This is a genomic window from Virgibacillus sp. JSM 102003 (assembly GCF_041949995.1).
Lineage (GTDB): Bacteria > Bacillota > Bacilli > Bacillales > Amphibacillaceae > Lentibacillus.
The window spans coordinates 1-57,671 of the sequence record NZ_JBHFQH010000014.1 but is presented as its reverse complement, the minus strand read 5'-3'; the positions used below and the strand labels follow the sequence as shown (position 1 = coordinate 57,671).

The window sequence follows — 57,671 nt, the reverse complement described above, 5'->3', positions numbered from 1 at the left end:
GATTATGAAGTTAATGAGGAACTGGATATGGTTGACGATATTAATGGTATTCCTGTAACAATTTTTAAACAGGATATACCTATTATAGAAGGTACTACGATAGACTTTAAGCAAAACATGATGGGCGGCGGATTCAGCATTGACAATCCGAACGCAATCGTATCATGCGGCTGTGGATCTTCATTTAAAGCGGAGAAACGGGAAGGTGCACCTGAGAAGTGCTAATATATAAGCCAAAGCGCAGGAAGTATGGCGCTTTGGCTTTTTTCGTTGTCTAGGAAACTATAATTCCGCGGTTGTGGATAACTTTCTATGTGATACAATTGAAATTGATCAGACAAACTTATGTTGTCAGCTGTAGTAGGAAATGAAAAAAAGAATTTACTATTCTGCCACTACTTCGTTACGGGGGGATTTAATGTCAAGAGAAACTGTAATGTTAATTGGAATAGCTTTGACTTTTATAGTTGGTATATTTAATTACCTTTCCAGTAGAAGGGGTAAATACATAGATAATTTGAGCGCTGAGAGGATTAAGTGGATAAATAATGTTAGAGAACAATTTAGTTATTTTAATAAAAATGTTTTTATTCAAGCAAACAATATAGATAAGTTCCCAGACGCTAAACCAGCTGTGCGAGCATTTGGATATGACCCGTCAGTCAGTTACAAAGCATCTGACCATATTAGAGGAGGCGAACCTTATTATTGTCGAGTGGCAAGGAAGAAGTAAACTTCATTACTTGAACGTTGTGCCTATCGGTGAGATTTATAAGCGATGGGTCAAAAAATTCCAACATCATTGTATCGAATCATTGAATGAATTGAAAAATAGTTTGGAGGAGGAGAACCTTGAGTAATTCTACATTTGCTATGCGACTTATATCGCAACCACCCCGGAAAAACTTTGGGAAGCCCTTACAAGCAGAGAATTCACAAAAAAATACTGGTTTGGCAAGGAAGTGCGATCTGATTGGAAGGAAGGGTCAACTGTTAACTTTTTGGATAAAAACGGGGAAACCACAGATCAAGGCCAGGTAATGAAGAGCGAGCCGTACAGTCTACTTTCTTATACGCTAAAGTGTGTGAAAGATCAAACAGATTATGAAAGAATGCCGAGGGTCACTTTTGAACTGAAGCCAATGGAATCGACTGTAAAACTGACACTCAAACATGAATATCTGTCGACGGGTGCTTTTCAAGATGAAGGCGAAGGATTTATTGGAATCAACAATGGATGGCCTGCCATACTGAGCAACTTGAAAAGCTTTCTTGAAACTGGGAATACTTTGCCTGAAATCGGCCTTTAATATCCTGTAGATCATATCATTACCCACAAAATACGTGATTTATTTTTTGGGAAAAATAAAAGGTAATAAACAAAAAGGAGAATAAACATGGAAAAAGTAAAATCTCAAGATGGAACGAATATTGCGTATGAGAAAATCGGATCAGGACTTCCTCTTATTCTCGTGGATGGGGCGATGTGCTATAGCTCTTCAGGTCCTATGGGCCCGCTCGCATCACAGTTGTCCAAGTGGTTCACCGTATATACATATGACCGTCGTGGACGAGGGGGGAGTAGTGACACACAACCGTACGCCATTGAACGGGAAATTGAGGATATAGAGGCAATTATTGAAGAAACGGGCAGTTCAGTGTTTGTGTATGGGATTTCATCAGGAGCAGTATTGGCGCTTAAAGCGGCCGGCGCTCTTGGAAGTAAAATTCGAAAGCTTGCAGTCTATGAGCCGCCCTTTACATTTGGAGACGATGCAAGAAAGGCAGCGGAGTCTTACACTAACTCCCTTAACGAATTACTTTCTGTGGATCGACGTGGCGATGCTGTAGAACTATTCATGAAAAAAGTCGGCATGCCGCCCGAGGCAATTGCTGGCATGCGCCAGTCACCAATGTGGTCGGCGTCGGAAGCATTGGCACCTACGCTTGCATACGACAACGCCATTATGGGTGATGGCTCTGTCCCCATTGATGATGCGAAAGCCGCCAAGATTCTCACCCTCGTACTCGACGGCGGCAATAGTCCGGCGTTTATGCATGAAGCGGCGGATGTACTTTCAGAGGAGTTGCCATCCGTGCAGCGCTCCACACTGGAAGGCCAAACACATGATGTCGCTCCGGAAGTTCTTGCCCCAATCCTGAAAAAATTTTTTGTGGGGGACAAAACGAATGACTACTCTTGATGAACTCCATTCAATTGCACTTGCATTGCCGGGTATATCTGAAGGAACCCATTTTCATTTGCTGACCACGGACCTACGATGTTTCGGGAAAGGGATTTGTGAGTATTGACAAAGATCAAGATCATGAGTTCTTACGGCTGGATCGTTAAAAATAGATAAGATAGTTCGTGAAGACCCGGCGATTTTTGAAGAGGTATGGCAGAGTAAGAAGGACCTTATTTGCATCAGATTCGAGCTAGCAAAAGTCCCGGCGTAAAAACTGCAACAGTTGGTTTAACAGTCATAGCGCATGAAGGCACCGAGAAAGTTGATTCGATCATTTGAAGAGAGTCAAAGGAGATATCAATAATAGTAACTAATAAAAAATTTGCTTGTTAAATTACATCTCCATCCTATTGATTAAGGAAAGAGAGGACTGCTTCACAAAATTATTATTAGTTTCACGTTTACATTTGTTCAACTAAAGGGCGCTATCCAGGAGCAAGGATAAGCGCTCATTTTTGATTTAAAGACCGAATTCTGGAGTCAATATAAATAAACTCAAGGATATATTTGATTTGTAATCGTATTTGGTATAAACGGTACTGTAAATGAAAATTTACAAACACCAAAAAACAGGTTTGAAGTTTTTACTTGAATCTAAAAATACTCCCAACACTCAGCGCTGAACAGGCGCTTGCGCTTTTGTTCTTGGTCGAGATATGACTGAATACTGAATAAAGCTTATAAAGACTGATAAAATCGATTGAAAACTGAATAATGCCCTAAATTAATAATAAAGACTGAATTATGGCTGGGAATACTGAATCAAGCTAACGCGCTTACCAAATAAGCCTAAACACTTTTATAAGGTGTTTAGGCCTATTATTTAAAACATACTCGTTGAGTGCTTTGGCTGAATTCGTGCTTTCGGATCGATATATTGTTTTGCATTGTTTATGGCTGTTGGGCCTTCACCGAATCCAGTGGCTATTAGTTTTACTTTACCTGGAAAAGTAGTAATATCTCCAGCACCATATATTCCTGGAATATTGGTTTCCATTTTCGAATTAACAACAATACTGTTCTTCTCTATTTCTAATCCCCAATCCTTAATTGGACCAAGTGTTGATACAAATCCATAGTTACATAGAACGGAGTCGACTTCAACGTCTACTGTTTTATCACCTTTTACTTCTTCCAAAGTAACCTTATCAATTTTTTCGGTACCAGCAATAGCTGTTGGAACAAAAGGTGTCAAAATATCAACTTTCGAATTCATTAATTTTTCTACACTATGTTCGTGTGCTCTAAATTTGTCGCGACGGTGGACCAGACTTACTTTTTTAGCAATTGGTTCAAGCATTAATGCCCAATCGACAGCTGAGTCGCCGCCACCCAAGAGCATGACGTTCTGATCTTTATATTGATTCATATCTTTTACATGGTAATGCAAATTGACGCCTTCAAATTGATCACACTCTCCAACGTTTAGACGACGTGGCTGGAACGCACCATTGCCTGCTGTGATAATAATTGTTTTAGTATAATGGACTTCTTTATCTGAAACCAGCTTGAATGTGTCATCTTCCAGCCGTTCAATTTTATCTATCGACTGTTCAAGTACAATCGTTGGATCAAACATATTTGCCTGTTCCTCAAGGTTGTCCACCAGGTCTTGTGCACGGATCTTCGGAAAGCCTGCAACATCATATATATATTTCTCTGGATACAGGGCAGTTAATTGCCCGCCAGTATGTGGTAAACTTTCAATTATCTTAACACTAGCTTGCCTCATCCCGCCATAAAATGCGGTGAATAAACCAGTAGGTCCAGCGCCGATAATTGTTACGTCATATACTTTATCTGACATGGAAATCCCCCATTTATCTTTTTCGTGTATGTGTACCATTCCTATATTATCATAAACAATTATTTTATGTGTATTGATGCACACAAGCAAGGAAACTTGATCAAAGTTTGAAAAATACAACTTTAATAAATGATAAAATAAAGCTTGAAAATTGTCGAAATAACGTCTAATATAATCAATAGATATTTTATATTACAAACGTGTAACAAAAGTTATATAAATGAAATAAACTCATTTAGTACTTGGCCACAAGCCAAGTTTTTCTAATGTCTTTTTACGTGAAATAAGTCACAAACGTAGGAAAATAACGGAGATGGAAGTGATAAGAGATGAATAAGCCAAATATTGTCATATTAGGTGCTGGCTATGGGGGAATGATGACTACTGTAAAATTGCAGAAGTCACTGAATATTAATGAAGCTACTATTACGCTTGTAAATAAAAATGACTATCATTACCAATCAACTTGGTTGCATGAAAACGCTGCTGGAACTTTGCATCATGATCGTACACGAATTCCGGTAAAAGATGTTGTTAATATGAGTAAAGTCAATTTTATAGAAGATACAGTAGTTTCTATTAAGCCTGATGAAAAAAAAGTAAAATTGGAAAATAGTGTGTTAGATTATGATATTCTTGTGATTGGTCTCGGATTTGAAGCAGCAACATTTGGAATTCCAGGGTTAGAAGAGCATGCGTTTACTATTGGAAACATAAACAGTGCCCGACTAATAAAAGAACACATTGAGTATAATTTCGCAATGTATCATAATGAAAACGAAAAAAATCAAGGCCGTCTCAACATTGTTGTTGGAGGTGGTGGATTTACAGGAATTGAATTTGTTGGAGAATTGGCAAATCGAATTCCAGAGCTTTGTAATGAATACGATATAGACAAAGCACTGGTACGAGTTATTAACCTAGAAGGATCACCATCTGTATTACCTGGGTTCGATCCACAGCTTGTAGAGTATGCTATGAACTCCCTGGAATCACGTGGTATTGAGTTTATCACTGGTGCAATGTTAAAAGAATGTAAACCAGACAGTATTGTTTATCAGAAGGATGATAAACTGGAGGGAATCCCGACCAAGACTACAGTTTGGGCAGCCGGAGTCCGTGCTAATTCGATTGTTGAGGCTTCAGGGTTTCAGACAAATCGTGGAAAAGTAGAAGTTCGTCAGGATATGCGTGCCCCTGATTATAATGATGTATTTGTTATTGGTGATTGTGCACTAATTATGAATGAAGAAACTAAAAGACCATATCCTCCAACAGCACAAATAGCAATTCAGGAATCTGGAGTTGTTGCACATAATGTGAAGGCTTTAATTCAAGGAAACGATGAACTAGAAGTGTTTGAGCCGAATATTCTTGGGACAGTAGCTTCACTTGGTCATACGGATGCAATTGGGGTTGTTCTAAACCAGCGCAAAATATTTGGCTGGAGTGCTACCGTTATGAAAAAAGTCATTGATAACCGTTATCTCTTAAAACTCGGAGGTCCAGGGTTATTAATAAGAAAAGGAAAATTTAATATATTTTACTAGATTAGAAGAATATGAAGCAAAGGCTATAGTGATGCCTTTGCTTTTATACATTTTTGTTATAAAATGGATTTTGTATGCAAAGTGTGAAGGGAGATACAACAGTGATACAGTTTGTAGTTTCTATAATATTGTTCTTTGTAATATTTTTTGGACTAGCCTTTATTTTAAATATGTTGTTAAGACGAACTTGGTTAATGGCACTTATTTATCCGGTTATTGTTTTGATGATAGTTGATGACATGTCATCACTTGAATACTTTAAAGATCCAGGTGGTTCTTTTTCAATAGCATTTTCTAAATTAATGGATATAACAGCTGCTGATATTAGTATTCTGGGAGCAGGTTTTTTGGGGACAATCGTATCTGGAATTGTTATTCGATTATTGCGAAAGAGTGGCTATCAAATGTTTTAGTGTAGTAAAAAAAGCGTTAACCCTGTATTAGAAATGGGTTAACGCTTTTTAAACTTTGTCATTAACTCATCCAGTAGATGAACAAATCTCTCTTTTTCTTCATGAGTTAAGGTCTTATCCCCATATCTTATCTTTTGATATAAATTAAGATAAGAAGGATTTAAATTCAGGCGGGAAAACCATTCCTCAATTGTTTCTGAAGGCTGTCTCCCTAGCCCATTCGTATAGGCTTTCTGTTCAAGTTTGCGTACTTTTCTTCTCAAAGGATCTACTGTTTTCCAGGATGAAAAGTACTTCCGTAAGCTCTTGTCCTCATTCAAGGTGGGGTTAATTGGAGTAACTGTTGAGATGCTGCTTTGTTTTTCATCAGAAACATTTTCATGAATAATTTTTTCCTGAAAAGAAAAATTGCGATAACAATAAGTAAGGCTAATGAAGTTTAGTGTTCTTTATAAAGGTGTTTTAAAAAAGCAATTTTAGCTTTTATAAGTACCCACATAAATTATTTAGTTCCAAGGCTCCTGAATTAATTAACAGAATTTACCATTAAATATGGAAATTCTAAAAGCTTACGTGTATAATAATCTGATATTTGGTAACACTGTCCAGATAGGTAGTTATTTAACGCTGCAGTTCCTCGGTGTATAAAATCATGCCCGAAGCTGTTATATAAAATTAGCATGCTACCAGAAAGGTGTTATCATTGATTAAAACTAAAATTTTGCGAAGAACTAGTATGTTTGTTTTGTTCCTGGGAGCGTTTTTAGTGACCTTATCGTCTATTTCGAATATCACGATAACAGATGTGAATGCTTGGGTTGCAGATGGATCTGAAGTTTCTTATGAAAATACGGGCAAAACAGCAGGAAAAAGGCAAGTTACATTAAAAGAGAAGAATCTAAATGTTGCTAAACAACAGAAAAGATATATTTCAAGTGAGCAAGTAGAAGGCCCGAAAACACTGAAAGAATATAGTGAAGAATTTATTATGAAGCAGTTTCCAAGTAATACAGTTATGGCAACAGGTTATACTGCAGGTGTAGAATCCACGGGTAAGACACCTGTTCACCCCCAATATGGAGTGACGTATTCAGGAGTAACCGTTAAACGAGACTTATACTCTACTATTGCAGCAGATTTAAGCATTTATCCGATAGGAACAATAATGTTTATCCCAGGATACGGATATGGTGTTGTTGCGGATAAGGGTGGTGCTATTAACGGAAACAAAATCGATTTGTATTATGAAACTGTAGAAGATGTATATTCAGAGTGGGGTAAAAAGCAAGTAGAGGTGTATATCATTGAACGTGGTGATGGTAATTTAACAGAAAAGGAACTGAACAATTTAAACGAAAATGAAGCATTACAAGTATTCAGAGATCAAATTACCAAAAGTTAAATAAAAAGAGTTTTCTCTTTATAAAGTGGTTCGATTACGGCGTACAAAAACACAATTTGTACACATAATTGGACTGCTTTTTTTATGAAAGCATCCTTGAATTCGATATCCAGTATCTCAAGTTGATAAATCAGATTCACGATAGAGAGGACTCGCAAGATATAGAGTGCGGAATTCAGAGTCCTTACCTCTACGTGTGAAAAGCCAGCGAGAAAAGGTCACTGTTTCATCCAATCAATATAATGCAAAAAGCATCGAATTGCTAGGCAATTCAATGCTCGATTGTGATAGGTTTATTAATATAATTGATAAATTAAAAATGCAATTGCGATTCCTGATAGGCCACCGAAAAACACTTCGATTGGCTGGTGCCCCAGAAGCTCTTTTAACTCCTTACGTTTTTCATAATCTTCCTTTTTACTCCAGTCCTTGGCTCCGTCCATAAAGTATTGAAAATCTTTGACTAATTGATTTAAAACTATTGCTTGTTCTCCTGCTTGCCTGCGTACACCCGAGGCATCAAACATAATAATAATACTGAAGACACATGCAATTGCAAACATAGTGGATGGGACCCCTTCTGAAATCCCAACACCCGTCGTTAGTGCGGCTACTGCAGCTGAGTGACTGCTTGGCATACCACCATTGCTGAAGGCTAATCCAGGTTTGAATTCTTTTGTCACAAAGAAGCGGATAGGGATTTTTACACCCTGTGCAAAAACAATTGCAGACAATGCTGCCCATAATGGAAAATTTGCAAAGAAACCCATGAATGCATGAACATCCTCTCTGTTGCGTTAACTTTACTTGTGATGAATAGGTGGTAAAGTTTTAAACTCTATAATTTGTAATTTTATCACATATGTGGAAACTTTTCATTTAATGAAAAAAGGATACTCCATAAGGAATATCCTTGCCGACCTCTCATGCATTATGCTTGTGCAGTGGAAGTCCATCTCGATGGAACACGCTTAGCTAAGCTTACCATAAATACTGCAGATAAACATGCCAGTGCAGTGTCTTTTACGAGAAAAGGTATCATGCCAATCCACGCTACAGGATAGGAAATCTGCAGCTCAAGCCATGTATTCATTGCAACATACATATAGCTTACACCTATTCCATAATTAATTACTAATCCAACCAAAGCTGCTACTGTATATACTGGGATGGATGGTTTTTTGCTGAACTCTGCAATGAAGCCTACGAAAAATGCTATGAATACAAATGAAATTATGAAGCCTCCAGTAGGGGAGACAAGCGCCATAGGACCTGCAGACATCTTTGCAAATACAGGTACTCCGGCCACACCGATTAAGATATATGTAATCATGGAGATACTGCCTAACTTTTTACCGAGCATTAAACCTGCTAAAATTGCAAAAAATGTTTGGAGTGATAATGGCACGGATGCGCCACCAATTGGAACTGCGAGCATTGGAAACCATACTGCTATGTTTGCTCCCACAGCCATTAAGCACACAAAAACAGAACCAAATGTTAAATCAATTGGACGTAAACTTTTCACTTCAATCGCTCCCTTCAATATGATGATATAAAAATGCACTTGGATTGTCAACTGTAATTTTTATTGGTTAACGATAGAGTGTAAAAAACAGCCTCTCATAATTGAAAGGCTGTTCTCAGTTATTCTTTTATCGCAGCATCAAGTGCGATTTCCATCATTTCGTTAAATGTAGTTTGTCTCTCTTCTGAGGTAGTTTCTTCACCTGTAAGGATGTGATCAGAAACTGTTAGAACTGAAAGGGCTTGGCGATTAAACTTTGCAGCCAGTGTATATAATGCTGTTGTTTCCATTTCCACTGCTAGCACTTTATATTTAGCCAATAATTCATTTAATTCTTGTGCATTATCACGATAAAATGTATCGCTGGTAAACACATTTCCCACACGTAAATTCATTCCCTTATCAATTCCTACATCATACGCATTCTTCAGTAAATCAAAGTCAGCTAACGGTGCATAATCAATACCATTAAATATCATCCGGTTCATTTGCGAGTCAGTTGTTGCTCCTTGTGCCAGAATAACGTCCCGGACTTGAACGTCTTTTTGAATAGCACCGCACGTACCTACGCGAATTAGTTTCTGAACATCATAACTTTGGATCAATTCATTTACATAAATTGAGATGGATGGTACACCCATACCTGTGCCTTGAACAGATACGCGTACACCCTTGTAAGTCCCTGTATATCCGTACATTCCTCGTACTTTATTATATTGTGTGACGTCTTCTAAGAACGTATCCGCAATAAACTTTGCTCGTAAGGGATCACCAGGTAATAAAATCTTGTCAGCAATATCGCCTTTATTTGCTCCAATATGCACACTCATGTGAATGTTCCTCCTATATTAGATAATGATACAAAATAACGTTATCACAACCAATGTGCAAAAACAAATAAGTTACAGAAATCATTAATTTATTGCTTTACTGTTTCAATCAAGATAATAATTGTATATAATGAGAGAAGGTATTTCATAATAAAGAGATACATAAAGGATATTATTGTTGGAAGGATGAGTTAATATGCAAGAACAATCATTTACAATCACAGCAGATACTGGTGTACATGCACGTCCAGCTACACTATTGGTAAATAAGGCTGGACAATTTGAATCAGAGGTTGAAATTTCATATAATGGAAAAAGTGTTAACCTTAAGTCGATTATGGGTGTTATGTCACTAGGAATCCCTAAAGGAGCAGAAGTGAAAGTCTCTGCAACAGGAAGCGACGAAGAAGAAGCAATCAAAGGTGTAACAGAAGTGCTTAAGGAGCATCTAGGGGAATAATAATCGAGCTAGGGAACTATTCTCTAGCTTTTTATTTTTCACTGATGGAAAATATGCAATTTTTAGAAAATAAAGCACTCCAGATAACGAAATCCCCTTTTATGGTAAACCAAGTTTTCAAACATAAATATGACTATTAAGAAGAGGTGACTTAAATGAACATTTCTGTTTCCCAGCTTCCTGGAATAGGCCAAAAAATTTCAATGAAGACTGCAGAAGATGACATGCTGGTTATAATTGTACACCATACTGGTAAAAGAGAGCTATACTTCTTTGATGACGCTGATAGTGATGAAGCAGATTTTGCTATGGATCTTACACCGGATGAGACTCGGGAAATTGCTGCACAGTTACTCGGTGCAACTTATCAGCCTGTTGGAATTGATAAAATGCGTATGTTTAAACGTCAGATTATTATTGATTATATAACGTTGGAAGAGGCATCTTCACTTGCACATAAAACGATTGAAGAATCAGATGTTCGTAATAAAAGTGGTGCAACGATTATTGGGATTGTTCATGGTGATGATGTTACAGCAATACCTGAAGCAGATACAACATTAATCCCAGGCGATATCCTGATGTCTGTTGGGAAAGAAGAACAAATTTCCACCTTATCAAAGCTATGTAAGGGTGAGGAATGATGAGTTTTGTTTACTGATTTTCCAACACTATTAGGTGCCGGGATAGTTTTACTCGGTATATTTGTATTAGGGTTTATCGGATTCAGAACAAGGTTTCCAAATGTAATACTATATATTTTATTAGGTGTATCGTTCGCTGGATTTTTGGAAGGTAATGAATTATTACATTTTTCCAGTGAAATTGCCATCGTTTTATTGTTCTTTGTACTTGGATTGGAATTCAGTACAAAACGATTAGGTGGAATAGCTAAAAAAATATGGAGTTCAGGTCTTTTGGATGTAATCTTAAGCCTGGGTGTTTCTACATTAATTGCGTTTGGCTTTGGAATGGACTGGTTCACAGCATTCCTTATTGGCGGTATTACATATGCGACTAGTTCATCCATTACAGCGAAACTGCTTGATGATAAGGGCAGAATGGCTAACTCAGAGACCGAGTATATCTTAGGTATATTAATCTTTGAGGACTTAGTTGCCCCAATTGTAGTTGCCATATTAATTGCGATGAATTCAGGCGATGCTTTTGGTGGTCTGGATTTTGCAATACTGTTAGGTAAAATAATTGGTATGGCACTTGTAGCAATTATCTTAGGGAAAACGCTATTCAAGCATTTTGAAAAGTTTTTGCAGCGTATTGATGATGAAGATTTCAAGTTTGCTTTATTAGTGGGGATTGCAGTTTCCTATGGTGGGTTGGCATTATACTTAGGCTTATCCGAAGTGCTGGGTGCATTCTTGGCCGGTGTTATGCTAGCTGAAATTGGTAAAATTGATCGAATTGAAGGTACGGTATCCCCAATTAAGAACCTTGTGTTACCAACTTTTTTCGTCTATTTTGGAACGACTGTTGATTTAGGAGAAGGCGTACCAATGCCAATACTGCTAATTGTACTGATTATATGGTCAATTGTAGCTAAAATAGCAGTCGGTATTGTTGGTGGAAAATTATATGGCTTGTCGAAGCGTGTATCATTACGCGCGGGGTTATCGCTCTGTGCAAGAGGGGAATTTTCAGTAGTTATTGCGGGAGTTGCAGTCGGATCGGTTAAGATATTCAGTGGTGTGTATATCGTAATAGCAGCATTTTTAGGGATGGTTCTGTTCAATTATGCTCCAAAAATAACGAGGAAAATATATGGAGAGCCTGAGAAGAAAAAGAAAAACCTGAAAGTTCCCACTGCATAATAAAGCAGTCTCATAATAGTTGTGAGACTGCCTGCTATTTGTAACGGCTCAATTCTGAGAGAGTCAAATTCTAGTTGAAGTATCTATTTTTTAACGGAACGAGGATCCGTCTCACCGTTCTGAGAGCATCTTATTTGCTATTTAGCGGAACGAGGGTCCACTTCGATTGTTTGTGGCGATACTTCATCCCCTTATTGTATAATCCTGGTCTATTGATTTACAATGCAGGCGGACTTTATCCACGGGATTTGAATTAGTCCATACAATTGTTTGGATAAATAATGAATATAAGTATTTATGGAATCAGGTGTTAAAACTAACAAATATTGTTTTCTTCCTTAAACTGAACCCGATATGCTATTTATAATAGCTTTTGGTATAATATTTTTCTTCTAATCCTTCAATCCATTCAAGAGCTTTTTGATTGAATTCTGAATCTTTTAAGGCAAGCTTTTGCTTTTGATTATCAATCGCTTCATGTAATGACTGATTATAATCAGGAACTTCTCCTTCAAAAGGATGTACTGCTGATTTAACTACATTCATTTTTTCAAAATGTGCCAGAGCTTTTCGCTCATGAAAAAATACGCCATCTACTTGACCGGGATTATGGAGGTCACCTTGCATCGGATGTTTTTCAACTGCAAGAACTTTAATTAAAAATCGTTTGTCACGATCTTCCATTACTTCTCCTATGTATTTTCCTGAATTATATTTTGCACGTACAATATCTCCAATTTTAATTGTTGTCATGATTAGGCCTCCCCTCTACTCTATTGTGCCAAAATACTAGTCGTTGGGCAATCATTAAGGTTTCCTATTTAGCTTAAGAATATAAAGTGATATAATATAATTTAAGGATGTGAGCAGTTATGATGGAATTTTTATATTTTCCAGAAGATAAAACCGAATATATTCCGGCTATTATACAACTAGTCATTTTTATGATTGGGGCCGTAATAGTAATGTATTTTTTCTATAAAGTGTCCAAAAAAGAAGAGAAAAAATTTAATGAACAATACCAGGAGAAATCGTTCGATGATAAAGAGTGAAAACGGGCTTATTAAATTAAGCTCGTTTAATTTTTGCCTAATTGCAGATACTTGTAGTAAAGCATCTGCAAAGGAGTAGCTTTAATGAGGGTATTTTTTGTAGTATTATTACTTATGTTAGTTTCATGTCAGTCAAATGAAGAAACGACAAGGTCAGTTGATATGTATAACGAATCTGGGGATATGATTGGTACAGCAAAGTTATCGGATAGACCAGAGGGGGTACAGGTGAAGCTAAAACTTGAGGGCCTGGAGCCTGGCTATCATGGAATTCATGTTCACGAATACCCTAAGTGTGAAGGGCCAGAATTCATTAGTGCAGGAAACCATCTTAATCCAGATGGGAAAGAGCACGGATTAATGCATCCAAAGGGAGCACACTTAGGTGATTTACCAAATATTGAGGCAGATTCTGGCGGGCTTGCTGATGCTGAATTAATGCTTCCTGGTGCAACACTAATGGAAGGGAAAAAGTCTATTCTTAAAGGGGAAGGGACATCCTTAATTATTCATGCTGGACAGGATGATGGAATAAGTCAGCCTGGTGGAAACTCTGGTGCGAGGATAGCATGTGGCAAAATATTAAAAGAGCCTAATGAGACAAAAGAGGCTCCGACAGATCCTACAAAATTTAATGAAAAACAAAAGGAATAAACGCTTCTTAGTTAAGTGAAAAATGGCTCTCTCAACATCAGTCGAGAGAGCCATTTTTTATAATTTATTTACAGCATTGATTATTCGTTTAACTCCCTCTTCCAACGTTTCTCTAGGACATGCTATGTTTATGCGCATAAATGTTTTTCCTTCTTCACCATAATCGGTACCTGTATTAAGTCCAACTTTGGCATTTTCAATCATGAATTTCTTTAGTTGTTTGCTGTCCATTTGCATGGCACTGCAATCAATCCAAAGTAAATAAGTACCTTCTGAACGGATGACTTTAAGAACATCTGTATTTTCCTCAAACTTTTTCGTTACATACTCCTGATGTTCCTTTAATACGGTCCTTAGTTCATCCAGCCATTCTTCACCATGTAAGTAGGCAGCCTCCATTGCGGTGTTTCCCATTGTATTTAGCATATGATGCCCTTGACTGTTCAACTGTTGGTTAAGTGTATCTCTCTTTTCCTTATCTGTAGTGATAACATATGATGCTTGCAGTCCTGCAAGATTAAACGTCTTTGATGGGGACATGCATGTAATGGTTTGGTCGGCAATGTCGTCAGAAAGTGAGGCAATCGGAATATGCTTCTCGTTCGGATAAACCAGATCGCCATGGATTTCATCTGATAAGATTAATACATCATATTTCAGGCAAAGCCGTGCCATTTCCTGTAACTCTTCCTTTGTCCAAACGCGACCTACAGGATTATGTGGGGAGCAAAGAACAAATGCCTTAACTCCTTGCTTTAATTTATTTTCAAAGTCGTCGAAATCAATATGGTAATAATTGTCCTTCTGTTGAAGAGGATTTTTAACAACTTCCCTGTTATGTGTTTCAATTACACTGTAAAATGGTGTGTATACAGGTGTTTGGATTAGCACTTTTTCATTTGGCTCAGTGAATGCCTGGATCGCCATATGCAAGCTTGTTACGACACCCGGGCTGAATGAAAGCCAGTCTGAATTTATTTCCCAATCATGGCGTTTGTCAACCCAATTGATAATTGCGTTTTTTACATCATCGTCAATAATAGTGTATCCGTAAATACCATGATCAGCACGATCTTTTAATGCATCATTTACAGCTTGTGGGGCTTGGAAATCCATATCAGCTACCCACATTGGCAGGACATCTTCTGTCTGGAATACAGGTTTTAGCATATCCCATTTTACTGAACGTGTATTTCTACGGTCATGAACTTTTTCAAATATTCCCATTGTAAAACCTCCTACTAATCAATAAGTCAATTATATCTTATTAAACACAAAAAAAAAGCAAAGCGCTTATACGCCTTGCTTACAGGGGGAATACGAGAAAGTCTTACAATTTTAGTATTACCCCCTGTATATAAATTTAAACATAAATTGACAAAAAAACTTTAATTTTTTTCCAATGAATGAAACTTATAACATCAACTGTTTCGTTCCATAATTACAGGGCAGGGAGGAAGGCAAAAAAAGTCATTATGCCGATGAGTAGTTAACACTTGAGCTGCAATTTTTTCCGTAGAGAAAGCTGAATATCACCAGAAGAGGGAGCAGAATCGACAGAAGAGCTAGCTGAATCAACAGAAAGGAGAGCTGAATCACCAGAAGGAAGAGCTGAATCGACAGAAAGGAGAGTTGAATCAACAGAAAGGAGGGCTGAATCAACAGAAAGGAGAGCTGAATCAACAGAAAGGAGAGCTGAATTAACAGAAGAAAGTGCTGAATCACCAGAAGGGAGAGCTGAATCGACAGAAGAGAGAGCTGAATCGACAGAAGAGAGAGCTGAATCGACAGAAGAAAGAGCTAAATCACCAGAAGAGGGAGCAGAATCACCAGGATCGCCGGTATGTTAGTGGAAAGCGAGCACATTCCCGTCCGATCAGCAATATCATTTGTAAAAAAAAGCGTTAAATTGCTCAGCAATTCAACGCTCTATACTACTGTTTGTACCCAAAACTACGTTACAATCGTTTTTCTAATTTAGCCTTTTCATCCTCAAATCCTGGTTTGCCAAGTAGTGCGAACATGTTTTTCTTATAAGCCTCTACACCAGGCTGATCAAACGGATTAACGCCTAGCAGATAACCACTTATTGCACATGCTTTCTCGAAAAAATAGACCATGTAACCGAATGTGTATGCATCAAGTTCTGGTAATTCGATAATAAGATTTGGGACATTCCCGTCAGTATGTGCCAGTAACGTTCCTTGAAATGCTTTCTCATTGATGTCGTGAATTGTGTTACCGGCAAGATAATTAAGTCCATCCGAATTAGCTTCATCTGATTCCAGTGTTATTTCCTGTTTGGATTTATTAACATGTAAAACTGTCTCAAATAGGTCACGTCGTCCGTCCTGGATGTATTGCCCCATTGAGTGAAGGTCTGTCGTAAAATTTGCTGAAGCTGGAAAAATTCCTTTTTGATCTTTACCTTCACTTTCTCCAAACAGTTGTTTCCACCATTCGGAAACATATTGGAGGTGTGGTTCATAATTAACAAGCATCTCAACAGTTTTTCCTTTATTATATAGTACATTTCGAACAGCGGCATACTGATATGCAGGGTTTTCCGTTAGCGATGGATTAGCCAAATCATTCTTGGCTGCTTGTGCGCCTTGAATCATTTCGTCAATCGATACACCACTTACTGCAATAGGCAGCAATCCAACTGCAGTTAAAACAGAATATCGTCCACCAACATCATCTGGAATAACGAAGGATTCGTAGCCTTCTTCGTCTGCAACTGTTTTTAATGCACCTTTTGCTTTATCTGTTGTTGCATATATACGCTTTTTGGCTTCATCTTTACCGTATTTTTCCTCCAGGAATTTCTTGAAGATCCGAAATGCTATAGCAGGCTCAGTTGTTGTGCCGCTTTTGGAAATGATATTAATCGATACATCTTTTCCTTCAAGGACATCAAATAACTCTTTCATATAAGTGGAACTCATATGGTGACCAACAAAAATAACCTGAGGTGCCTTCCGTTTATCCTTGGATAGAAGGTTTTGAAAGGAATGGTTGAGCATTTCAATCGCTGCCCGTGCACCAAGATACGAACCGCCGATACCGATGACAAGTAAAATATCAGTGTCTTTTTTTATTTGGGCAGCTGCTGACTTAATCCGGGAAAATTCCTCTTTATTATATGTTTCAGGTAAATCAACCCATCCTAAGAAGTCACTTCCGGGTCCGGTTTTATTATGTAATGCATTGTGTGCCGACGTTACATAGTCCTGTAAATAATTAATTTCGTTATGATTGAAGAAATCTAGTGCTTTACTGTATGAAAAATTAATATGTGTCATGTTTTCCTCCTTCAATAAATACTCATTTTTAACTTTACCGAAGTGATATTGTGAAATCAAGAAAGAACTTGTATATATTTTACCAAAAGTGAAAAACTAGTGAGGAGAACTTTAGTAAAGGAGGTTTGTTGAAATGAGTGGTATTCAACGGGCATGTTTAGCATTAACAGTTATTGGCGCAATAAATTGGGGACTTATCGGATTATTTCAGTTTGACCTAGTCGCTGCAGTATTTGGTGGTGGCGAACAAAGCGGTGCATTTGCACGTGTTATTTACACGTTAGTCGGTATAAGTGGTCTGGTAACCCTGTCATTATTATTCAAACCAGATGAAGCTTTTGCTGATGAAACTGAGCCTCGTACAGATTCTTAAAATTGTAGCCAAAACAAAAAGAGGCCTTTCCAAGTATTGTTGACTATGTCAAAACATACTTGAGAAAGCCTCTTTTTAATTATTATTTTTTATTATAAGATCCTTCTGACTGTTCAATCCATTCTTCCAATTTGTCTTTTAATGTATTGAATCCAGCGTTATCGTTTTCCTGTTGCTTTGGTGCTTGATTCTTTTGAGGCTTTGGACGGTTCTTAGGTGGTTCTTCTGTAGCACGAATAGATAATGAAAATTTATTATTTTCTTCATCTACATTCAAAACTTTTACTTTCACTTCATCCCCGGCTGTTAAATGATCATTAATATCTTTAACATACCCATGTGTTACCTCAGAAATATGCACTAACCCTTGGACTTCTTCGTCTAAAGCAACAAAAGCACCATAAGGTTGAATTCCTGTAACTTTTCCTTCTAAAATCTGACCAGTCTCAAACTTGTCTGACATGCTGAACAACTCCTATATCTATTCGATTCTTTTCACACAATAAAATATTTTAGCATAAATTTCGATTCCAAGCAAAAAATAATAGAAATTTATTGAAGGAGTGTGCATATGGTTCCGATAAATTCAGAAGTTGAGAATAAAATATATCCATTGTATGTTTTGGAAGAACGATTAAAGCCTGAGGGATTTGTGATTGGTTCAAACTGGGACTATGATAAAGGGTATTTTGATATGAAAATTGACGATGATGGTGTTTATTATTTTTTGAGGATACCTTTCTATGCTGTAGCAGGCTCACTTGATTATCCTGGTGTAACAGTGCGAGTTGATCAGCCATTTTTACTAGCACATCAATATCAGCGAGGATTTGATGAAGAAGGAGCGGGCGGGGCATTACGTGGTGCGTTTGACCAGTTCCAGACCCCGACAAACGCAGATGCTGATGTCCCTGATGAATACGTTGAAGCAGGAAGAGAAATCATGAAAAAGGTAGAACGACTTCTCTTACCAGGAAGTTAATGTCAACAGGATATCCCCTTTTCTAAATGTCGTATCTTTTGGAGGGTTAATCACCCAATCGTCATCGCGAATAAAACCAAACAAAAGCTCTTTTTTGTCCAAGTAAAAAACTATACCATTTTTAAAAGTGGAATTTTCCAGTTGTTCCGGAAGGGCTAAGTGAGAAAATTGCTGATTATTTAAGATATTTAGTACTGTTTCAAATGGCCTTGTATTCTTTAGATGATAAAGCTCATGATAAAATAAAGTACTCATGAAATCATTTGACCTGATAATAGTGTTCGCTCCAGCACGAATTGCGTTCTCAATTTGTGAAATAGAGAGAACTTCTGCGTTAATTGATACATGCTGATTATTTCCGCGAATTGCTACAATAGCTAAAATAGTTGTTATGTCAGCCTGACGTTCTTTCTTGGTAATATCAGAAGTTATAATAACTGATTTGGCCTTTTGAATGTTAGCTTGTATTAACGTTGAATCTTCACTAGGATCCCCGTGGATAAAGTGTACAGGATAGTGCTGGTATGGCAGGTGATCGAGCGTTCTGTCAATGAGGACAATTTCCTCTTTGGAATCTTTTGTTTCGATCATATTCACTAACTGCCTTGTCCGTTCATTCCATCCAACGATTACAATGTGATCTTCACCTTTAAATTTTACTTTTCCTTTTGACAAATCCTGTTCATGCTGAATGGTTCCTGATGATATAGTCATTATGTAAAATGTCAGCAGTCCGCCTCCGGAAAGAATAAGAAGTATTGCAATAACCTTTCCCAGGGCTGTTAATGGAACGAAATCACCGTAACCAACTGTCGCTCCTGTAATAAAAGCCCACCATATTCCATCAAATACCGATGGGAATGCAGCTGGTTCAACGACGTGAATAATAACCCCAAAAAAAGTCATTACCACAAATATAGATAGAAGAAGCCTTACAATAACAGGCAGTCTGAAATAGATATGTTTGAAGTATTCAATACTCATTATATATTGCACCTTAGTCCATTAATTATTTTACATACTAGTATGGGCAAAGGTATTTATATTATATACACGATAAGAAAAAAACTCACCTGACAAGAGGTGAGTTTTCCGTTTTAGACCTGTTCTAACTTCTTTTTGATACTTGTATATACTTCCTGCCAGATATCCTGATTGTCGCGAAATGATTTGGTCATAAATAAATACATTTCTTTTGATTTTTCCTCATAATCATCTGCATCCTTTGGGGGGAGGTTTTCACGTGCATCATCCAAATATTGTTGTATTGCCTTCGCTCTGGGTCCCCATTTTGCAACTTCATTGCCAGCTTCATCAATAAAAATAAAGATAGGAATAGAACGTGCCTTTCCATTCGTTAAATATTGATCCATTAACTCCAAATTTTCATCTCGCAGAAGCATTTTAACTGGAATATTAGCCTGTTCAGCAATGCGAATTAAAATGGGGATATTCAACATTGCGTCGCCACACCAATCCTCGGTTAATACAATTACACGGATATTTTTGTCAGTAAGTTTTTGAAAAAACTGTTTGTCTGCAGGTGGTGTGAAGTGATCATAAATATGTAATAAATTTTGTTTGTTTTTTTCCATTGACTCGATGTAGGCATCAGGTGTGATACCTTTTTCATACCATTGATTTAAATCCATTACCGTACACTCCTTTATCTGTCCCTTTCAAGAGTGTACCCAATATTTTCAGTAACGTAAACAAAAGTGCTCTTTTGCATGATTTTTTGTTATGATTGGTGTGGAAGATTTTAAGGAGGTAATATTAATGGAACAAGCAAACAGGGATTTTTTAATGGAGTTATTAGATACGCCATCTCCATCAAGTAATGAAATGGAAATTCAAAAAAAGTGGATTAACTATGTACAGGACTTTGCAGATGAAGTTAGAACGGACAACGCTGGTAATGCTATTGGAGTAATTAATCCAAATGCACCATTTAAGGTGTTGCTTGCAGGTCATTGCGATGAAATAGCATTAGTAATTAATCGAATTGACGAAGATGGATTTTTGCATTTTGATAAAATGGGCGGGATAAATCCAAAGGCAGCTGTTGGTATGAAAGTTACCGTACTTGGATTCAACGAGGAAGTAACAGGCGTTATTGGTGTTAACGCACAACACCATGGTGGATTAAAAGATGACTTTGGCTTAGAGGATCTATTTATTGATTGTGGTTATAAAACGAAAAATGAAGCTGCAAAATTTGTTCAGATAGGTGACTTGGCTGTCTATAAAACAGAACCGGAAATATTGATGGATCGATATGTTGCTGGTCGCGGATTGGATAATCGAACCGGATCATTCATAGTTGCTGAAGTATTGAAGCGGCTTTCTAAAAAAGGGTGCAATGTTGGTGTATATGCAGCAAGTACTGTCAATGAGGAGACAAATATGGGTGGTGCTTATTTTGCTGCTGCCGGTGTTGAACCAACAATGGCTATTGCTTGTGATGTTACATTCTCGACTGATTATCCTGGTGTCAATAAAAATAAGCATGGGGACATAACACTTGATGGTGGTCCTGTTTTTGCAAAAGGTGCACCAATCAACATTAAAATTAATAAATTATTGGAAAAAACAGCCAGGAAGTTAAATATGGCTGTGCAATACGAACTAACACCACGGATGACTGGTACAGATGCAGACAGAATGCGTTTAACAGGTCCTGGTATACCCGTTTCATTAGTATCATTACCATTACGTTACATGCATTCTCCTGTGGAAACATCAAGTTTAAGGGACATTGATGAGGAGATTGAATTACTTGTTACGATGATTGCTGATCTTACTGGTGAAGAAAGCCTTAATCCATTGGAAGACTAAATTTAATACAATTATAAAAATCTCAAGCCTTAAAAAGGTTTGGGATTTTTTGTTGCTGCCGAGTGTGCAGCTACAGCTGAAATAGAGAGGTGTCAGCGAGTTTGAAGTTTTGCGGACACCAGGGACTGTATTTTGCACAAATCTCCTCAATTAACCATGATATATGTAAATAAGTGCTCATGTGTCCGCTCGTCAAGCCTTTTATAGAAAGTAAAGCATCCCGCGTTCTTCTGTAACATGCAGCTACCAACTATTATATGAGAATCAATTGGTAATCAAGCTAAACAGCTATTTTCATACAATCGAAGAATTACGTTCAAATGAAGGTTTTCATCACTTCCAGGAAAGTAAATTACTCTTACATAATAACCCACCTAACGATCAGTTGTATTTTTTTAGTTATTTTATAGGCTAAAAGTATGTTTTTGTACGGAACAGGAAAGTGACTTTTTGACCAATATACTTGCAACCAAAGTAATTACTTATGTAAAAAGAAGCGTTTTTGGTGTGTTTTTATAGAATGTATTTGCATACAAACTAGTGTAACTAGGTCTTTTTACACATTTATTTTTACAAAAATAGGAAATATTTCAAATAGTTTAATAGTCTTGGTATCATATAATATTGCTGTAAACACTTTTTGGAAAATTTAAACAAATAATTAGGAAAAATACCTAGTTCTTTTGTCTATATGGTAATGCCGTGTATACAGTACTTCGTAATCAAATGTAGTTATTGCAATATTTATCGACAAAATATGACAGTTTTTTCGGAATTATTACAGTATAGTTACATTAACAACAAAGATTTTACAAACAGCTCCACTTCAGCTGAGAACCTACACTAAATTTTTTAGTAAAGGAGGCTAGGGGAGTTTTTTTGTTTGTTTTAATTACGGTATAAAAAATCAGGAGGAGGAATGAAATTGCTAAGCAAAAAGCGTCAGACAAGAGCTTTTAGAATTGCGGCTTCACTGTTAATGATATTTTCGTTGGTAGTGCCTGGAATGTCTTATGCTGAAACGAATGGTAATATACATCATTCGGCAAAAGATACGCAGGCTGCTGCAAAAGAAAAGGTCAATAATCGATTGTTGGATCAATTTAAGAATGATGAAAAAGTGACGTTTTTAATTAAGTTCAAAGAAAAAGCAGATACAAAAAAAATTGCTAAAGAAGCAAGAAAAAGTGCAGAATCTGCAAATATGACAGCAAAAAAAGCTGAATTTGTTCAACGTTCTGCTGTAGTATCTGAATTAAAATCTACCTCTCTTGAATCACAGACAAATGTAAAGCAGTATCTTCAGCAGGAAGCTGATAAAGGGAATGCTGAAGATATCAGATCGTATTATATCGTTAACGGCATGGCTGTTACCGCAACGAAAAAAGTTGCTGAGAAAGTAGCCAGTTTTGCTAACGTCGAGAAAATATTACCGAATGAAACCCGTGAATTATTAACACCGGTTACAAAAGAAGCAAAAAATGCTCCACAGTCTGAAACTGCTAATATAGAGTGGAATGTTGAGCGTGTTGGAGCTCCACAGGTTTGGGACATGGGGATTGATGGCTCTGGAACAGTTGTAGCAAGTATTGATACAGGTGTTCAGTGGGATCATCCTGCTCTTAAGGAAAAATACCGTGGCTATGATGCAGCTACTGGCGAAGTTGATCATGACTATAACTGGTTCGATGCCACAGCAGGACAATCAGAACCATACGATGACCAAGGACATGGTACACACACAATCGGAACAATGGTTGGTGGTGAACCCGATGGATCTAACCAAGTTGGGGTTGCTCCTGGTGCACAGTTTATTTCTGTAAAAGCATTCACAGCTGCTGGAGGAACTGATGCTGACTTATTAGCGGCTGCAGAGTGGATTTTAGCACCAACTGATTCAGAAGGAAATGCTCGTGTTGATATGGCGCCAGATGTCGTTAACAACTCATGGGGCGGTGGACCAGGACTTGATGAATGGTACCGCGATGTTGTTATTAACTGGCGTGCAGCAGAAATCTTTCCTGAATTTTCGGCTGGTAACACAAGCCTATTTAACCCGGGTGGCCCAGGGTCTATTGCTACACCAGCAAACTATCCTGAATCATTCGCAACAGGTGCAACAGATATCGACGATAATTTAGCTAGTTTTTCATTAGAAGGACCTTCACCATATGATGAAATTAAACCAGATATTTCGGCTCCTGGGGTAAATATACGTTCATCTGTACCAGGTGGAGGATACGAAGGCGGCTGGAATGGAACATCTATGTCAGGTCCTGCAGTATCAGCTGTCGCTGCGCTACTACGTCAGGTAGATAGCAGTATTACAGTTGATGAAATGGAACAAATACTAATGGATACTGCAATCCCATTAACTGATGAAACCTATCCGGAATCCCCGAATAATGGATTTGGCCATGGCTTGGTAAATGCGTATGATGCAGTATCAGCATTACAGAATGGAATTGGTACAATAGAAGGTCAAGTGACCAAACCAGGTGAGGATAATGAAGCACCTACATTTGATCACAATGCACCAGCAGAAACTTACGCTGGCATGGACCTTGATTTGAATGTACAAGTTACAGATAACATTAGTGTTGCATCGGTTGAATTAGATTACCTGGATACAAATGGAGAATGGCAAACTGTTGAAGCTGGACGTGTTTCCGGTGATTTTAAAGAAGGCGAATTTGTAGCAACCATTCCAGGTGAGCATATTGCTGAGGATTCACTGACATATCAATGGACAATAAATGATTTTGGCGAAAATGAAGTTGTCAGTGAAGAATATAATGTTGAAGTGAAACCAGGAATTTCTATAGGCTACTCAGAAGACTTTGAAGCTAATCCTATAGGCTGGACATCTTTTGGTGAAATGAACAGCTGGGAATGGGGAGCGCCAACTTCTGGTCCTGGAAACGCAGCATCTGGAGAAAATGTATATGCAACAAACCTAGCTGGTGAGTATGAAAATGATATGAATGCGACACTGGTTATGCCACCGGTTGATTTGCCAGAAGGAAATGCATACTTGCAATTTAATCAATGGCATAATCTAGAGATGTATGACTCAGGAACAGCTTACGATTTCGGTCATGTCTTTGTCTCTACTGATCAGGAAGAATGGACACAATTGATGGAAGTGAAAGGCGAAACAGATGGCTGGGAAAGTGCTGAAGTTGATTTATCCGAATATAGTGGTCAGCGAGTTTATCTTGGATTTAATGTTACAACAGATGGAAGTGTAACAAGAGATGGCTGGTATATTGATGATGTAGCATTATCTGATACGTCACAAAGCAGTAAAGCATCTTTAGGGAAAAAAGGTAACAATAACGGAGATCCGGGTAAAAACGGCCTAGGAGTAATCCAAGCAGATGAAAAAGCCGGATTAAAAGAAAAGGTAAATCCAGCTGAAATTAAGCCGGAATTACCTAAGAAAGATAATCCTCCTGCCGAAGAGGATATAATTAATCCTAACTTATTACCGATGAGTGCGCAAGTAAGTGTATTGGAAAGTGGGCGTTCGGTAATGACTGATCCAGCAACTGGTGAATATTCCTTAAGCCATGCAGCAGGAACATTTACATTAAAAGCTGAATCATATGGGTTTGAGTCTCAAGAACAATCTGTGACACTTGAAGCGGATGGAACGGCACAAGCTGATTTCACGCTTGAAGAAATTCCTCAAGCGACAGTAAGTGGGACAATTACGGATGAAGCAACAGGTGCCCCAATTGAAGGCGCAACTATTTTATTGGTAGAGGATGCTAACGTTACACCTGTCGAAACTGATGAAAATGGTAATTACTCTATCACGGGATATGAAGGAACCTACACGCTAAAAGTAATGGCAAGGGACTATTATAGTCAGGAAGTGGAAGTAAACCTTGATGAAGATATTCAACAAGATATCGCTCTTGAACCATTCTATACGTACCCTGGTGGAGAAATTGGTTACGATGATGGTACTGCTGAGAATGCTCGTGCATTTTATGATGCCGGTAATGGATGGGCAGTAAAAATGTCTTTACCTGAAGAGAAAGATTCAGCAGTAGTAACAGATGGTGTTTTCCAATTCCATGGTACCGATTGGCCGACCCCAGGTGGTACGGAATTTGCAGTTGAAGTATGGGATTCATCTGGTCCGGATGGAACTCCTGGTGAAAAGATTGCAGGTCCGGTTGATGCTGAAGCGATAAGAGATTTGGATGAATGGACTGTAGTTGATTTACGTGAGCACAATATTATTGTTGAAGACGATTTCTATATGGTTTATATCCAAAAAGATCCGAATCCAAACGCACCTGGATTGGCAACAGATGAAAACGGAACGAACGCAGAACGAAGCTATCAGTATGTAGCTGGTGCTTGGTCACCATCTCCTGCCTCTGAAGGTAACTATATGATTCGTTCACGAGTAAGTTATGAAGTAAATGATCCAGTTATTACTTCACCTGGCGAAGATTCAATTACAAGTGAACCAGACATGACAATTGAGGGGACTGCATCTCCTACAACTACGGTTCAATTGTTGAATAATGGAGAAGAAATAGGGACTGCTGAAGTTGGTGAAGATGGTCAGTTTGCCATTCCTACTGAACTCTCAGAAGGCGAAAATGAGTTTAAAGCACTATCTATGATGAATGGTGGTGTAGCTGGTGAATCTGAGACTGTTACAGTAACCCTGGATACAATAAGGCCAGAATTAACCATTGATAGCCCAGAAGATGGGGATAAAACGAATCGTGAAACAGTTACTGTTGAAGGTACAGTAACGGATGCCAACCTTGACTTTGTTGAAGTAAATGGTCGAGAAGCAACTGTTAACGACGATGGTACGTATTCAAAACGAATTTTGCTTGATAACGGTGAAAATGAAATTGAAGTTATCTCCGAGGATCTTGCAGGAAACGTTCAGACAGAGACTATCACGATTGATGTAGACTTTGTTGCTCCAACGGTTGAAAATTTGACGCCTACCGAGGATAAAAATCTGGAAGCAGGCGAGAGTGTGCGAATCGAGTTTGATAGTGAGCCTGGTCAAAGAGCTACATTCTTTATCCATATGCCACTTACAAACGCGGTTGCACAAATATCTAATGCAACGGAGCTGCCAATGATGGAGATGTCTGATGGACATTATGTAGGCTATTATACAGCCACTAGTAATGTTGTTGCAGAGGGTGCCGTTATCGAAGTGAAAGTTGTTGATGACTTCGGTAATGAAACACGCGAAACAGCAGAAGGAAAATTATTTATCAACGCCGAATGATAAATAGCCTATAAAGGAAAAGGTTGCCTCTTGGATCGTAGGTTTTTGCTTGCGATCTCTGGGGCAATTTTTTCTGTTAAGAGTGCGTTTTTTGAAACGAATAAGAACAAGATAGGATATTTAGAACGTTTATTTTTAATGGTTGGCTCTATAACAAACTGTCGAAGCGGATCCTCATTCCGCTAAATAGCAGAAAAGGTGCTCTCGGAAGGGTGAAACGGATCCTCGTTCCGCTAATAGCAGAAAATCAGCAATATTTGAGGCAAAAATGACAAATAGCGGAATGAGGATTCACCTCCATGCTTAAAACAAGGGATTTAAAGGAAATAACGGAATGAGGATCCTTCAAATCAGTTAACTGGATCCTCACCCTGTTAAAAATGGGTTCTTCAAGAACAGGGGTGAAATTTATGTTAACAATTTAATGTTATTAGCATTTTCGTAAACAGATTGCTTTTCAAATGAATAGAATAATAGTATAATAAATGAAAATTATATATCGATTCCATCTTCGGGGCAGGGTGCAATTCCCGACCGACGGTAAGGAGCAATTAGTAAATGTTCTAAGTCCGTGACCCGTGCGGTATTTGCCAAGCGGTGGACCTGGTGTGAGTCCGGGACCGACAGTTACAGTCTGGATGGGAGAAGATGTCGAGCCGAAAATTGGTGCGTTTTGCGCCTCTGTTTTCCTGTGAATATATACCCTGAAGCCCCGATTAGGTTTTAGGGTTTTTTATGTGCATTATAAAAATGTAAAACAGGATAGGCTTTCCCTTCATCACGAAATAGATGTGAATCGATTAAAGATGAGGGAGGAGAGTTGATGATGCAAACAACAACTAATAAGCAATCATCAAAATTACTAAAACTTATTATTCTAGCATTATTGGGAACAATTTCACTCGTACTTTTTTTCTTGAATTTTCCATTACCGTTTTTACCACCATATCTGAAAATTGATTTCAGTGAGGTACCTGCACTAATAGCTGCTTTAATTTTTTCACCAATGGCTGGAGTAGCAGTAGAAGCAATAAAGAACATGCTCTATTTAATCGTTTCGGGTGCCGGTGATCCGATTGGTATTATTGCAAACTTCCTGGCAGGAGTAATGTTTATAGTTCCTGTCGCGATTCTCTATCACAGGTATAAAGGTGTTAAAAGTATTATTTCCGGTTTAATAACAGGGACAATCATTATGGCAATTGGAATGAGCATACTAAATTACCTTGTCATTCTGCCTGCATATGCATGGTTTATGGGGTGGGAGGATATGAGTCAGAGCGCGAAATGGGTAGCGGTATCGCTTGGTGTGCTACCGTTTAATATTATTAAAGGCATTATAGTAGGATTGTTATTTGTACCTTTATTTATAAAAATGAAAAGATGGATTGAGCAAAAACAAGCAAACTTAGCTTAGCATTATGGATTATAAACAAAAATAGAAGTGGCTGCCCCATTACGCGGGCAGCCACTTTATGCATCTAATTGTTTTTCTTAGGGACTACCCCAATTGTACACCTTGAAATACATATTAGATCATCATTTTCATCGACAATGTTAATTTCCCAGACCATCGTTGTTTTTCCAATGTGAACTGGAGTTCCTTTTGCTGTAACAATTCCTTCACGCTTGCTCTTAACATGGTTTGCATTAATTTCAATTCCAAACACATTAAATTCTTCGGGGTTTACATTCATATATGCACCAATACTTGCGGCAGTTTCGGCCAGTGCTACGTTTGCACCACCATGCAGGTAACCTGCTGGCTGATGTGTACGATGGTCAACCGGCATTGTCATTGTCACCAGATTTTTATCAAGAGATGAAACTTCAATACCAAGTGATTCCATTAGAGTGTTTGATAGATTCATTTAAAAGCTCCTTTTTTAAATAAAATTACTAATCAATAAAGATATACCGAGAAGAAACCCATAAATGGTGTTCGTTTTTCCAGTTGCAACCATTGCTGGAAGCATTTCAATTGGCTGTGATTTACCTTGGAACTTTTTGATAACATCTATTGCTTTAAAAATTCCTAATAACGCAATCACAGACCATATTGGAAGCATTCCGACAATAATGTAAACTATTGTCAAGACAAAAGCCACAGCAAATAATAGTGCTAAGCATCGAACAGCATTCTTTCTTCCAAGTAAAATTGCGATCGTTTTCCGGCCGTTTTCTTTGTCTCCATCCAAATCACGAATGTTATTGGACATCATAATGGCTCCAATAAAAATTGCGATTGGGATTGAAATCCAAATTACTGTGCTTGTAAGTGTCTGCGTTTGGATAAAATAACTGATTCCGATGATTACGGTACCCATTAGGAATCCTGAAAAGATTTCACCTAATGGCGTATATGCAATTGGTAATGGACCACCTGTATATAAGTAGCCAAAGAGCATACATACTAATCCAATGACAGCTATCCACCAGCTTGATTCAATACAAATATAAACACCCAGCAAAATGGCGATGCCGAAGAAAGTGAGTGCCAACCGTAATACGGTTTTGGGCGAAATACCATCACGAACGATCGTGCCACCAATACCAACAGATTCTTCATTATCCAGTCCACGAGCAAAGTCATAGTATTCATTAAACATATTTGTAGCGGATTGAATTAACATAGAGGCCAGCAGCATTGCCAAAAATAAGAAGATATTTATACCATGATCATTAAGTGCCAGCATTGTTCCGACAAAAACCGGAACAAAAGAAGCAGTTAAAGTATGCGGACGCAATAGTCTCCACCATATCTGGAATCCGCTTTTTTCGTTAAGTTCCTGTTTGATAGTAGATTTATTTGATGATTCCACGGATGCTCTCTCCCCTGTTTGTTCGCAGTAAGATAGTATAAATACTTTTACTGGTAAGTACAACTAAATATCACATTATCATATTTAGTTTAGGTAATACAGCAAGGGGTGTCAATTGGAAATATTTCATTAAACAGCCATAATAAAAGTCAATCCTTGAGAAACAGGCAAAAAGAGAATAAAATAGATATGGTACTTTGTGATTGTTTGAAGTTACGGAGGTTAAGATTGATGATAGAAATTAAAGAAGAGCTGATTGAATCGCTAATCAAAGAAGCAATCGATAAGGCTAAATCAACTAATAAGACACAAATAATAAGTATGACAAAAGAAATCAATGAGACAGATCCACTTCGTTTTTTTGAATCTGCTAAAAAATTAGGGATGGATCGCACCTTTTGGACAAGCACTTCAGAACAATTTTATTTAGTAGGGGTTGGAAGTGCGTTTCAAATGGATGCTAAAGAGTACCGGTTTCAAAATACGGAAAAACAATGGAAGAAATTATTGCAGGGTGCAATTATTCATAATCCGTACAAGGTTCCTGGAACAGGCATAGTTACCTTGGGCGGTATGTCTTTTGATCCAAGCATTCGAAAGTCTGATTTGTGGAAGAAGTTCGGTCATAGTTCGTTTAAGATACCAAAGTTTATTTTGACTGTAAATGAAGGAAAGTATTATATGACAACAAATGTGCAAGTGAATCAGGGTGATCATGCAAGGCAGCTGGCAAATGGAATTAAACAAGCTGAAGAATCGTTAATGTATAATTCAACTTCGCTTCCAAACCAAGCTAAAATACATTCAAAGACTGAAATTGCACCACAACAATGGATGGATACTGTTGAACGTGCGACTGAGAAAATTAAACAAGATGAAGCTGAGAAAATAGTGCTTGCTCGTGAAGTAAGAATTAAGTTGACGGACGATGCATCGGTTACTGCTATTTTAGATCAATTTATATCTTCACAATCAAACAGTTTTGTCTTTGCATTTGAACGTGATGGAGATTGTTTTGTTGGAGCTTCACCAGAAAGGTTGGTCAAGCTGCAAAATCAACAATTACTTTCAACTTGTTTAGCTGGAACTGCACCAAGAGGAACAACAAAAGAAGAAGATAGAAAGATCAGCTATAAGCTTTTACACGATGATAAAAATCGCAGTGAACATGATTTTGTTGTCAATATGATTAAAAATGCAATGGAACTTTATTGCACGTCTATTCAAATTCCAAAGGAACCAGTGATTTATCCGCTTAAAAATTTACAGCATTTATATACACCGGTCACTGCTACTTTAAATAAGGGATACAGTATTTTTGATATTATAAAACAACTGCACCCAACACCAGCCTTAGGAGGTGTTCCGCGCGAAGAATCACTTAAGTTTATTCGTGAACAGGAACAGCTGGATCGTGGCTGGTATGGCGCACCAATTGGCTGGCTGGATTCTAACCAGAATGGTGAATTTGCTGTTGCAATCAGATCGGGTCTGATACAAGGTGATGAGGCTTCTCTATTTGCAGGGTGTGGTGTTGTGAAGGATTCAGATCCACCAGCTGAATATGAAGAAACTAATATTAAGTTTCTGCCAATGCTGTCCGTTTTAGGAGGCTAATGATGGATTATACAGAAGTATTAACACGATATATGGCAAACTTTGTGGATGAACTCGTTCAAAGCGGGTTGACTGACGTGGTGATCTCACCTGGTTCCAGGTCGACGCCATTGGCAATGACAATGACACAACATCCTGATATAAACCAGTGGGTAATTATTGATGAACGCTCGGCTGCTTTTTTTGCATTAGGATTAGCCAAAAAGAAAAATCGTGCAGTAGCAATAGTCTGTACATCAGGTACTGCTGCTGCAAACTATTATCCTGCCATTGTGGAAGCACATTATGGGCGCGTTCCTTTAGTTGTTTTAACGGCTGACCGTCCACATGAATTGCGGGATGTTGGAGCTCCACAATCGATTGAACAGATTGGATTGTATGGGTATTATGCTAAGTGGTTTCACGAAATGGCATTACCTGAAGCTGATTCTAAAATGCTGCAATATGCTAGAAGTAAAGCATCACGTGCAGTAAATACTGCCTCAGATGGTAATGCGGGTCCGGTCCATTTGAATTTTCCGTTGCGCGAACCATTAATTCCAGATTTTACTGTATCTGATTTGTGGGGATTGCAGGATGAACAAGCATATTACCCTGTATTTAATGGAGAGCGGAGGTTACATCTGGATCAGTTGAATCGACTAATCCAGAAATTACAGTCCCATCAAAAAGGGTTAATTGTTTGTGGTCCACAACTCGATAAGGAGTTTGCTGAGGCAGTTGTACAGCTTGCCTCATCATGGCAAGTTCCTATTCTGGCTGATCCGCTATCACAGGTGAGATCTGGTCAGCATCATAAAGATCAGGTGATTGAGGGGTACGATGCACTATTACGAAATGACTCAATTCGTAAACAACTGAAACCTGACTTTATTATTCGGTTTGGGGCTATGCCCGTGTCCAAAGCCTACCTCTTTTACGTAAAAGAACATTCTGATATTCCTCAGTATATCGTAGAAAGCGAAGCAAGTTACCGTGAACCAGCGGGCAATCGAACCGAATTTATTTATGCTGAACCGGCATTATTTTGCAATGATTTGGCTGCTGCGAATATGACGTTTGATGGAAAATGGCTGGAAAAGTGGCAGTCAATGAATCAGGTTGCCAAAAAATATCTGTTGGAACAAGATGATTCAGACATGCTTACAGAAGGGGATGCTACCAGGATTCTAATGGAAGCTATACCCGATGAGAGTAGCTTGTATGTTGGTAACAGTATGTCCATTCGGGATGTGGATACTTTTTTCATGACGACACCAAAAAGATTAAATATACTTGCCAATCGTGGAGCTAATGGGATTGACGGAATGGTTTCAAGCGGATTAGGTGCAGCCTCAACAGGTGAGCCAGTTACATTGTTACTTGGTGACTTATCGTTTTTCCATGATTCAAATGGATTATTGGCTGCAAAGCAATATAAGTTAAACATAACGATACTATTAATTAATAACAATGGTGGTGGCATCTTTTCTTTTCTGCCACAAGTAAATTATCAAGATCATTTTGAGGCATTGTTTGGCACCCCGATGGACGTTAATTTTCAGCATATCGTTGAAATGTATGACGGAAATTATGTTGAAGTTAACAGCGATTCAGAGTTAAGAGATGCATTGCAGTCAAGCTACGAGAGCAAGGGATTGTCGGTGATTGAAGTGAAGACTGACAGATCCAGAAATATGGAGTGGCATCGAAGCAAATGGCAGGCAATCGAGAACGAACTGTTGAATTAAAGGATGATTCTGTGTATTTTAAAGTATATGATGCTTCATATTGGTATGAAATAGATGGTGAAGGCGAAGATACAGTCGTTTTATTACACGGTTTCACAGGTACTTCTGCTACTTGGACTACTTTTATAAAGGACTGGCAGGATTACTATCAGATTATTACGATAGACCTGCCAGGACACGGAAAAACAACTTTAGATACACCGAGAACCATGGAAGAATGTTGCTCTGACATAGTACATTTATTTGATCATTTAAAACTGGAAAAAGTTCATCTTGCAGGATATTCTATGGGTGGAAGGACGGCATTATCTATCGCAATGCTTTACCCGGCACGAATTAACTCATTAACGCTGGAAAGTGCTTCACCAGGCTTAAATTCAGATAATGAACGTGAAATCCGTGTTAATCATGATGAAAAACTTGCCGGCCGTATTGAACAGAGTGGAATTAAGTCATTCGTAGAGTTCTGGGAAAATATCCCTCTTTTTAAGACACAGAAAAGTTTGCCAATCGATGTTCAAAATCAAATCCGTGATGAAAGGCTAGAACAATCTGCGGAAGGCCTGGCTTATTCACTTCGCTATATGGGGACAGGCAAGCAGCCATCCTGGTGGGATCAATTACAAGGAATTACCATTCCTGTACTGTTACTTGCTGGTGAATATGACCAGAAATTTATTGATATTAATAAATCGATGTCAGAACGCATTTCATCAAGTAAATTGGTGATTGTTGAAAATGCTGGTCATGCAATTCACGTGGAACAACCAGGAATTTTTGGTAAAATAGTAAATGAGTTTTATAATTCAATACAGTAGTAGTAAACTACATAGTTATTTTAAAAGGAGGAAAACAATGACTGTACAATGGGAAGAAGTTCGAGAGTATAAGGAAATTACGTATGAAAAATATGATGGTGTTGCAAAGGTAACGATGAATCGTCCTGAAAAACACAATGCATTTACACCACTAACGGTAAATGAAATGATTGATGCTTTTGTTGACGCGCGTGATGACTCATCAATTGGTGTTGTTATTTTGGCTGGTGCTGGCGACAAAGCATTTTGTTCTGGTGGGGATCAATCAGTGAGAGGGCATGGCGGTTATGTTGGTGATGACCAGGTTCCTCGTTTGAATGTACTTGATTTACAAAGGTTAATCCGTACGATTCCAAAACCAGTTGTGGCAATGGTATCTGGTTATGCTATTGGTGGTGGTCATGTACTGCATGTTGTTTGTGACCTGACTATCGCTGCAGATAATGCAGTGTTCGGTCAAACTGGTCCAAAAGTAGGCAGCTTTGACGCTGGATATGGAGCAGGTTATTTAGCACGTATGGTTGGTCATAAGCGTGCACGCGAAATCTGGTATTTATGCCGTCAATATAGTGCCGAGGAAGCATTTCAAATGGGCATGGTAAATACTGTAGTCCCACTGGACAAGCTAGAGGATGAAACGCTTCAATGGTGTGAAGAAATGCTTGAAAAATCACCTACAGCTCTTCGTTTCCTAAAGGCATCATTTAATGCCGATACAGATGGATTAGCTGGTTTACAGCAAATGGGTGGAGACGCAACACTTCTTTACTATACAACTGAGGAAGCAAAAGAAGGACGCGATGCATTTAAAGAGAAAAGAAAACCAGACTTTAAGCAATTCCCACGCTTCCCGTGATTTAAAATATTTTTAAAGAGAGACCTTTGCTTATGATAGGCAAAGGTTTTTCATTTACTGAATGAGGAGGTCAGCATTATGCCTGAAATAATTCCACATTGGCTGACAAAACAAGCAACTAATTCTCCAGATCAAACTGCAATTGAACTGGAAAATGGAACCGCCTTAACTTTTTTGGAATTAAAGGAAAAAAGCCAGCATTTTGCTCTAAAATTAGCGCAGATAGATATTAAACAAGGATCACATGTTGCTATTTTATCTAACAATAATGTTGATATGGTAATTGCAATACATGCATTAAGTTATCTTGGGGCTGTTGCGGTCATGCTTAATACTCGTTTAACTGAAGAGGAATTAGAATATCAGATCAGCGATGCAGAAGTCTCACATGTACTGGCTGAAAATAATAGTACAAATTTCAGTGTACCTGTATATACATTTTCCAAAGTTAACTCGCTTCAGGAAAAGTCAGTCGGATTGCGAACAGAAATTAATTTAGATGACATGTTCACTATTATTTATACATCAGGTACCACGGGATTCCCAAAAGGTGTAATTCATACTTATGGTAATCACTGGTGGAGCGCGATAGGATCAATGTTGAATCTGGGTTTGAATAATAATGATAAGTGGCTTAATGTATTACCTATTTTCCATGTTGGTGGCTTGTCAATTTTTATTAAAAGCGTTATTTATGGAATGCCTGTTTACTTAGTTGAAAAATACGATAAGAAAAGTGTACATGACGCGATTATGTCAAAAGGTGTGACAATTGTTTCTGTTGTTACCCTTATGCTAAGGGAACTTGTTGAGTACCTTGGTGACCAACTCTTTCCAGATACCTTCCGTTGTGTGTTGCTTGGAGGTGGGCCAGCGCCAAAATCACTTTTGGAACAGGCAAAACTTCGTAATGTACCTGTGTTTCAATCATACGGAATGACAGAAACGTCATCACAGATTGTGACATTAAGTCCAAAGGATGCTCTTGAAAAGATTGGATCATCGGGAAAGCCATTATTCCCAGCCCAGTTGAAAATTGATGCAACAGATAAATCAATAGGTGAGATACATGTAAAAGGCCCAATGGTTACCAACGGTTATTTTAGAAATGAAGCAGCAACAGAAAAGGCTCTAACTGATGGCTGGCTGGCTACTGGTGACCTTGGTTATCTTGATGATGATGGTTTTTTATATGTTGTGGATCGGCGAAAGGATCTTATAATATCTGGTGGTGAGAATATCTACCCTACAGAAATCGAGAGCGTTCTGTCTGAGGTAGATGCAGTCCGGGAAGCAGCTGTTGTTGGATTGAGTGACGATAAATGGGGACAGGTTCCCATTGCTTTTGTTGTTTTAGCAGATAAAACTGTATCAGCAGAAGTTATACTGGAACACGCCAGTCAGAAACTTGCTAAATACAAGCTGCCTAAAGAGATTCATTTTATTGATCAGCTTCCGATAAATGCATCAAATAAAATTGTGAAAAGTAAATTGTTATAGTTTTCATGTGGCTGCATGGCGGTTAATAGCAGCATAGGGGAGTCGGCTTCTGCTTGTTACCTGCCAACACCAGTCACTTTCCTGTATATAACGGCCGGTACTAGAATGTTCTGTTTGTCACAGTAACAGCTAATTATACTCTCGAATCAGTCTCTGTCCAAACGGCGCTGAACAGGTGCTTGCGCTTTTGTTAACAGATAAGAATCACCATGGCTGCTGAATGCGCAACTAGCATCTATCATGAAAATTATTTTGCATATAGCAGATTTGAGGTTTTGCGGACACCAGGGACCTTATTTAGCAGAAATCCACGAAAATGCTGGTGCTTGCGGACACCAGAGACCTTATTTCATATAAATACTGTCAAATAACCATGATTTAAGTGAAATAAGGGCATCTGTGTCCGGATAACTTCGAGAAGGTTACTTTTATATAGAAATAGCGTTTCCTGTGTCCGATAAAATCAAATACTTCTTATTGCATAAGTGCAACTAAGGTTTATCTATTATTAAGGCTTGCACTCCAGAATATAAGGGGTTCTAAGAAAGCAAATTGCGCTTTCATAAGAATCCCTTTAACGAATGCCAAGTTTTCTAACAACGGCTATTCTTCTTACTTATACAATCGATGGGTGGAGTGAAAAGGTGGCATTCAGACAACATTTTCAATGAAAATATGAATTTTCATTGAAAATGATTCTCAAAGTCATTGACTTATATCCAAAAAGCAAATAAACTGTATATATAATGTAAGGTGAAAAATTGTGCATGTACATACTAAAATAGTTGTATATGTAGTGAAAGAATGCAGACATGGGGAGAGATTCCAATGCAAACATTAACAGCGAAAGATTTAACAATTGGCTACGGCGAAGCTATAATAATAGATGATTTAAATATAACAATACCAAAAGGCGAAATTACTGTATTAATTGGTGGAAATGGTTGCGGAAAGTCCACTTTGCTACGTTCTTTGGCTCGTTTACTTAAACCGAAAAGCGGAGACGTTGTGTTAGATGGTGAACATATTGCGAAAATGGGAACAAAAGATGTTGCTAAAAAACTTTCCATTTTACCGCAGGGACCTGTAACACCAGAAGGCTTATCCGTAATGGAACTTGTTAAACAAGGAAGACATCCATATCGCGGATTCTTAAAACAGTGGTCTAATGACGATGAAAATGCTGTTAATAATGCACTTGAAGCAACCAATATGATGGAATTTAAGGATCGTTCAGTTGATTCGTTATCTGGAGGTCAACGTCAGCGTGCCTGGATTGCAATGACTTTGGCACAGGAAACGGATACGATCTTATTAGATGAGCCAACAACATATCTAGATATGACACACCAAATTGATGTACTTGATTTATTATTTGAGCTTAACGAAAAGGATGGGCGTACTATTGTAATGGTATTGCATGATTTAAACCTTGCCTGCCGTTATGCACATCATATAGTGGCAATCAGAGATAAACAGGTTTTTGCTCAAGGCAAACCAGAAGAAATTGTTACATGTAAACTAGTTCACGAAGTTTTTCAAATGAAGTGTGATGTGACATTTGACCCTATGTTTGGTACACCAATGTGTATCCCACATGGAAGAGGTCGATGTATTTATGCTAATGGAGCAGGAGCGTCACAATCAGCAATTAATTGAATAAAAAATTGTAGAGTAGCCCATTAGTCTTCGCAGATTGATGGGTTTTTTATTTTATTTATACATTTATCTTCTGCTTTTGAGGCAAATTATTAGCAGGAGGTGCTGTATGGAAAAAAAGAAATTTTATATTAATTTAGGAAGCCAGGAAATATCTCAAATAAAATATGATAATAATGAAGAGTTTGTCATTCATGCAACAGAAGATGAGGTGCGAGTCTTACGTGATAAAATGGATGACATGTATAATGCTGATTATCGTTCATTTTTTCGAGCCCATGTACCAATTATGCCATATCATAATGATGGTTCAAACGATGATTATGACTTAGGCATGACAGGAGCATTTCAGATGATCTATGACTTAGGTGATGAGACAACAAAAAAACATATAGACAGTATGGGTGTTCTTTCAGACGGACACACGTAATTTGGTAAACGGAATAAGAGTAACCCTCTTATTCCTATTTTTTTAAACAAAAAGTTTATACCTCCTGGATAAAAGGAATAGTATAATCAGAACGAGCTTCTACATAAATACGAAGGGAGCGATAAATATGAATAAAAACGTACATCGCAGTTATTTAAAAAGGATTATCAGTTGTATTATTATTTTGCCATTATTTTTTATGATTCAAACAACTGAAGGTAAAACTGCATCCGCAGTTGAATCTAGTAATAACCATGAAAATTCCGGGGTAAGTGACATAAAAAAGGAAAGTCCTGAAAAAGAGCTAACTCATGACCAGATAGTTTCCCTGACAAATCAGTTTATGCAAACACTTGTACAGGATATTGACAGTAATAACAAAGTAGTCAATTATAATACGAAAAACGAGTTGCTGGAGGAGTTTGAAAAAGTAACGACTAAAAATGTGGCGATTAAATATGTTGATTATTATTATCAAAATAAGACAAATGGATTATATATAAAACCAACTGAGACCCCTCCATGGTTTAATGAAAAAAATGACTATGATATGATACGTAGGGAAGATAACGTAGTTAAAGTTATACAGGAGAATAAATCAGATTTATATGGTGCATTTACGGTGGAAATTGAATTCACTTATCATGATAAATGGAAGATAACAGACATCAACTATTAATGTTATTAATCGAATATGAAAGCAGTTGAAATAATGTATACATTCAAAGATTATTACCATAATGAAGTAAAGCTGTCATTTGATGACCATCCTTTTTCAAAAAAACCGAAACATGTATGGGTAATTTGTAAATTTAGAAATGATTGGCTGCTAACCAGACATAAGGATCGTGGATTAGAATTTCCAGGAGGGAAAGTAGAAAAGGGTGAAACCGCACAGGAAGCAGCTGTACGGGAGGTTATGGAAGAAACCGGAGGAACTATTGATTCAATAAGGTACATTGGCCAATATTATGTTGCAGGTAAAGGCGGTAACATTATTAAAAATGTCTACTTTGCTGAAATCAAAGAATTAATTCCTCAAGAGACCTACTATGAAACAGAAGGGCCTGTTATGTTAAAAGAGGTTCCAGAGAATGTCAGGCAGAATAAAATGTATAGTTTTATTATGAAGGATGGCGTATTATCTTATTGTATGGAGTTTATAAAAAGAGAGAAAAACTAAAAATCGCCCATTACAGTAACAAATTGGGTTTTGGAGTATAAACATCAATAAAGGGATGTATTAAAGACGTAGCAGCAGGGATGAGGAATTCAAAGGAGCTGAATCTGAATCACACAAACCAGTGAGGTGGTTCGTGATTCCTCTAAATGGAAAAAAAGTCGTGCTGTAAGGTTGAAACGGGTGGATAGCGGAATGAGGATCTGTCAAATCAGTGGGCACCAGTGGACGAAGCATATTGAACTACATTGTATTGATAATTTGGTTGCTAAATCTACATCAAATACTTTATATCAATAAAAGGAGGTACCAATTCATTTACGAATTGGACCTCCATTTCTTTTACTTTTTTATATTTAGTAATTCAGAACCGAACCCGTTACTATTACAGGCGATTTTTAGCTTGTGTTTTAATAAACCATTTCTCTATATATTCTGCAATTTTGTACATGAGTACTGCGCACAGGGCAATTACGACCAAAATGGATATAACGAGTGGAAAGTCAAACCCTTGATAGCCCCTAATGATTAAATACCCTAATCCTTCTTTTGAAATCAGGAACTCTCCAACAATAACCCCTACCCACGATAAACCTATATTTACTTTCACAATTGAAAATATTGCAGGTAAGGATGCCGGGAGAACGGCTTCTCTAAAGACCTGTCTTTTATTCGCACCAAAACTTATTAACACTCTTTCATAGTTTGGGTCAACCTCGCGAAATGCAGTATATATAACAAGTGTGGTAATGGTTGCAGAAATGATTGCGCCCATAGCGATTGCAGATACATAGTGAGGTCCTAGTGCGACGATAATGATGGGGATAAAGGTAACCTTTGGCATTGCATATAATACAATTAAGAAGGGATTCATTATTCTGGAAAGTCGCAATGATGACCATAAAACAGCGGCGAATATAATCCCTGCGACGGTTCCTATTAATAAACTCAATACTGTTTCAAATAATGTAATCTGTAAGTGGGAGATTACTGTTCCATCTGAAAATTTATTAAGTAATATGCTGAAGATTTCAGAAGGAAAACTAAATATCAACGGATTTATCCAATCCATTCTACTGGCTATTTCCCAAAGTGCAATAAAGGCGACAAGTATAATTAATTGCCACAAGAAGATGATTTTTCTCTCATGGTTTACTTGGTTTTTATAATCTCTATATAGTTGATTATCTAAATCAAACATCATTTTCATGTCCCACTATCTTTGTTCCGGGCGTGTCTGGTTCTATTTCTTCCCAGATTTTCTCGAATAGTAACTGGTATTTCGGATGTCTTCGCACCGAAAAGGGTGCTTCATTTCGTAATTCCAAAGGGACTTCAAAAGTTTTTCCAATTGACCTGGTATTAGCGTCCAACAGGATTATACGGTCACTCATAGCGATAGCTTCACTAATGTTATGGGTTACCAGTATAGTTGTTTTGTTGTACTTTTTAAGTAATCGTAACATTAATTCTTCCAGCTTTAGCTTAGTTTGATAGTCGAGAGCAGTCAATGGTTCATCTAATAATAGAATTTTTGGATCAGTTATTAGTGACCGAATTAAGGCAACATGCTTACGCATTCCGTCTGGCAAGGAGTTTGGTTTTACATGCGTTTCATTTGTAAATCCGGCTTCTTTCAATAGATTTATTGCTTTTTCTTTTATTGCTGGTGTTTGATTTTTACTAATCTTAGGTCCAATAAGAATGTTGTCTATTATTGTTTTCCAAGGAAATAAGTAATCCTGTTGCAACATATAGCCAATTGTCGGATCAGATTTATTGATTGGCTGCTGCTGGAGTAACACATCTCCTGTGGTTTGCCTCATAATTCCCGCAATTATTGAAAGTATTGTTGACTTTCCACAGTTACTAGGGCCTAAAAGGGTAACAATTTCCCCCTCCCTAACGGAAAAAGAGATATTATTGAGGGTTTTTGTATAATTTTTATTTGAAAAGTAATGGTGTGAAACGCGATCTAAGGTAAGAAATGTCATGGGCTTCCCTCCTTAGTTGAATAACATGTAACTTCAGCTATTCTATGGCTGGTTTTCAATTTGGGAGTGCTAATAAAACACACAAGTTTTATTAAAATTAATTCAAATACCAGGGTGTATTTTGTCATCATAGCTTATGTCTTTTACTAAAAATGTGTGAATGCCTATGTAATTATGAGGGTATATTAGTTGGCTTCTCGTTAAGAGGGTTCTTGTGTCAGGATATTTTACTACCTTAATTGCCAAGAAAAAAACCGCTCTCGAAAAATCGAGAACGGTTGTCAGCATGTGCTGGCAATGTTTTTCCTTCATATATTAAAATCCTTTTGGGATGAGGAAACTATAGTTATACAGATCGGTATAAAGGACCTGCTTCCTTAATATCGGTACTTGCTAATTTAAATTTCTTAAAGTTTTCATGAAATTTCGTTGCAAGTGCTTTTGCTTCCATATCATACGCTGCTTTATCTTCCCAGGTCTTCTTTGGTACAAGTACTTCATCAGGTACTCCAGGTACATGCATTGGAATTTTAAGTCCAAAAACATCATCGTGGGTTGTTTCAACTGTATTGAGTTCACCTTCCAACGCAGCGTGTATCATTGCTCTTGTGTATGACAGTTTCATACGTTTTCCAATTCCATAGGATCCACCAGTCCAACCGGTGTTAACCAAAAATACATTAGCGTTATAATGGTCTATTTTGTCGCCAAGCATTTTTGCATATGTTGATGGAGCTAATGGGAGAAACGGGGAGCCAAAACAAGCTGAAAATGTTGCTTGTGGCTCTGTTACGCCACGTTCTGTTCCAGCCAGTTTGCTCGTGTATCCACTTAAAAAGTGATACATCGCCTGTTCTTTTGTTAACTTGCTTATTGGCGGTAATGTCCCAGATGCATCAGCTGTTAGAAAAATTATTGTGTTAGGGTGACCAGCAATACTTGGTGAAGTAATATTATCAATATTTTCAAGTGGATATGCTGCTCTTGTGTTTTCAGTTAATGATGTGTTGTCATAATCAGGAATGCATGAATCCTCTTCAAGAATCACATTTTCAAGTACGGAACCAAAACGGATGGCATTGTAAATTTGTGGTTCTTTATCCTGAGAAAGGTTGATACATTTTGCGTAGCAGCCACCTTCAATGTTGAAAACACCATTTGGACTCCAACCATGTTCATCATCGCCAATTAAACGGCGGTATGGATCAGCAGATAATGTAGTTTTACCTGTTCCGGATAGACCGAAGAACAATGCAACATCACCTTCCTGGCCAACATTCGCTGAGCAGTGCATGGATAAAATGTCACGTTGCGGCAATAGGTAGTTCATTATCGAGAAAATGGATTTCTTGATTTCACCAGCATACTCAGTACCACCAATTAGAATGATTCGTTTTTTAAACGATATCAGGATAAACGTTTCAGAATTTGTCCCATCCACCTCTGGATCTGCCTTGTATGTAGGAGCAGACACAACAGTGAATTCGGATTGATGGGTCTTTAATTCTTCATCTGTCGGCGTAATGAATAATTGGCGAGCGAATAAATTATGCCATGCATATTCGTTTATAACCTCAATCGGCAGGCGGTATTTTTCATCAGCACCAGCATATCCTTTGAATTGAAAAAGCTCTTCCTTGTTCTTCAAATAGGTGATAACCTTTTCATAAAGTCTTTCGAATGATTCTTCATCTATTGCTTGATTCACTGGACCCCAATCAATAATTTCTTCACAACTATCGTCACGTACAATGAATTTGTCTTTGGGAGAACGGCCAGTATATTCACCGGTAGTTGCACAAACAGCTCCAGTTGCAGTCAGAGTACCTTCTTTACGTGATAAAATCTTTTCAACCAACTTAGGTACAGCAAGGTTTTTTTGTAAATTATTGTGCGAAAGTAAATCTTTTATAAATAGTGATTGTTCCACCGTCTTCATTTGTAATACCTACCTTTTTGATGGATTTGTATGGAAAGGCGATAACGTTCAATTATCTGATTATCTAAATCTGATTATTAGTATAACACATTAATTAAAATAGTCCATACTAATAACATGATTATTTATATGAATTTTTAGTGGCAATCGTGTATATAACCAGAAATAGTTGACATCACAAGGCTATTTCGATACGATAATTGTCGAACGGACACTCTCTTATTCAGAGTTGGTGGAGGGACAGACCCTATGAAGCCCGGCAACCGTCACATTAGTGAAAAGGTGCTAATCTGGTGCAAGGATATATCCTTGAACAATAAGAGCGAAAGGCCACAATTCCTTTCCTCATGAATGCAGGAAAGGTTTTTTGTTTACAGTGAAGATAGTTTAAATTCTTGCTGTATTAGCCTGGTTTTCTAACTAAAACATATTTTAAAGCTGAGCATATACTGAAAAGATAGAGTTCCGTACCATAAGCTTAGGGGAGGATTTAGCCATATGGCTTCGAATCGTCGGTTATTTACATCTGAATCTGTAACGGAAGGACATCCAGATAAAATTTGTGACCAGATATCAGATGCAATTTTAGATGAAATTTTATCAAGTGATCCTAATGCACGTGTTGCATGTGAAACAACTGTGACAACAGGATTAGTCTTAGTGTCAGGAGAGATTACTACTTCTACATATGTAGATATTCCTGCTATTGTACGTCAAACAATTAAAGATATCGGGTATACACGGGCAAAATTCGGTTTTGATGCTGATACCTGTGCAGTACTCACAGCAATCGATGAACAATCTGCAGATATTGCTGGTGGAGTGGACAATGCTTTAGAATCTCGTCAAGGTAAAATGAGTGATGAGGAAATCGCTTCAATTGGAGCGGGTGACCAAGGGCTTATGTTTGGTTTTGCCTGTAATGAAACAGAGGAATTAATGCCTTTAGCAATTTCACTGGCACATAAATTGGCAAAACGGTTAGCAGATGCGCGTAAAGAGAATATATTGGATTACCTTCGTCCCGATGGCAAGACACAGGTGACTGTTGAGTATGATGAACATGATAATCCTGTAAAAGTAGATACGATTGTTATTTCAACGCAGCATCATCAGGATATGGCTTCAGAACAAATAGAGAAAGATTTGATTGAACATGTAATTCGTCCCGTTGTACCAGCGAATCTGCTGGACGAAACAACAAAATATTTCATTAACCCGACAGGTCGCTTTGTTATTGGTGGTCCACAAGGGGATGCAGGCTTGACAGGCCGTAAAATAATTGTCGACACATATGGAGGCTATGCACGCCATGGCGGAGGTGCTTTCAGTGGGAAGGACTCCACTAAGGTAGATCGTTCCGGCGCATATGCAGCTCGTTATGTAGCCAAAAACATTGTAGCAGCGGACCTTGCTAAAACGTGCGAGGTACAAGTAGCATACGCAATCGGTGTTGCTGAACCGGTATCCATCGCAATTGATACATTTGGAACCGGTGCTGTAAGTGAAGAGGCTTTGGTTGCGGCGGTACGCAAATTATTTGATTTGCGCCCAGCTGGTATTATTCGAATGCTTGATTTACAGCGCCCAATATTTAGAAACACTGCAGCATACGGGCATTTTGGCAGAACAGACATACTTTTCCCTTGGGAAAAAACAGATAAAGTAGAAGAATTACAAGCTTTAGTAAAAAAATAATAGGTATTGCTCATGTTAACGGATCATTTCGGGAGAGTAGAGTAGTATTTTGGGGTGCAAATCGTATAGCGTTTGGCACCCCTTTTTTGAAGATATAATAATGTTTATTGAGTTTTATTCCCTTAAATACCATTGTACATTATATGCGTGCAATCAATAGCGGAATGAGGGACCGATAAAATTTTCGTGGCGGATCCCCGTTCCGCTAAATGGGTGAAAAGCCGTCCCAAAGGGTATGAAACGGATCCTCATTCCGTTAATTGCTCAAAAATAATGAAAAATGAGGGTGTAAAGTACAAATAGCGGAACGAGGATTACATAACGAGCTTCAAACAGTTGATTTAAAGGAAATAACGGAATGAGGATCCGACAAATTAGAAAAACCGATTCCGGTTACACTAAATGTACTAAGGCAATACAATGTGAAAGGTACTTCGTTCAACAAGGATAGTAAATTATTCCATCAAAATCTTTTAGGATTTAATTTGAGTAGTTCAGTTTTGGAGTACAAACAATAAAAATGTAGTAGTAAATGAGCGTTGAATTGCATAGCAATTTGAGGCTCATTTTTCATTGCTATATCAACGTTTTCTTGTATTTTGAGTGGTTATTTACATAGGAAAATGCAACCCGATTTGCAAACCCACAATAATTATTGAAGACTTGCAAAATCACGTTATTGGAAAATGCTAATTCTTCTTCATCAACGAACTCTCCCGTTTATGAAATAGGTGGACTATTGCTCAACTTTTCTTTCCTTTTTAATTTGGTTTAGAGATATCATCAAACCAGTTAATCCAGCAGCAAGGGAAGGCGGGATGCTCCATGCAAGATAGCTCCATTGCCCCGTAAACAAAGATATGAAGAGAAAAATAATTGGAAAACCTATTAACACAAATAAAGAAACAAAAAGTGCAATTTTATTATTTTTCATAGCTATAACCTCCGTAAATATTTCAGAAAGCATTCAACTGAACCAGTTACTTGAATATTGTTTCGTTAATTTATTTTACCACATAAATCTAATTATCCTAAAATTCACTTAATTATTTCTATAATTTACATTACAAATAGCCTTACATTTTAAATAACATTTTCATATGAAAAAAGTAGTTCAATTAAGGGTACAAATTACATTTTTGTACTCCAAAACTGAACTACTTAGATTTAATTCAAAGCGTTTTTGTTTTGCCTCCAATACGAAACACGGTATTGCTCATACAATATCTTTTTTTATATGACGAAAACTTTTAATTGATTTCATTCGTATATATAGTAGGGATGTTTTGAAGGGAGTGTGTAAGTCATTGAATGAGAACGAATCCAAACTTATAAAAAAAATAAAGAAAGGTGATCAGCTAGCCTTTAAGCGTTTATATGAAAGACACGCGGACTACGCACTTCGAACCGCCTATTCGATTACGAAAGACAGAAGCGATGCGTCAGATATTGTTCAAGAGACGTTTATTAAAATTTACCGTAATATTGAAACTTTTGATGTGAAGAGACCATTTAAACCGTGGTTTTATCAAATATTAATAAATGAAAGCAGGAGTTATTTATCCAAAAGATCTAAACAGGCAGTCAATATTGAATCGGAACGGTTATTGGACCAGTTACACCGTAATGCCGAGAACGAGCGGCAATATGATGAGTTGGAACTAGGACTGGATGAACTAGATGATAAGGACCGAACGATCCTGACACTAAAGTATTTAAATGGCTTTACCGAGAAGGAAATTGCCAAAATGTTCGGTGCAAATGTAAATACGATAAAATCAAGACTTTACAAAGGCAGACAGCGGTTAAAGGTTGCGATGGGAGGGTTGAAGGATGAATGAAAAAGAGTTGGATAAAAAAATAGAAGAGAGACTAAAAATAGATACAAAATTGGCTTCGGAATTAAAGAATGAAACATGGAATAAAATTAATACAGAACTATTTCCTTCTCCAGGCTCCCATAAAAAGAAAGGGAAAAAAGGCATTATTTCCGGACTAACTGCTGCTGCAATCGTTGCAATTGCTGTTTTTGGCATGACAGATCCAGGTCAGGCAATGATACAAAATCTAAAGGATATGTTTGTTGAGGAGAAGGAGCAGGAGATTGAAATTGAAGGGCATAAGGAGGATACCGACGTACAGTTAGAAGCAAATGAAGAGCTCCGTTATGTTATCTATATAGATGACTCCCGCTATAAGATGGTTGAGGGAGATAAAAGTGATCGTATTGTACCTGAGCAGGAACTGGCAGACAAATATCCGGAAGTTTCTATGGAAATCATGCGTAAGGACGCGACAACTGAAGAGATGATCGAATCTATAAAGAAAACCTTGGCGGACAACAATATGGAACTGAGACAGGAAGAACAAGTTAAAGATCCTATTGATGGTGTTGTAATCAGGGGAATTGGTCCGGGTTATACAAATGAGGCAGGAAAAACAGGACAGCAGTGGGACACACCAATTCTAAAATATTATGTGACAAAGACAGAAAATGGTCAGGTGTTTGTGATTAAGCAAAGTTATTTCTTAGAGGCGGCTGAAGGTCATGGCGCAAGATTTGATTACATGCTGAAAAGTTTTGAAATTGTTGACTAACACCAATTCTGTCTAATAAATTTTGAGATGGAAATGCTTTTAATAACAACTACAAATAAGAAAAATTATACAATGCAAAGCTTATCAAATAATTTTTACAAGAAAGTAGGTTAAACAATGTGTGGCTTTATCGGTATACTACGAAATAATCCAGGCAAACCAAACGATGTATATAAAAATCTATTTAGAGATCAAAATAATATTATGTCTCATAGAGGCCCCGATGATGAAGGTTATTTTCACGATGACTTCGTTTCTTTTGGTTTTCGTAGGTTAAGTATAATTGATATAGAATACGGGGCGCAGCCTTTAAGTTATGATGATGAAAAAATGTGGCTTGTTTTCAACGGTGAGATTTACAATTACGTGGAATTAAAGAACGACTTACAGGCTGAGGGATATGAATTCACAACAGAGTCTGATACGGAAGTGATAGCAGCATTATTTACCAAGCATAAGGAAGATGCATTTCAATTCCTCAGAGGCATGTTCTCCATTTTAATTTGGGACAAAGAGCAGGAAACGTTTTACGGTGCCCGTGATCCGTTTGGTATTAAGCCGTTATTTTACCATGAGATGGAGGAGGGAACCGTATTTGCCTCTGAGAAGAAGAGTATTACATTATTAATGGAAAATGAAGAGGTTAATAATGAAGCATTACAGCATTACTTAAGTTTTCAGTTTGTACCTGAACCAATGACAATGACAGCAGGGATTAATAAGATTGAGCCTGGTCATTACTTTATTAAAAAACCTGGCAAACCAATAGCTTTCAAACGATTTTGGTCTGCTACTTTCAATCCGGTACTAATGGATAGAAATGGCTGGATAAAACGAATTCAGGAAGCAATGTATGACTCTGTCAGTAAGCATATGCGTAGTGATGTTCCAGTTGGTTCCTTTTTATCAGGAGGTATCGATTCAACGATAATTGTAGCGATGGCAAAACGAATTAATCCAAACATCAAGACGTTTTCTGTTGGTTTTGAACGTGATGGTTATTCGGAAATTGATGTTGCTAAAGAAACAGCGGACAAATTAAACGTTGAAAATATATCTTATATAATTTCACCAGAAGAGTATGTTGAAAAACTTCCAAAAATTATGTGGCATATGGATGACCCACTGGCAGATCCATCATGTGTACCGTTGTATTTCTTGGCTCGTGAAGCTAGCAAACATGTCACGGTTACCTTGTCAGGTGAAGGCGCAGATGAGCTATTTGGCGGGTACAATATTTATCGGGAGCCAGAATCATTAAAGATATTTAATTCTATTCCAACACCTGCCAAAAGTTTATTGGCGCGAGTAGCAGATGTTCTGCCTGAAGGTGTACGTGGAAAAAGCTTTCTGGAACGTGGCACCACACCTCTATGCGAACGGTACATTGGAAATGCGAAAATGTTTGAGGATAAAGAAAAAGACCAGATTCTAAAAGTGTATAGTGAATATACATCTTATCAACAGATTACAGGTAAGTTGTATGACCGTGTGCGAGATTTTCCACTTGTGGACCAAATGCAATATGTTGATATTCATACGTGGATGCGTGGCGATATCCTATTAAAAGCTGATCGAATGACGATGGCCAATTCTCTAGAACTTCGAGTGCCATTCTTGGATAAGGAAGTATTCAAGGTAGCAAGTGAGCTCCCTGTTGCTATGAAAATTGCAAATGGCACAACGAAGAACATTTTGCGTGAGGCTTTTCGTGGTATTATTCCCGACCATGTAATTGATCGTAAAAAGCTTGGATTTCCAGTTCCAATACGGCATTGGCTGAAAAATGAGCTTAATGACTGGGCCAGAAATTTAATACAGGAGAGTCAAACTGATCATTTACTGAATAAGTCCTATATTGTCAATTTGCTTGACGCCCATTGTCAGGAAAAAGGTGATTACAGCAGGAAACTATGGACAGTTCTTATGTTCATGCTTTGGCATCAAATTAATATCGAAAATAAGTTTGATGTGGATGAATTGAGTAAACCGGATCAAGCGATTGACTTACTTTCAAAAACAGAATCAATAATTTAAAAAGAAACAGGCGATTGGTTTTAGTAAACCGTTATCGCCTGTTTTCCCATTTGTTTCCATGCAGCTTCAAACTCTTCTATTGGAGCTTTTTCGGATCTATTTAACGGATCATTAAAATAAATAAACTTTTGGTTATATCCTGTAATTAAAACAGAATGTTCCTTCATGGTGATATCGATAGGTCCGTCTTTTGTTTGCCAAGTTGTAAATTGGCTTTTTGGAAGCTTTTTATAAGAAGTATTAATGATGACCCAAACAGGCCTGTTCTGGTTTAGCTGGTTTATAATTACAGAGAAGTCTTTACCTGTGAAATCATAAACACGCTCAATACCAATATATTCTCTAGCTAAGCTGGCAATTGGCCCATGATATACTCCGAATCCAGGTTTATTAATTGAATACATATCTCCAACAAAGCCATTATTAGGATTTCCGAAATAGACTCCTTTATTGGTTTGCTTATATGGTGTTTTATCTTTTTTGACCTGTTTTGCTAGTTTAAGCTTACTAACACTAACACCACTATATTGCAGAAGCATAGCAAGACTAGTAACTTCACAGCCACGGGGAAGCTCCGGTAATTGCTTGAGATGTGGCGCCTTAAGGTGAACGCTCTTGTCTGCGCTGAACTGAGATAGTAAAGGTTCAGGTGGTCGGGAGATTTTGGCTGCAGGTTGATTGAACACCTCATTTGCTGCTGTTAATAGTACTATCTTATTTTCATTTACATACATTGCACTTATGGATATTGCTGTTATAGTAAAAATAATTCCATATAGTTTGAATGATTTTTTCACCCATTTTATCCTAATCTTATTACTAAGAATGATAAAAATAAGTGCTAGGCTACAGGAAAGAATAAGTAATATGAGGTGCATTTTTTACACACTCCAATTAGCACAAAATAATATATACTTTATATTATATCGGCTGATTGTTGTTAAAAATAAAGTAATCAGAAGTCCAAATTAAGGTCAGTATTTTTTTTGTAGTACTGTCCCTTTTCAACATATGAGGTTCTTACACGTTCCATTTCATCATAGTCCTTGTCGGTCAGTGTGCGGACAACTTTAGCTGGTCTTCCTAACGCCAATGAATGAGGCGGGATTTTTTTACCTGGTGGTACGAGACTTCCAGCCCCGATAAAGGTGTGCTCACCTATTTCCGCACCATCAAGTATCACAGAACCCATTCCAATAAGTGAATTGTTACGAATCGTACAGGCATGAAGTGTTACCTGATGACCAACTGTCACATCATCTTCTACTGTAACAGGCATGTTGGGACTCTGGTGGATCATGGAAAGGTCCTGGATGCTTACCCGCTTTCCGATCCGTGTAGGCGCGACATCTCCGCGAATAACAGTGTTAAACCACACATTTGATTGCTCGCCGATAATAACGTCACCTATGACTGTAGCATCATTTGCAATAAAAACGGAGTCATGAATTTCCGGTTTATAGTTTTTATAAGAATGTATCATTTGAATCCCCCTAAAAATTATGGTGATATAGGTAGTATAGCAAAATTTTCATACAATTATCGAATGATTGTCTTGGGAACGGAGGAACTTAGTTGGGTTACAAAATACCAAAAACATCATTAACTTTAATGGCAACAGTCTATCGTAAAATCTTCCCAGCAGTGAACGTGGAATTAGTTTTTTGGCAAAAGCGAGCAAATCAGATTCCGAATCAGGAGTTACGAACACAGGCACTCTCGAGTATTAAATCCAAGCGATTTCACTGTCTGGGTGGTGCTGTCTATGCATTGCTAGCTGGCTATAAATGGAAAGAAGCCATCCGTTTTATTGTTGCTTATCAAACGATTAGTGATTATTTGGACAACCTATGTGACCGAAGTACTTCGATGGATCCTGATGACTTTCGTTTGCTGCACCAGGCGATGATTGATGCCTTAAGTCCAGGAAATACAATACAAAATTATTATGAACTTCGCACAGATCAGGTTGATGGGGAATATTTAGCTGATCTCGTACGAACATGTCAAAAGACTTTTCGGAATCTGGATGAATATGAAATTATTCGTGATTATATTTTAAAACTGGAACAACTGTATGGTGATCTTCAAGTACATAAACACGTTAAGGAAGATGAACGCATTTCCCGGTTGAAAAATTGGTATGAAGCAATTAGGGAAGATTCGTTAAGCTGGTATGAATTTTCTGCTTCAGCAGGATCTACTCTAGGTATTTTCTGTCTCGTAAGCTATACGTTAGGTGGCAACATGACCAAGGAGCTTGCCGACAATATTTATAATAGTTATTTCCCGTATGTCCAAGGTTTACATATTTTGTTGGATTATTATATTGACCAAGAGGAAGATAAGCTGGAAGGGGATTTGAATTTCTGCAGTTACTATGACAATCATGAGCAAATGAAGAAACGTTTTATCTATTTCATAGAACAGGCCGATAAACACGTCCAGTTACTTCCGAATTCGAGTTTTCATGAAATGGTTCATCAGGGTCTAGTTGGTTTGTATTTAGGAGATCCTAAGGTAAAAAAACTTGAAGACGGAACACAAATGACTGATGATCTGTTGCATATAAGTGGTAGAAGTGCTCGCTTTTTTCATTGGAATACCAAATTATATTATAAATTTAGAAAACCCCGGGATTGATTTACCGGGGTTTATTTTAGCGGACACACTTTACTTTAATAGATGTAAAATAGGGAATTATCGTTGAGAATTCCGAGGGATGATTTTCAATAAACTAGAACCTCATTGCTTTTGTCTGCTGAAGAAGTGTGCTGCCTTTTTTAAGGTAGCTAGTTCCTCTTCTGATTCTGTTAATTTCTTATCTTTCGCTTCTAACTGTTGTTCCAGTTCCTTAACACGATCTTCAGTTACAACAGGCTCATTTTCAAATTCACTATAATTCTTCATCCATTCATGAAGACTGCTTAGTGGAATCTGCAACTCATCCGCAATATCCGTCATAGTTTTCTTTTGCCGTTGTTCTTGTGCAAACTTAACGGTTTCTTTCTTGAATTTTTCACTGTATCTTTGCCGTTGTTCGCCCATTGGAACCCCTCCTGATTATTATAATTATAACAACTATTGATTTTAATTAAGATACACTTTTTGGCAAGCCTGTATTATTTGTAGGTTTACTTCCCCAAAAATCCGATATTAATTTCTCTTTTGAATCGCCAGTATAAATGGGGGGTCATTTTTTTGGTTAATAAAACCATAGTAAAGCACATGGAATAATTTTTGATCAAGCAAGTGCACGTATCTTACCAATTGTTCCTTTTCTGATTCTCCGCCTTCATGTCCGTGGTAAACAACGAGTACAACAATTCCATTTTGCTTCATATGGGACAGTATACCTTCAACAGCTAATATAGTTGATTCGCTTCTGGTTATGACTGATTTGTCACTTCCAGGCAAATAGCCGAGGTTAAAAATAGCTCCACCAAGTTTGGTTAACTTATCAACTGGCATATGATGAATAAAATTGCTGTGACTATCTTTTATGATGGTCGCATTGTTAGATTTGTTTTGGGCGAGTCGATTTTTCGTGTTTTTAATTGCTTGATCCTGAATATCAAATCCAAATACATGACCATTATCCCCAACTAGTTTCGTCAAAAAAAGGGTGTCGTGACCATTTCCGCATGTAGCATCAATAACTGTATCGCCTTTGTCTACGGATTCTTCCAGAAGATGATGAGTGAAATTTATTATACCTTTTAGCATTTTAGATAGATGGCTCCTTAGTAATTCTGTGATGTAATTAGTTTAGCATAGCACGAAATGGAGGGGGAAGTAAGTTGAATTAATGAATATGTATCCACTTTCAGTTCAGAGAAAGCCTAGTATATGTGTAAGTGCTTGACAAACCAGTTTCCTTTGATTAGAATTCGATATAAATAAGCAAACGACGATGAGAAGGATTAGTAATAGATTTATTCAGGTATAGCGAGGCAGTGGCTGGTGTAAACTGCTCCTGAAGATTTATGAACTCACCTTTATGAAGTTGCAGAAATGAACGATAGTAGTTTCTGTCGTAAGTCCGCGTTAAGGATACAAGTGAACGCTGCAGTTTTGCGTTAATTTGGGTGGTACCGCGGGAGTAATAGCTTCTCGTCCCTTTCGATTGGGATGAGTAGCTTTTTTTATTCGTTTTGTTAAAGGAAAAAGGAGGAAATAGCAGTGAGTTTTAACCATCAGGAAATAGAAAAAAAGTGGCAGAATTATTGGGAAGAGAATAAAACTTTTCAAACAAATACTTATTCAAATAAAGAGAAGGTATATGCGTTAGACATGTTTCCATACCCATCTGGATCGGGATTGCATGTCGGTCATCCAGAAGGGTATACAGCAACTGACATTTTCTCGCGGATGAAGCGATTGCAGGGTTACGAAGTACTTCATCCGATGGGCTGGGATGCGTTTGGCCTGCCTGCAGAACAATATGCGCTTGATACAGGTAACAGTCCAGCTGAATTTACCGCACAAAACATCGAAACATTTAAACGGCAGATCCAGGAGCTTGGATTTTCATATGACTGGGACCGTGAAATCAATACAACAGATCCCAATTACTATAAATGGACACAATGGATTTTTACAAAACTATATGAACATGGGCTTGCTTATATGGACGAAGTGGCTGTTAACTGGTGCCCAGCCCTTGGGACAGTTTTAGCAAATGAAGAAGTAATTGATGGAAAAAGTGAACGTGGCGGACATCCAGTTGTCCGAAAACCAATGAAGCAGTGGATGCTTAAAATCACCGCCTATGCTGATCGACTACTGGAAGATTTAGATGAAGTGAATTGGCCAGAAAGCATTAAAGATATGCAGCGTAACTGGATTGGCCGATCTGAGGGTGCTGAAGTAACATTTGGAATTGATGGGTATGATGAGGAATTTACTGCATTTACAACGAGGCCTGATACTCTATTTGGCGCAACGTACGCCGTATTGGCACCAGAACATCCGCTGGTAGAGAGGATTGTATCGGCAGAACAAAAAGGTGCTGTTGATTCTTATATGAAGGAAATTCAAACTAAATCCGATTTGGAACGTACTGACTTGGCTAAAGATAAAACTGGCGTATTCACAGGTGCATATGCAATTAACCCGGCAAATGATGAAAAAATGCCAATCTGGGTTGCCGACTATGTGCTGATGTCTTATGGAACTGGCGCCATTATGGCAGTTCCTGCACATGACGAACGAGATTATGAATTTGCAACGAAATTTGAACTGCCAATTGTTGAAGTTGTTGCTGGTGGGGACGTCACCAAGGAAGCTTATGTTGGAGATGGAGAACATGTCAATTCTGATATTCTGAATGGAATGGATAAGGATGAAGCTATCACTACCATGATTGAATGGCTTGAAGAGAATAATAAAGGAGAGAAAAAAGTAACCTACCGTCTTCGTGACTGGCTATTTGCCAGACAGCGTTACTGGGGAGAGCCCATTCCGATTATACATTGGGAAGATGGCACAATGACAGCTGTTTCCGATGAAGATTTGCCAGTGGAGCTGCCGAAAATGAAAGAATTCAAACCATCAGGAACAGGTGAATCTCCATTGGCGAATAACAGTGAATGGGTTAATGTTGTTGATCCTAAAACAGGTATGAAGGGTCGCCGTGAGACAAATACAATGCCGCAATGGGCAGGCAGCTGCTGGTACTTTTTACGGTTTATTGATCCAAACAATCCGGACAAACTTGCTGACCCAGAAGCATTAAAAGAATGGTTGCCAATTGATATTTATATTGGTGGAGCCGAGCATGCTGTACTTCACCTGTTATACGCACGATTCTGGCATAAATTTTTATATGACATAGGCGTTGTTCCAACAAAAGAACCGTTTATGAAGTTATATAATCAAGGCATGATACTTGGGGAAGGCAATGAGAAAATGAGTAAATCTAAGGGTAATGTTGTTAACCCTGATGATATTATTACTTCACACGGGGCAGACACGCTCCGGTTATATGAAATGTTTATGGGACCATTGGATGCAGCGGTAGCCTGGTCTACCAATGGTCTGGACGGATCACGTCGTTTCCTAGAACGTGTTTGGCGATTGATAGTAAACGAAGATGGAAGTCTTTCTGAGAAAATCAGTAATGGAAGTGAAGAATCTTCGTTGGAAAAGGTCTATCATGAAACGGTTAAAAAAGTAACGGAGGATTTTGAGAACCTGCACTTTAATACTGGCATTTCACAAATGATGGTGTTTATAAATGAATCCTACAAGACAGATAGTCTTCCAAAACATTATATTGAGGGTTTTGTGAAACTAATTTCTCCTGTTGCTCCACATCTTGCTGAAGAATTGTGGAGTCGCCTGGGTAATACTGAAACAATCACTTATGCTACTTGGCCAATTCATGATGAATCTAAACTTGTAGAAGAAGAGTCGGAAGTCGTTTTACAAGTTATGGGTAAAGTTCGAGCTAAAATTAAGGTAGCAAAAGATATCTCAAAAGACGACCTTGAAAAACAAGCATTGGAAAATGATAAAGTACAGGATTGGCTTGAGGGGAAAACAATTCGCAAAGTTATCGTAGTACCTGGTAAGCTGGTTAATATTGTTGCAAATTAGAATTAAAGGATCTCTTCTAAATCTATAGAAGAGATCCTGTTTTTAATTAGATGGTACCCATTCAGTTTGTAAAATTATCCACTTCCCACCTTCGTAATACCATACCGTTTCAACTGTACCTAATTGATCTGCATGATAGGCACCGCTTATTTGCTGATAACTCTTTAACCCGTATCCTTTTTGCTTGCTGATGATTACGGGATCGAAGAAAGCTATTGGATCAACCATTGCTGATGATTTTTCTTCTATCAATTTTCCTTCTTTATTATAAATTCCAAGCTGAATATATTCTGGAGCCCTGGTTTCAACGTCAACAATATATGGCTCTTGCTCAGGTGAGATTTGAATTTCTACCTTAAAGTTTTCTTTAAATTCACCTTTCACATAAGGCTGTTCGGGTAGGGGTAATTCTTTCAATTCGTCATTCTTTAATGTGTGTAAATGATAGTAGTACAACCCCCCGCTTCCACCAGTTGCGCTTTGATAAAAAATATCATTAACCCTGTCGTGATTGAGGTCAATAAATTGTAACTCAGGATCATACCCACCCTCATATGGAATTTTCCATTTTTGTTGATTAACGGATGTTACTTCGGTCCATATATCCCTGAAGTAGTCTGTATCATGTGAAAATAAAATTCCTTTTAGTAGTATTGTATCTTTCTTGGAATCACCTGTTATTTCGTCTTCATATTTGGCAATTGTTTGGGCTGTTGGTGCGTTTTTTTGCGGATCTTCTGCATTTGTATTGAATGGTACTAGTAAAAAAAGCAATCCAACTGCTATGATGATATGTTTGATATAAATCACCTCACTGATGTTTAGTTGATTTATTTTGTGTTAGATAGTTGCAACCTATTCATACGTGGAGTTAAGATAAATTATATACTGATAAAAAGGTGGTTTAAAAATGGATCATATTAATGAAGTAACCCCAAAGGAAGTGGAAGAGTTAATTGAAAAGGACAGTGATACAGTTGTCTTGGATGTACGGGAAGATGAAGAAGTAGCACAAGGAAAGATACCAGTTGCCAAGCATATTCCACTTGAAAAAATACCGCATTCCTTAAACGATTTAGACAAAGGTAAAGATTATGTATTAGTATGCCGTTCAGGCAATAGAAGTATGACCGCAGCATCGTTCTTGGATGAGCATGGTTTTAAAGTTTCAAATATGGCTGGTGGAATGATGAATTGGGACGGTGAAGTAATAGTCTAGTTTGTGTTTCAAGCTAGTGGATAATATTTCCATACTTTTTGTGAAAATCGATTACAATATACCGTTGACTTTTTTGGTTAGCGGTAGTAATATTAATTTTGCTGTCAAAAAAACAGCAAGCAAAAAAATGTTGATTTTTGTTGGCGGTTAAGAAAGTATAAATCCTTTCTTACTGCAGAAGGTCAACGAAGGATTTTGCCATCAAGACACGGTGATAAGCCAAGTTTGCTAATATTGACAACAGCCATAAACGATGATATAATTTTTATGCTGTCGAAATAAATAGATTAACAGTGTAATTTGCTCCTTGAAAACTGAACAAAACAACCAGTATGTCAAGAAAACAGGATAAAAGTTAAACTTTTAAACCCTGATTTCAATTTTTAAGCTAAGAACAGATGATTGATTGGTGTCAATCATAATC

The 57,671-nt window shown here is 37.7% G+C and carries 56 protein-coding genes, 2 riboswitches and 1 other annotated feature (1 of these 59 running past the window's edge); of the genes, 34 read left to right on the top strand and 22 right to left on the bottom strand.

The features are described 5' to 3' along the window. The 5 genes from ACE1TG_RS15080 to ACE1TG_RS15060 all read left to right on the top strand — a co-directional run. On the top strand, window positions 1-225 hold the 3' portion of the coding sequence (locus tag ACE1TG_RS15080) for a HesB/IscA family protein (RefSeq protein WP_375053235.1). It extends 132 nt beyond the left edge of the window; 225 of the gene's 357 nt are visible here — the last part of the coding sequence; its start codon lies beyond the left edge, outside the window; the stop codon is at window positions 223-225. A 193-nt stretch (window positions 226-418) separates the two neighbouring features. Then, window positions 419-733: a hypothetical protein gene (locus ACE1TG_RS15075; protein WP_375053309.1), complete on the top strand. Its 315-nt coding sequence runs from the start codon at window positions 419-421 to the stop codon at window positions 731-733. Then, the gene (locus ACE1TG_RS15070; RefSeq protein WP_375053234.1) at window positions 651-860 is read left to right on the top strand and encodes a hypothetical protein; all 210 of its coding nucleotides are present in this window, start codon (window positions 651-653) and stop codon (window positions 858-860) included. The genes ACE1TG_RS15075 and ACE1TG_RS15070 overlap by 83 nt, the downstream gene beginning before the upstream one ends. Window positions 861-866: 6 nt before the next feature. After that, complete coding sequence (locus ACE1TG_RS15065; protein ID WP_375053306.1) at window positions 867-1,310, top strand: SRPBCC family protein; 444 nt, start codon at window positions 867-869, stop codon at window positions 1,308-1,310. An 87-nt stretch (window positions 1,311-1,397) separates the two neighbouring features. Further along, the gene (locus ACE1TG_RS15060; RefSeq protein ID WP_375053233.1) at window positions 1,398-2,204 is read left to right on the top strand and encodes an alpha/beta fold hydrolase; all 807 of its coding nucleotides are present in this window, start codon (window positions 1,398-1,400) and stop codon (window positions 2,202-2,204) included. An 868-nt stretch (window positions 2,205-3,072) separates the two neighbouring features. Here the strand turns inward: ACE1TG_RS15060 and ACE1TG_RS15055 are convergent. After that, window positions 3,073-4,056 (bottom strand): NAD(P)/FAD-dependent oxidoreductase, encoded by a 984-nt coding sequence (locus ACE1TG_RS15055; protein WP_375053232.1) that lies wholly within the window; start codon window positions 4,054-4,056, stop codon window positions 3,073-3,075. A 329-nt stretch (window positions 4,057-4,385) separates the two neighbouring features. Between ACE1TG_RS15055 and ACE1TG_RS15050 the strand changes: the two genes are divergently transcribed. After that, window positions 4,386-5,606 carry an NAD(P)/FAD-dependent oxidoreductase gene (locus ACE1TG_RS15050; protein WP_375053231.1) on the top strand — a complete coding sequence of 407 codons (1,221 nt, stop codon included), beginning with the start codon at window positions 4,386-4,388 and terminating at the stop codon, window positions 5,604-5,606. A gap of 101 nt (window positions 5,607-5,707) precedes the next feature. Continuing rightward, a complete protein-coding gene (locus ACE1TG_RS15045) occupies window positions 5,708-6,019 on the top strand; it encodes a YuiB family protein (protein WP_375053230.1) in 312 nt (103 codons plus the stop codon). A 38-nt stretch (window positions 6,020-6,057) separates the two neighbouring features. On the opposite strand, the gene ACE1TG_RS15040 is transcribed toward ACE1TG_RS15045, so the two are convergent. Then, a complete protein-coding gene (locus ACE1TG_RS15040) occupies window positions 6,058-6,282 on the bottom strand; it encodes a DUF4129 domain-containing protein (protein WP_375053229.1) in 225 nt (74 codons plus the stop codon). Between the two features lie 473 nt (window positions 6,283-6,755). On the opposite strand from ACE1TG_RS15040, the gene ACE1TG_RS15035 reads away from it, so the two are divergent. Further along, entirely contained in the window at window positions 6,756-7,421 is a 666-nt protein-coding gene (locus ACE1TG_RS15035; RefSeq protein ID WP_375053228.1) for a 3D domain-containing protein, read from the top strand. Between the two features lie 296 nt (window positions 7,422-7,717). Here the strand turns inward: ACE1TG_RS15035 and ACE1TG_RS15030 are convergent, their stop codons facing one another. From ACE1TG_RS15030 to deoD, 3 genes are all read right to left on the bottom strand, one after another. After that, the gene (locus ACE1TG_RS15030) at window positions 7,718-8,191 is read right to left on the bottom strand and encodes a divergent PAP2 family protein (RefSeq protein WP_375053227.1); all 474 of its coding nucleotides are present in this window, start codon (window positions 8,189-8,191) and stop codon (window positions 7,718-7,720) included. A 161-nt stretch (window positions 8,192-8,352) separates the two neighbouring features. Beyond that, window positions 8,353-8,949, bottom strand: a complete 597-nt coding sequence (locus ACE1TG_RS15025) for a biotin transporter BioY (protein WP_375053226.1) — start codon at window positions 8,947-8,949, stop codon at window positions 8,353-8,355. A 119-nt stretch (window positions 8,950-9,068) separates the two neighbouring features. Further along, window positions 9,069-9,779 (bottom strand): purine-nucleoside phosphorylase, encoded by a 711-nt coding sequence (gene deoD / locus ACE1TG_RS15020; protein ID WP_375053225.1) that lies wholly within the window; start codon window positions 9,777-9,779, stop codon window positions 9,069-9,071. Window positions 9,780-9,975: 196 nt separating this feature from the next. On the opposite strand from deoD, the gene ACE1TG_RS15015 reads away from it, so the two are divergent. From ACE1TG_RS15015 to ACE1TG_RS15005, 3 genes are all read left to right on the top strand, one after another. Next, complete coding sequence (locus ACE1TG_RS15015; RefSeq protein WP_375053224.1) at window positions 9,976-10,239, top strand: phosphocarrier protein HPr; 264 nt, start codon at window positions 9,976-9,978, stop codon at window positions 10,237-10,239. 155 nt (window positions 10,240-10,394) lie between these two features. Beyond that, on the top strand, window positions 10,395-10,883 hold the full coding sequence (locus ACE1TG_RS15010) for a cation:proton antiporter regulatory subunit (RefSeq protein WP_375053223.1): 489 nt from the start codon (window positions 10,395-10,397) through the stop codon (window positions 10,881-10,883). Between the two features lie 6 nt (window positions 10,884-10,889). Beyond that, complete coding sequence (locus ACE1TG_RS15005; RefSeq protein WP_375053222.1) at window positions 10,890-12,068, top strand: cation:proton antiporter; 1,179 nt, start codon at window positions 10,890-10,892, stop codon at window positions 12,066-12,068. A 357-nt stretch (window positions 12,069-12,425) separates the two neighbouring features. Here the strand turns inward: ACE1TG_RS15005 and kapB are convergent, their stop codons facing one another. After that, window positions 12,426-12,821 (bottom strand): kinase-associated lipoprotein KapB, encoded by a 396-nt coding sequence (gene kapB, locus ACE1TG_RS15000; protein ID WP_375053221.1) that lies wholly within the window; start codon window positions 12,819-12,821, stop codon window positions 12,426-12,428. Window positions 12,822-12,940: 119 nt separating this feature from the next. Here kapB and ACE1TG_RS14995 point away from each other — a divergent pair, with 119 nt between their 5' ends. Both ACE1TG_RS14995 and ACE1TG_RS14990 read left to right on the top strand, forming a co-directional pair. Next, window positions 12,941-13,120: a hypothetical protein gene (locus ACE1TG_RS14995; RefSeq protein WP_375053220.1), complete on the top strand. Its 180-nt coding sequence runs from the start codon at window positions 12,941-12,943 to the stop codon at window positions 13,118-13,120. Window positions 13,121-13,204: 84 nt separating this feature from the next. Next, on the top strand, window positions 13,205-13,774 hold the full coding sequence (locus ACE1TG_RS14990; RefSeq protein ID WP_375053219.1) for a superoxide dismutase family protein: 570 nt from the start codon (window positions 13,205-13,207) through the stop codon (window positions 13,772-13,774). Window positions 13,775-13,831: 57 nt separating this feature from the next. On the opposite strand, the gene ACE1TG_RS14985 is transcribed toward ACE1TG_RS14990, so the two are convergent. Further along, a complete protein-coding gene (locus ACE1TG_RS14985) occupies window positions 13,832-15,001 on the bottom strand; it encodes a MalY/PatB family protein (protein ID WP_375053218.1) in 1,170 nt (389 codons plus the stop codon). Between the two features lie 731 nt (window positions 15,002-15,732). Further along, window positions 15,733-17,079 (bottom strand): glucose-6-phosphate isomerase, encoded by a 1,347-nt coding sequence (locus ACE1TG_RS14980; RefSeq protein ID WP_375053217.1) that lies wholly within the window; start codon window positions 17,077-17,079, stop codon window positions 15,733-15,735. Between the two features lie 133 nt (window positions 17,080-17,212). Here ACE1TG_RS14980 and ACE1TG_RS14975 point away from each other — a divergent pair, with 133 nt between their 5' ends. Next, a complete protein-coding gene (locus tag ACE1TG_RS14975; protein WP_375053216.1) occupies window positions 17,213-17,452 on the top strand; it encodes a DUF378 domain-containing protein in 240 nt (79 codons plus the stop codon). Window positions 17,453-17,534: 82 nt separating this feature from the next. Here the strand turns inward: ACE1TG_RS14975 and yugI are convergent, their stop codons facing one another. Beyond that, on the bottom strand, window positions 17,535-17,915 hold the full coding sequence (yugI, locus tag ACE1TG_RS14970) for a S1 domain-containing post-transcriptional regulator GSP13 (RefSeq protein WP_375053215.1): 381 nt from the start codon (window positions 17,913-17,915) through the stop codon (window positions 17,535-17,537). A gap of 108 nt (window positions 17,916-18,023) precedes the next feature. Between yugI and ACE1TG_RS14965 the strand changes: the two genes are divergently transcribed. Beyond that, window positions 18,024-18,434, top strand: a complete 411-nt coding sequence (locus ACE1TG_RS14965) for a YugN-like family protein (protein WP_375053214.1) — start codon at window positions 18,024-18,026, stop codon at window positions 18,432-18,434. Here ACE1TG_RS14965 and ACE1TG_RS14960 read toward each other — a convergent pair. Both ACE1TG_RS14960 and ACE1TG_RS14955 read right to left on the bottom strand, forming a co-directional pair. Further along, complete coding sequence (locus tag ACE1TG_RS14960) at window positions 18,420-19,418, bottom strand: potassium channel family protein (RefSeq protein WP_375053213.1); 999 nt, start codon at window positions 19,416-19,418, stop codon at window positions 18,420-18,422. The genes ACE1TG_RS14965 and ACE1TG_RS14960 overlap by 15 nt on opposite strands. A 113-nt stretch (window positions 19,419-19,531) precedes the next feature. Then, window positions 19,532-20,086: a thioredoxin family protein gene (locus tag ACE1TG_RS14955; protein ID WP_375053212.1), complete on the bottom strand. Its 555-nt coding sequence runs from the start codon at window positions 20,084-20,086 to the stop codon at window positions 19,532-19,534. Between the two features lie 127 nt (window positions 20,087-20,213). Here ACE1TG_RS14955 and ACE1TG_RS14950 point away from each other — a divergent pair, with 127 nt between their 5' ends. The 3 genes from ACE1TG_RS14950 to ACE1TG_RS14940 all read left to right on the top strand — a co-directional run bounded on the left by ACE1TG_RS14950 (window position 20,214) and on the right by ACE1TG_RS14940 (window position 27,967). Beyond that, entirely contained in the window at window positions 20,214-21,272 is a 1,059-nt protein-coding gene (locus ACE1TG_RS14950) for a M20/M25/M40 family metallo-hydrolase (RefSeq protein ID WP_375053211.1), read from the top strand. A gap of 919 nt (window positions 21,273-22,191) precedes the next feature. Next, window positions 22,192-26,550 carry a S8 family serine peptidase gene (locus tag ACE1TG_RS14945; RefSeq protein ID WP_375053210.1) on the top strand — a complete coding sequence of 1,453 codons (4,359 nt, stop codon included), beginning with the start codon at window positions 22,192-22,194 and terminating at the stop codon, window positions 26,548-26,550. Window positions 26,551-27,053: 503 nt separating this feature from the next. Further along, window positions 27,054-27,204, top strand: a riboswitch (FMN riboswitch). 169 nt (window positions 27,205-27,373) lie between these two features. After that, window positions 27,374-27,967 (top strand): ECF transporter S component, encoded by a 594-nt coding sequence (locus ACE1TG_RS14940; protein WP_375053209.1) that lies wholly within the window; start codon window positions 27,374-27,376, stop codon window positions 27,965-27,967. A 64-nt stretch (window positions 27,968-28,031) separates the two neighbouring features. On the opposite strand, the gene ACE1TG_RS14935 is transcribed toward ACE1TG_RS14940, so the two are convergent. Continuing rightward, window positions 28,032-28,421 carry a hotdog fold thioesterase gene (locus tag ACE1TG_RS14935; protein WP_375053208.1) on the bottom strand — a complete coding sequence of 130 codons (390 nt, stop codon included), beginning with the start codon at window positions 28,419-28,421 and terminating at the stop codon, window positions 28,032-28,034. Between the two features lie 15 nt (window positions 28,422-28,436). After that, on the bottom strand, window positions 28,437-29,372 hold the full coding sequence (locus tag ACE1TG_RS14930; protein ID WP_375053207.1) for a 1,4-dihydroxy-2-naphthoate polyprenyltransferase: 936 nt from the start codon (window positions 29,370-29,372) through the stop codon (window positions 28,437-28,439). A gap of 231 nt (window positions 29,373-29,603) precedes the next feature. Here ACE1TG_RS14930 and ACE1TG_RS14925 point away from each other — a divergent pair, with 231 nt between their 5' ends. From ACE1TG_RS14925 to ytkD, 9 genes are all read left to right on the top strand, one after another. Beyond that, window positions 29,604-30,989, top strand: a complete 1,386-nt coding sequence (locus tag ACE1TG_RS14925) for an isochorismate synthase (RefSeq protein WP_375053206.1) — start codon at window positions 29,604-29,606, stop codon at window positions 30,987-30,989. A 2-nt stretch (window positions 30,990-30,991) separates the two neighbouring features. Further along, a complete protein-coding gene (gene menD, locus ACE1TG_RS14920) occupies window positions 30,992-32,719 on the top strand; it encodes a 2-succinyl-5-enolpyruvyl-6-hydroxy-3-cyclohexene-1-carboxylic-acid synthase (protein ID WP_375053205.1) in 1,728 nt (575 codons plus the stop codon). After that, window positions 32,671-33,537, top strand: a complete 867-nt coding sequence (menH, locus tag ACE1TG_RS14915) for a 2-succinyl-6-hydroxy-2,4-cyclohexadiene-1-carboxylate synthase (RefSeq protein WP_375053204.1) — start codon at window positions 32,671-32,673, stop codon at window positions 33,535-33,537. The genes menD and menH overlap by 49 nt, the downstream gene beginning before the upstream one ends. A 37-nt stretch (window positions 33,538-33,574) precedes the next feature. Beyond that, window positions 33,575-34,393, top strand: a complete 819-nt coding sequence (gene menB / locus ACE1TG_RS14910) for a 1,4-dihydroxy-2-naphthoyl-CoA synthase (RefSeq protein WP_092492164.1) — start codon at window positions 33,575-33,577, stop codon at window positions 34,391-34,393. Between the two features lie 78 nt (window positions 34,394-34,471). Further along, window positions 34,472-35,893 carry an o-succinylbenzoate--CoA ligase gene (locus tag ACE1TG_RS14905; protein ID WP_375053203.1) on the top strand — a complete coding sequence of 474 codons (1,422 nt, stop codon included), beginning with the start codon at window positions 34,472-34,474 and terminating at the stop codon, window positions 35,891-35,893. Window positions 35,894-36,721: 828 nt separating this feature from the next. Next, window positions 36,722-37,552: an ABC transporter ATP-binding protein gene (locus ACE1TG_RS14900; protein WP_375053202.1), complete on the top strand. Its 831-nt coding sequence runs from the start codon at window positions 36,722-36,724 to the stop codon at window positions 37,550-37,552. A gap of 109 nt (window positions 37,553-37,661) precedes the next feature. Continuing rightward, the gene (locus tag ACE1TG_RS14895) at window positions 37,662-37,982 is read left to right on the top strand and encodes a hydrolase (protein WP_375053201.1); all 321 of its coding nucleotides are present in this window, start codon (window positions 37,662-37,664) and stop codon (window positions 37,980-37,982) included. Window positions 37,983-38,109: 127 nt separating this feature from the next. Further along, window positions 38,110-38,661, top strand: a complete 552-nt coding sequence (locus ACE1TG_RS14890; protein ID WP_375053200.1) for a hypothetical protein — start codon at window positions 38,110-38,112, stop codon at window positions 38,659-38,661. Between the two features lie 15 nt (window positions 38,662-38,676). Then, complete coding sequence (gene ytkD / locus ACE1TG_RS14885) at window positions 38,677-39,165, top strand: RNA deprotection pyrophosphohydrolase (protein WP_375053199.1); 489 nt, start codon at window positions 38,677-38,679, stop codon at window positions 39,163-39,165. A gap of 382 nt (window positions 39,166-39,547) precedes the next feature. Here the strand turns inward: ytkD and ACE1TG_RS14880 are convergent, their stop codons facing one another. From ACE1TG_RS14880 to pckA, 3 genes are all read right to left on the bottom strand, one after another. Then, the gene (locus ACE1TG_RS14880; protein ID WP_375053198.1) at window positions 39,548-40,366 is read right to left on the bottom strand and encodes an ABC transporter permease; all 819 of its coding nucleotides are present in this window, start codon (window positions 40,364-40,366) and stop codon (window positions 39,548-39,550) included. Beyond that, on the bottom strand, window positions 40,356-41,156 hold the full coding sequence (locus ACE1TG_RS14875) for an ABC transporter ATP-binding protein (protein WP_375053197.1): 801 nt from the start codon (window positions 41,154-41,156) through the stop codon (window positions 40,356-40,358). Before ACE1TG_RS14875 ends, ACE1TG_RS14880 begins: the two co-directional genes overlap by 11 nt. Window positions 41,157-41,502: 346 nt before the next feature. Then, entirely contained in the window at window positions 41,503-43,095 is a 1,593-nt protein-coding gene (gene pckA, locus ACE1TG_RS14870; RefSeq protein WP_375053196.1) for a phosphoenolpyruvate carboxykinase (ATP), read from the bottom strand. 216 nt (window positions 43,096-43,311) lie between these two features. Then, window positions 43,312-43,418: riboswitch (SAM riboswitch) on the top strand. A gap of 175 nt (window positions 43,419-43,593) precedes the next feature. Here pckA and metK point away from each other — a divergent pair. Then, the gene (gene metK / locus ACE1TG_RS14865) at window positions 43,594-44,793 is read left to right on the top strand and encodes a methionine adenosyltransferase (protein WP_375053195.1); all 1,200 of its coding nucleotides are present in this window, start codon (window positions 43,594-43,596) and stop codon (window positions 44,791-44,793) included. 736 nt (window positions 44,794-45,529) lie between these two features. Here the strand turns inward: metK and ACE1TG_RS14860 are convergent. Continuing rightward, on the bottom strand, window positions 45,530-45,727 hold the full coding sequence (locus tag ACE1TG_RS14860; protein ID WP_375053194.1) for a hypothetical protein: 198 nt from the start codon (window positions 45,725-45,727) through the stop codon (window positions 45,530-45,532). A gap of 373 nt (window positions 45,728-46,100) precedes the next feature. Here ACE1TG_RS14860 and ACE1TG_RS14855 point away from each other — a divergent pair, with 373 nt between their 5' ends. From ACE1TG_RS14855 to asnB, 3 genes are all read left to right on the top strand, one after another. Continuing rightward, a complete protein-coding gene (locus tag ACE1TG_RS14855) occupies window positions 46,101-46,634 on the top strand; it encodes an RNA polymerase sigma factor (RefSeq protein ID WP_375053193.1) in 534 nt (177 codons plus the stop codon). Continuing rightward, on the top strand, window positions 46,627-47,391 hold the full coding sequence (locus ACE1TG_RS14850) for a hypothetical protein (RefSeq protein WP_375053192.1): 765 nt from the start codon (window positions 46,627-46,629) through the stop codon (window positions 47,389-47,391). The genes ACE1TG_RS14855 and ACE1TG_RS14850 overlap by 8 nt, the downstream gene beginning before the upstream one ends. Window positions 47,392-47,508: 117 nt before the next feature. Beyond that, the gene (asnB, locus tag ACE1TG_RS14845; RefSeq protein WP_375053191.1) at window positions 47,509-49,428 is read left to right on the top strand and encodes an asparagine synthase (glutamine-hydrolyzing); all 1,920 of its coding nucleotides are present in this window, start codon (window positions 47,509-47,511) and stop codon (window positions 49,426-49,428) included. A 20-nt stretch (window positions 49,429-49,448) separates the two neighbouring features. Here asnB and ACE1TG_RS14840 read toward each other — a convergent pair whose 3' ends face one another. Together ACE1TG_RS14840 and ACE1TG_RS14835 are read right to left on the bottom strand one after the other, a co-directional pair. Then, a complete protein-coding gene (locus ACE1TG_RS14840; protein WP_375053190.1) occupies window positions 49,449-50,225 on the bottom strand; it encodes a C39 family peptidase in 777 nt (258 codons plus the stop codon). A 158-nt stretch (window positions 50,226-50,383) separates the two neighbouring features. Continuing rightward, window positions 50,384-50,911, bottom strand: coding sequence for a gamma carbonic anhydrase (locus ACE1TG_RS14835; protein WP_375053189.1), 528 nt, complete (start codon window positions 50,909-50,911; stop codon window positions 50,384-50,386). Window positions 50,912-51,003: 92 nt separating this feature from the next. Here ACE1TG_RS14835 and ACE1TG_RS14830 point away from each other — a divergent pair, with 92 nt between their 5' ends. Then, window positions 51,004-52,071 carry a tetraprenyl-beta-curcumene synthase family protein gene (locus ACE1TG_RS14830; protein WP_375053188.1) on the top strand — a complete coding sequence of 356 codons (1,068 nt, stop codon included), beginning with the start codon at window positions 51,004-51,006 and terminating at the stop codon, window positions 52,069-52,071. Between the two features lie 102 nt (window positions 52,072-52,173). On the opposite strand, the gene ACE1TG_RS14825 is transcribed toward ACE1TG_RS14830, so the two are convergent. Together ACE1TG_RS14825 and mnmM are read right to left on the bottom strand one after the other, a co-directional pair. After that, window positions 52,174-52,476, bottom strand: a complete 303-nt coding sequence (locus tag ACE1TG_RS14825; protein WP_375053187.1) for a transposase — start codon at window positions 52,474-52,476, stop codon at window positions 52,174-52,176. A 108-nt stretch (window positions 52,477-52,584) separates the two neighbouring features. Continuing rightward, window positions 52,585-53,154: a tRNA 5-(aminomethyl)-2-thiouridylate-methyltransferase MnmM gene (gene mnmM, locus ACE1TG_RS14820; protein WP_375053186.1), complete on the bottom strand. Its 570-nt coding sequence runs from the start codon at window positions 53,152-53,154 to the stop codon at window positions 52,585-52,587. A 178-nt stretch (window positions 53,155-53,332) separates the two neighbouring features. Then, window positions 53,333-53,552, top strand: a binding site (T-box leader). Window positions 53,553-53,610: 58 nt separating this feature from the next. Here mnmM and leuS point away from each other — a divergent pair. Further along, complete coding sequence (gene leuS, locus ACE1TG_RS14815; protein WP_375053185.1) at window positions 53,611-56,028, top strand: leucine--tRNA ligase; 2,418 nt, start codon at window positions 53,611-53,613, stop codon at window positions 56,026-56,028. A 42-nt stretch (window positions 56,029-56,070) separates the two neighbouring features. Here the strand turns inward: leuS and ACE1TG_RS14810 are convergent, their stop codons facing one another. Continuing rightward, the gene (locus ACE1TG_RS14810; RefSeq protein ID WP_375053184.1) at window positions 56,071-56,802 is read right to left on the bottom strand and encodes a hypothetical protein; all 732 of its coding nucleotides are present in this window, start codon (window positions 56,800-56,802) and stop codon (window positions 56,071-56,073) included. 136 nt (window positions 56,803-56,938) lie between these two features. Here ACE1TG_RS14810 and ACE1TG_RS14805 point away from each other — a divergent pair, with 136 nt between their 5' ends. Beyond that, window positions 56,939-57,247 carry a rhodanese-like domain-containing protein gene (locus tag ACE1TG_RS14805; protein ID WP_375053183.1) on the top strand — a complete coding sequence of 103 codons (309 nt, stop codon included), beginning with the start codon at window positions 56,939-56,941 and terminating at the stop codon, window positions 57,245-57,247. Window positions 57,248-57,671 lie beyond the last annotated feature (424 nt).

What these genes read in the sequence shown, in the direction of transcription:
- ACE1TG_RS15050 (WP_375053231.1), top strand. Translation starts at nt 4,386, where the DNA reads ATGAATAAGCCAAATATTGTCATATTAGGTGCTGGCTATGGGGGAATG.
- ACE1TG_RS15030 (WP_375053227.1), bottom strand. Translation starts at nt 8,191, where the DNA reads ATGGGTTTCTTTGCAAATTTTCCATTATGGGCAGCATTGTCTGCAATT.
- deoD (WP_375053225.1), bottom strand. Translation starts at nt 9,779, where the DNA reads ATGAGTGTGCATATTGGAGCAAATAAAGGCGATATTGCTGACAAGATT.
- yugI (WP_375053215.1), bottom strand. Translation starts at nt 17,915, where the DNA reads ATGTCAGACAAGTTTGAGACTGGTCAGATTTTAGAAGGAAAAGTTACA.
- mnmM (WP_375053186.1), bottom strand. Translation starts at nt 53,154, where the DNA reads ATGCTAAAAGGTATAATAAATTTCACTCATCATCTTCTGGAAGAATCC.
- ACE1TG_RS14890 (WP_375053200.1), top strand. Translation starts at nt 38,110, where the DNA reads ATGAATAAAAACGTACATCGCAGTTATTTAAAAAGGATTATCAGTTGT.
- ACE1TG_RS14960 (WP_375053213.1), bottom strand. Translation starts at nt 19,418, where the DNA reads ATGAGTATTGAATACTTCAAACATATCTATTTCAGACTGCCTGTTATT.
- ACE1TG_RS14905 (WP_375053203.1), top strand. Translation starts at nt 34,472, where the DNA reads ATGCCTGAAATAATTCCACATTGGCTGACAAAACAAGCAACTAATTCT.
- ACE1TG_RS15035 (WP_375053228.1), top strand. Translation starts at nt 6,756, where the DNA reads ATGTTTGTTTTGTTCCTGGGAGCGTTTTTAGTGACCTTATCGTCTATT.
- ACE1TG_RS14900 (WP_375053202.1), top strand. Translation starts at nt 36,722, where the DNA reads ATGCAAACATTAACAGCGAAAGATTTAACAATTGGCTACGGCGAAGCT.
- ACE1TG_RS14940 (WP_375053209.1), top strand. Translation starts at nt 27,374, where the DNA reads ATGATGCAAACAACAACTAATAAGCAATCATCAAAATTACTAAAACTT.
- ACE1TG_RS14980 (WP_375053217.1), bottom strand. Translation starts at nt 17,079, where the DNA reads ATGACACATATTAATTTTTCATACAGTAAAGCACTAGATTTCTTCAAT.
- kapB (WP_375053221.1), bottom strand. Translation starts at nt 12,821, where the DNA reads ATGACAACAATTAAAATTGGAGATATTGTACGTGCAAAATATAATTCA.
- ACE1TG_RS14825 (WP_375053187.1), bottom strand. Translation starts at nt 52,476, where the DNA reads ATGGGCGAACAACGGCAAAGATACAGTGAAAAATTCAAGAAAGAAACC.
- ACE1TG_RS15015 (WP_375053224.1), top strand. Translation starts at nt 9,976, where the DNA reads ATGCAAGAACAATCATTTACAATCACAGCAGATACTGGTGTACATGCA.
- ytkD (WP_375053199.1), top strand. Translation starts at nt 38,677, where the DNA reads ATGAAAGCAGTTGAAATAATGTATACATTCAAAGATTATTACCATAAT.
- ACE1TG_RS14935 (WP_375053208.1), bottom strand. Translation starts at nt 28,421, where the DNA reads ATGAATCTATCAAACACTCTAATGGAATCACTTGGTATTGAAGTTTCA.
- menB (WP_092492164.1), top strand. Translation starts at nt 33,575, where the DNA reads ATGACTGTACAATGGGAAGAAGTTCGAGAGTATAAGGAAATTACGTAT.
- ACE1TG_RS14945 (WP_375053210.1), top strand. Translation starts at nt 22,192, where the DNA reads ATGAAATTGCTAAGCAAAAAGCGTCAGACAAGAGCTTTTAGAATTGCG.
- ACE1TG_RS14875 (WP_375053197.1), bottom strand. Translation starts at nt 41,156, where the DNA reads ATGACATTTCTTACCTTAGATCGCGTTTCACACCATTACTTTTCAAAT.
- ACE1TG_RS14925 (WP_375053206.1), top strand. Translation starts at nt 29,604, where the DNA reads ATGATAGAAATTAAAGAAGAGCTGATTGAATCGCTAATCAAAGAAGCA.
- ACE1TG_RS14895 (WP_375053201.1), top strand. Translation starts at nt 37,662, where the DNA reads ATGGAAAAAAAGAAATTTTATATTAATTTAGGAAGCCAGGAAATATCT.
- ACE1TG_RS14965 (WP_375053214.1), top strand. Translation starts at nt 18,024, where the DNA reads ATGGTTCCGATAAATTCAGAAGTTGAGAATAAAATATATCCATTGTAT.
- ACE1TG_RS14975 (WP_375053216.1), top strand. Translation starts at nt 17,213, where the DNA reads ATGAGTGGTATTCAACGGGCATGTTTAGCATTAACAGTTATTGGCGCA.
- ACE1TG_RS15055 (WP_375053232.1), bottom strand. Translation starts at nt 4,056, where the DNA reads ATGTCAGATAAAGTATATGACGTAACAATTATCGGCGCTGGACCTACT.
- ACE1TG_RS14985 (WP_375053218.1), bottom strand. Translation starts at nt 15,001, where the DNA reads ATGGGAATATTTGAAAAAGTTCATGACCGTAGAAATACACGTTCAGTA.
- metK (WP_375053195.1), top strand. Translation starts at nt 43,594, where the DNA reads ATGGCTTCGAATCGTCGGTTATTTACATCTGAATCTGTAACGGAAGGA.
- ACE1TG_RS14950 (WP_375053211.1), top strand. Translation starts at nt 20,214, where the DNA reads ATGGAACAAGCAAACAGGGATTTTTTAATGGAGTTATTAGATACGCCA.
- ACE1TG_RS14805 (WP_375053183.1), top strand. Translation starts at nt 56,939, where the DNA reads ATGGATCATATTAATGAAGTAACCCCAAAGGAAGTGGAAGAGTTAATT.
- ACE1TG_RS14955 (WP_375053212.1), bottom strand. Translation starts at nt 20,086, where the DNA reads ATGGATTTAAATCAATGGTATGAAAAAGGTATCACACCTGATGCCTAC.
- ACE1TG_RS14990 (WP_375053219.1), top strand. Translation starts at nt 13,205, where the DNA reads ATGAGGGTATTTTTTGTAGTATTATTACTTATGTTAGTTTCATGTCAG.
- ACE1TG_RS14995 (WP_375053220.1), top strand. Translation starts at nt 12,941, where the DNA reads ATGATGGAATTTTTATATTTTCCAGAAGATAAAACCGAATATATTCCG.
- ACE1TG_RS15010 (WP_375053223.1), top strand. Translation starts at nt 10,395, where the DNA reads ATGAACATTTCTGTTTCCCAGCTTCCTGGAATAGGCCAAAAAATTTCA.
- pckA (WP_375053196.1), bottom strand. Translation starts at nt 43,095, where the DNA reads ATGAAGACGGTGGAACAATCACTATTTATAAAAGATTTACTTTCGCAC.
- ACE1TG_RS14835 (WP_375053189.1), bottom strand. Translation starts at nt 50,911, where the DNA reads ATGATACATTCTTATAAAAACTATAAACCGGAAATTCATGACTCCGTT.
- ACE1TG_RS15075 (WP_375053309.1), top strand. Translation starts at nt 419, where the DNA reads ATGTCAAGAGAAACTGTAATGTTAATTGGAATAGCTTTGACTTTTATA.
- ACE1TG_RS15060 (WP_375053233.1), top strand. Translation starts at nt 1,398, where the DNA reads ATGGAAAAAGTAAAATCTCAAGATGGAACGAATATTGCGTATGAGAAA.
- asnB (WP_375053191.1), top strand. Translation starts at nt 47,509, where the DNA reads ATGTGTGGCTTTATCGGTATACTACGAAATAATCCAGGCAAACCAAAC.
- menD (WP_375053205.1), top strand. Translation starts at nt 30,992, where the DNA reads ATGGATTATACAGAAGTATTAACACGATATATGGCAAACTTTGTGGAT.
- ACE1TG_RS15070 (WP_375053234.1), top strand. Translation starts at nt 651, where the DNA reads ATGACCCGTCAGTCAGTTACAAAGCATCTGACCATATTAGAGGAGGCG.
- ACE1TG_RS14860 (WP_375053194.1), bottom strand. Translation starts at nt 45,727, where the DNA reads ATGAAAAATAATAAAATTGCACTTTTTGTTTCTTTATTTGTGTTAATA.
- ACE1TG_RS14880 (WP_375053198.1), bottom strand. Translation starts at nt 40,366, where the DNA reads ATGATGTTTGATTTAGATAATCAACTATATAGAGATTATAAAAACCAA.
- ACE1TG_RS14850 (WP_375053192.1), top strand. Translation starts at nt 46,627, where the DNA reads ATGAATGAAAAAGAGTTGGATAAAAAAATAGAAGAGAGACTAAAAATA.